The following is a 57,671-nucleotide window of genomic DNA, read 5'->3' on the forward strand; positions in this document are numbered from 1 at the left end:
GCGGCAGCGCGGCTGCGGGGCGCGGGGCTGGTGGCAAGCGGGCTTGCCGTGCATATCCGCACGGCGCGCCCCGGTCAGGCGGCGGCCCACGAGCGGCTGTACGACCAGACAGCCCAGTGCCCATTGCCAGTGCCCACAGCCGACAGCCAGCAGTTTATCCACGCGGCCCTTGGGGGGCTTGATCGCATCTTTTTGCACGGCTATGCCTACGCCAAGGCCGGGGTCATGCTCTACGGGCTTGAACGGGCCGACTCCATGCAGGGCAGCCTGCTGGCGCTGGCGGCTGGCGAGGATGCCGACGGCGATGGCCGCCGCAAGCGCCTCATGCGCTCGCTGGATGCCATAAACGGCAGGTTTGGGCGGGATACGATTATTTTTGGCGCACAGGGCATGGGCGACGCCCCCTGGCATATGCGGCAGGAGCACCGCTCCCCCCGCATGACCACCTGCTGGGACGAACTGCCGCTGGCTCGCTGCTGATTTTTCATTCATATCGAGGCATTGATGCAGCCATTAGCAGGGCGGTTGCGGGTAAGCCCCGCCAGTCAGTCGACGCGTGCATGAAATAGCTTTGAAGCTGTCCATGAACTTGCTATCATGCCAAGCAAATGGAGTTGTCTCTTTTCAATGCGGCCTTTGGGCAGGCAACGGAAATATGGAGAAAGCAATGGCGCGCAGCTTTGTTATCGTCCTTTTGGTGCTTTTAACATTTGGAAGTTGCCCGACGCTGGCGTCTGCGACGGGCAACGGCCGCAAAACGCTCAAAATTGTCTATGTGGACTGGGACTGCGCCATTGCCTCAAGCAATCTGGCCAAGGCCGTGCTTGAAGACAGGCTCGGCTACCGCGTGGAACTGGTGCCGGTAAACCATCCGACCTTGTGGAACAGTATCGCGGGCGGAGAGGCCGACGCCATGGTCACGGCATGGCTGCCCGATACCCACGCCGACATGTACGCCAAGGTCAAAAATCAGGTGGAAATCCTGGGCAAACTTGTGGGCGGTGCGCGTCTGGGGCTGGCTGTGCCAGACTATGTACCGCTACGCTCCATTGACGAGCTGGATGTCAACGCCGACAAGTTCGCGGGGCGTATCGTGGGCATCGACCGCGATGCCGGGTTGATGCGCCTCACGACCAAGGCACTGAAAAAATATGAGATCAGCCATCTGCAACTTGCGGCGGGCAGCAGCGCCAGCATGACCTCCAGTCTGGCCGAGGCGATCCGAAAACAGGAGTGGATAGTGGTAACTGCCTGGTCGCCCCACTGGATGTTCAATCGCTGGCCGATGCACTATCTGGATGACCCGCTTGGCAGCCTTGGCAAAGAAGAAAGCATTTTTAAGGTGGGCCGTATCGGGCTGAAAAAAGACTACCCGGATGCCTGGGCTTGTTTGAGCAATTTTCACTACGACGACGCCTCGCAGCTGCAGCACCTGATGGACTGGAACCAGCAAAGGGGAACGGATCCGGTGCAGAATGCCCGCCGTTTCATGCGTGAAAATCCCCAGCTGGTGGAATCCTGGCTCAAAAAATAGCCGGGCGAGGTGTTGTGCCCGACATTTTGCCCGTGCCAGAGTTTAAACCTGCTGCAGGTTATGGCCGCCCGGTAGTTACCCTGTACGGGTCAAACCCCTCGCTGCTTGCGGGCCAGACAATATGCACGGCCCCGTCCCGTCCGGTGTGCAGCAATGGTACGCCAGCAGTTCCGCACCATGCACGCAGGCTTTGCGCCGGGTAGCCGTAGCGGTTTTCAAAGCCGCATGAGGCCACCACAAGGCCTGGTCCCACGGCTGCATAAAATTCTTTTAAAAAACCGGTTGCCGAACCGTGGTGCGGGGCCACAATCACCTCGGCCCGCAGGTCGTCGCCGTTTTCAAGCAGGCGGCGCAGCACGGGCCGTTCCGCATCGCCCATAAAAATTGCCAGTCCTCTGCCACTGCTGGTCAGCCGGGCTACCACTGACGCATCGTTGCCCTGCCATGCCGCCTGCTCGTCGCGCGGCGGGTGCAGGATCTCCAGCCGCAGATTACGGGCCGGATCGCCAAGCACAAGCACGTCGCCCCGCATGAGGGGGCGGCTATGGTGCTCTTGCCGCGCCGCACGCCACAGCTCTCCCCAGCTTCCTTTGCCTTCGCGTCCATTTTCCAGCAAATGGTCAACATGAAAGACCCGCAGCACATGCAGCAGCCCCCCCATATGGTCAAGGTCCGGGTGGGTGTTGAGCACCGCTGCCAGTTGCGGCGCGTCGTTGTAGGCGAGCGCTGGCGCGACGAGCGCCTGACCGGGATCAAAACGCGGCGAGGCGCTGCCGCTGCCGTCCAGCAGCAAGCGTACATGGCCGGGCAGCCGCAGCAACAGGGCCTGACTTTGACCCACGTCAAGCACATCAAGGCGGATATGGTCAGAAAGACGCTCCGCCGTGCGCAGGGCGGGGCCTACGCACAACAGCAGCGCCCCTGCCAGCAACATACGCCGCGCAGCCTGGGGCAACTGGGTGCGTCCGGCTTTGAAGGCCAGCGCCCCAAGCAGTGCGGCAAAGGCAGGCAGGTTTGTCCAGTGGGGGCGCAGCAGGGCTGGCGGCTGCAGCAGGTTTGCGTGCGCCAGCCAGGCCAGCGCGTCCGTGAGCCACTGACAGGGCAGTGCCGCCGTATCGAGCACCAGCCGCGCAGGCGTCTCCAGACCAATGGCCGACAGCAGCAGGCCAAGCACGGTGGCGGGCAGTACGAGCATGTCGGCAATGGGCAACCAGAGCACATTAAGCCAGAACCAGTGCCCCATGTTGTTAAACAGCAGCATGTTCAGCGGCAGCAGCGCCACCTGGATGCCCAGCGAAACCATAAAAATACGCGCCAGCGCCCACAGGGCATGCCGCACGCGTTCACGCGGCCCATGCTCCGGCGTGTCCTGTTGCGGAGCCAGTTGGCGCATCCACGGCAAACTCATGCCGATAACCGCAACGCACAGCACCGAAAGCTGCAGACCCGTATCCAGCATGCTCAGGGGAGAAGCCACGCTGATGCAGAGCAGGGCCGCGCACAGCACGTCCAGAGTGGTGCGCGGCTTGCCCTGCAAAAAATAAAAGGCAAGAAACAGCAGCATAACCGCCGCCCGCAACAGCGACGCCGGGGCGTCGCCCAGCCACAGATAGGCCATGGCGGGCGGCACTGTGGCTAGCAGTATCCACACGGCGCGGGGGCGGCGCAGATATATGCCAGGGCGTGCGCGGGCCGCTGCAAGCACGCACAGCAGGCCCACCAGCCCCGCCACGGTAAGATGCTGGCCGGAGAGTGCGAGACTGTGCACCAGTGTGGCAGCAGCAAAGTTGTTGAGGGTCTGCTGGTCGAGGTACAGCCGGTCGCCAAACAGCAGGGCCAGCAGAATGGCCTTGCCTTGTGAAAGCTGGGTAGACTGGGCCTGCCCATGACCTTGCGTCTGCGTCGCGGGCTGCTGCGTAATCTGCCGCGCATACTCCGGCGGCAGCAATACGGCAACAAAACATTGGCGCAGCGATTCGCGCCAGCGTGCCGAGAGCGTGGGTTGACCGTAAATTTGCGGGCTGCCCTGAGCGCCCAGGCTCCACAAACGCCAGCGCACCCCCTGCGCCGCAAGCCATAAGCCCCAATCGGTCTGCCCTTCGTTGGCAAAGCCCTGTGCGGGCATGGGCCGTCGCGCGATGCAGACGGTCTGTCCCGGCAGGGGGGGAGCAAGGGCGCTCGGCAGCATGGGGGATTCCCACGTCCAGGCCAGCTTGCCCGGCAGGATGCGCCCGGAACTGTCGCCAGCAACGGCCCTTTGACCCTCGTCATCCGGTAGTGCGGGCCGCACCTCATCCAGCAACAGACGCAGGCGGTTGTCGGGCAGGCCTTGCATGTCCCGCACCGTGCCGCATATGCGCGGCTGCTGCGCGTCCTCGTGCAGCCATGACGGAGCCGGGCTCGCCTGCCTTGCCCTGTCTGCGGGCAACATGGCAGTCGGTAGAAGACTGCCGTAGAGCTGCCAGCTGCCGGTCATACAGCCTGCCAGCAGGCACAGCGTGGCCACGCACACGCGTACCGCGCGCCACAGGCGGGCATCGACAAACAGCAGCAAAACAGCAAAGCAGAGCGACGGCAGAGGCCAGGGGGCGGCAGTGATGCCAGCTATCCAAAAGCCCAGATAGGTCTGCCAGAGCAGGGGGGCTTGCAGGGGAGGATGCCGCATAACGTGCCTTGGGATGGGATGGCGGGCCGGAAGCGGGGTGCTGAGCCATGCGCGGAACCGCGCGCAACGCTGCAACAACAGGAGCGCCCCTGCAACAAGGGCGCTCCTGTCAATTTTATGCGGTTACGCCAGCTCGCGGGCCATGTCCCGCTCTTCCGCCCGGCGTTTGAGGGTTTCGCGGTGGTCGTGCAGTTTTTTGCCCTTGCCCAGGGCAATTTCGACCTTGATTTTGCCCCGCTTGAAGTAAATGCGTACCGGCACGACGGTCAGACCCTGCTGGGCCACCAGATCGGCAAACTTGGATATTTCGCGTTCGTGCAGCAGCAGCTTGCGCGCGCGGTCAGGCTCTTGCGGTGCATAGCCCGCGTTGGCGTACGGCGCGATGTTCAACGAAACAAGCCATGCTTCGCCCTGGCGAAAGTCTACATAGCTGTCTATAAAGTTGACTTTGCCCGCGCGGATGCTTTTGACTTCCGGGCCGGTAAGCACGATGCCCGCCTCGGTAAACTCAGAAAGTTCATAGAGGTGGCGGGCTTTTTTGTTGACGGCGACAGAGGAGGGAGGTGTTTTTTGGTTCATGGATGACTGTGTGTGAAAAGGCTCGTGGTATGGAACGTCAGTTCCTGCCCCAGTGATTGCTGCAGCGCTTCGCGCACCATGCGCTTGGATGCGGCCACATCTGTGCTGAGCAGCACGCTGTTGGCCAGATCCATGCATGTCTGGGCGTTAAACTGGCGGATAAGGTGCTTCATCCCCGGTACAAAACGCGGTGCGGCCGATACGGTGTCCACGCCCATTCCCAGCAGCAGGGCAAGGCCAAACGGGTCGGAGGCAAGCTCGCCGCAGACCGAAACGCCGATGCCCTCGCGGTGGGCGGCGTCGATAATATGTTTGAGCGAGCGCACCACCGCCGGATGCAGCGGCTCGTTGAGATAGGCCACATGGCGGTTGTTGCGGTCAATACCCATGATGTAATGGATAAGATCGTTGGTGCCGATGCTGAAAAAGTCGCATTCGCGCGCAAGCGCGTCGCAGATAAGGGCTGCGGCGGGTGTTTCAACCATTACGCCCAGGGGCAACAGGGGCGCGTGGGGCAGGTTTTGGGCCGCAAGTTCCTGATGCAGCTCCTGCATGATGCGCCGTACCTGCTGCACTTCGTCAAGGCACGAAATCATGGGCAGCATGATGGCCACGTTGCCCATGGCGCCTGCGCGCATGAGCGCACGCAGCTGCGTGCGAAAGATGCCCTGATGCCGCAGGCAAAAGCGTATGCCGCGCAAACCCAGCGCCGGGTTTGGCTCCTTGAGCACCGCTTGGGCGTGCAGCATCTTGTCCGCGCCCACGTCGAGGGTGCGAAACACCACGCGCTCCGGCGCGGTCTTCTGGGTTACTGCGGCGTATTCGGCCAGCAGGTCTTCCTCTGAAGGCAGGCGGTCGGTAAAATAGGCAAATTCGGTACGGTACAGACCCACGCCGTCCGCGCCGCACTGTGCAAGAGCGGCCAGCTCGTTGGTGCCCTCAAGGTTGGCCTGCACCTCAACGCGCACGCCGTCGCACATTTCGGCGGGCCAGCGGGCTGATTTGAGCGTAAGGTTTTCCCACGCCGTATATTCTTCGCGCCGTGCGGCAAAGCGGGCTTCGTCCGCCTCGTCGGGGCTCAGCAGTACGCTGCCCCCAAGACCGTCCACCACCAGGGTTTCGTTTTCGCGGGCTATGTCCATAAGCCCGGTAACGCCCGCAAGACAGGGTATGTGCATGCCTCGCGACAAAATGGCCGTATGCGATGTGGGGCCGCCCTCGGCGGTCAGGATGCCCAGCACGCGGTCAATGTTGAGCTCCATGACGTCTGCGGGGGAGAGGTCTTCGGCCACCAGAATGCCGGGGGTTTCGTCCACGGCGTTGCGCGAGGGGTCGGCGGCAAGGTGCTCTCGCAGGCGCAGACCCACGGCGCGGATGTCCTGTGCGCGGTCGCGCAGGTAGGCGTCGTCCATGCTTCTGAACAGCGCGCACAGTTCGTCGACGGTAAGCTTGAGCGCCCATGCCGCACACACCAGGTTGTGTTCTATGCGGGCCAGCGTGGCCTTGAGCAGCTTGGGGTCGCGGGCCATTTCCATCTGGGCGGCGATAACATCTCGGTATTCCGAAAGGTCTTCCGGCACATTTTCCATAGTGGCGGCCAGCGAGGCGCGCACGCTTTCAGCTGCCGCGCGCATGATCTCCTGCTCGGCGGCCACCTCGGCGGCAGTGATGCGACGCTCGTCGTCTTGCCGTGCCTTGTGCATGAAGCGCACCCTGCCAATGGCTATGCCAGGCGAAACAGGTGTGCCGAAAAGTACCGCGCGGGCCATGTCAATCCTGCAAATTGGTTAAAAATTGAGCCAGGCCGCAAAGGGCCTCGCGGGCGTCGTCGCCCTGAGCCAGCAATGTAAGCTCCGCATTGGCGGGCGGCGCGAGCGAAAGTATGTCCAGCATGCTTTTGGCGTCCACCTCGCCGGTGTCGCTGACAAGCTGTATATCAGAGGAATAGCGTTGCGCTTCCTGCGCCAGGCGTGCGGCCGGTCTGGCGTGCAGCCCGTTGCGCAGGCCCAGGCATATCCGCACCGCCAGACCTCGCGGCGTTTGTTCTATGGCGTCTTCCATCATCCTACCTTTGAACGTCATTTCGGTTGGTGGGACAAAGCGCGTCCGTTACCGAAAAACATGTATATTCTACATGCCTATGAAGCCCAAGTCCACGAGAATAAGCGCTCCTGTGGTCACCGCCCAAAGCAGCAGGCGAGGCAGGCGCATGTATCCCACGAGCCATGCGGCGGTCAGTACCGCTGCGGCCCCCAGGGCATAGGCAGTCCAGGGAAAGGGCTTGATCCTGCTGAGGGGCAGGTGCCAGATGACCAGAGCTGCCAGCGCCGCATTGATCATCTTGAGCCTGTCCACCCAGTTGATGAGGTTGAGCCTGCGCAGCTGCACAAGGGTTGCCAGCCCGTAGCGCAGGCCCGAGATAAAACAGATGGCCCGGAACAGCAGCAGGGCGCAAAAAAGGCCAATCGCCAGCATTACCGCCAGGCTGGTGAACCCGGCCAGCAACAGACTGACGCTGAGCAGCGACCACAGCGGCAGCAGCGTGCCGCTGAAAAAGGAATCGCCAAGGGCCGAAAGGGTCGTGGCCAGGGTTTCGCGCACGGAATTGAGCGCGGCCTCCGGCAGCGACCCCTTGGCAATGGCCTGCTCAAGCGAAAGAAGAATGCCCACAAAAAGGGGAATCATAAACGGGTGGGTGTTGCTGTGCCCCGCGTAACGGCCCATGGCGCGGGCAAAGTCGGCGGGCTCCGGGTAGAGCTCGCGCAGGGCAGGCTCAAGCACAAAGGCCAGGCCTATCTGCTGCATACCCCTGGCTGTCGTGGCTGCATTGATGCAGCCAGTGCGTGCCAGACAGGCAAGTACGACGCGTTTGGGATACATGGCAACCCCGTGACATGCCGGTTGGGCTGTTAGGGCGCGGGCAAACGCCGGGTTGGGCACTGGCGCATACGCTGACGCTTGCGGGCCAGAATACCCTGCGCAGTGGGCCGGTCTGCCTGCCCGTTGTAAACCACCTGTTATGTGCCGCCAGTTGCGGGCCGCGTGCCCCGAGGTCTATTCCGGCTCCGCCTGTTCGGCCTCGGCCAGCAGGGCGTATATTTCTTTGCCGGACCAGCCCCGCACGGCGTCCTGCACCCGGCGGGCCACCTGACGCGGTTTGCCGCCCTGTGAAAGCTCGTCCCGGGCCAGCAGCAGCACTTCTTCCTTCGGGGTGCGCTCCGCATGCTCGGGCGGGCCGACGACAACCGTAATCTCGCCCAGCAGCTCTTCGGGCAACTTGTCGCTCTCTTCCAGCCGACCTACTATAAATTCCTCATGTTCCTTGGTCAATTCCCGGCACACGGCAAGTTCGCGCGGGCCAAGAATGCGCGCGGCCTGGGCAAGGCTTTCTTTGAGTCGGTCTTTGCGTTCAAAAAAAATGAGCGCTCCGGGCACATGGGCAAAGGCGCTGAAGAGGGCGTCGCGCCCTGCGGCGTCGCGGGGCAAAAACCCCAAAAAACTGTGCGGCAGCGGCGGTATGCCAGCAGCGGAAAGCGCCGTCACAGGCGCAGACGGCCCCGGCATAGGGGATACGGCCAGACCCTCCTTGCGGCAGGCCCGCACCAGGCGGTAGCCGGGGTCGGCCAGCAGGGGAGTGCCCGCATCCGAAACCAGGGCAACGCTCTGTCCTTCGCGCAAGAGGCGCAACACGCCTTCCTGCCGTTCGTTTTCGTTGTGGTCGTGGAAGCTCAGCAGGCGGCGGGCTTCAATGCCGCACTCGCGCAGCAAGCGGGCCGTGCGGCGAGTATCCTCGGCCAGCACGAGGTCTGCGCCGGACAGAATTTCGCGTGCTCTGGGCGAAAGATCACCAGGGTTGCCAAGCGGCGTGGCCACTATCCACAGTCGGTTCGCATTCAAAGGCATGGCGGTAGTGCTCCAGATGCAGGGAATCGCCCTCGCGCAAAACGCAGACCACGTCAAACCGGCAAGGGCTGCTCCAGGCGTCGTGGGCTGCAAGCCACGCCCGGGCCGCGCGGCACAGGGTACGCTGTTTGGCCAGGGTCAGTGCGGCGGCGGGGCCGCCGTGCGTTGCGGTGCTGCGGGTTTTTACTTCAACAAAAACAATGGTGTCGCCATCGCGGCAGACAATGTCCAGCTCAAGCCTGCCGCTGCGCCAGTTGCAGTCCAGGGGCTGCATGCCGCTGCGCTCAAGCAGCCTGCGGGCGGCCTCCTCGCCGGATCGTCCAAGGCACAGATGGGCCGGGGCGGCATCTGGCTCGCGTCTGTCGCCAAGAAGGGCCTGCAGCCAGCGCGGCTTCACAGCAGGCTGCCCTGCCTCGCCGCGGGTTTTTCGGGCACAACCCCGCGAAAGGTCAGGCGGTGCTGGGGGCAGGGACCCAGACGGCGCAGGGCTTCATAATGATCTTCTGTGCCGTAGCCCTTGTGCGTGGCAAAGCCGTAACCGGGCCAGCGTTTTTCCAGCCGGATCATGAGGGTGTCCCGGTAGGTTTTGGCCAGAATGGACGCTGCGGAGATGGCGGGCTCGCTGGCGTCGCCGCCGATGATGGAGCGCTGCGCGGGCAGGTCTGCCGCATGGGTCTTGCGCCAGTGCAGGGCAAGCACCTCGCGCGGCAACGTCTTGTTGCCGTCTATGAGCAGTTGCGCCGGGGCGCTTCGCAGGCAGCGCACAGCCCGGCTCATGGCCTCAAACGTGGCCTGAAGAATATTGATGGCGTCGATGCGGGCGGGCCAGACCACGCCCAGGCCCCAGGCAAGAGCGCACTGGCGTATGCGCGGGGCGAGCATTTCGCGCGTTTTGGCGCTGCAGGCCTTGGAATCGTTGAGGCCCGGCAGGTCAAATATGGGCGGCAGAATGACGGCGGCGGCCACCACAGGCCCGGCCAGACACCCGCGCCCGGCCTCGTCGATGCCTGCGGTCAATGCTGGCGGCGCGTCCTGCGCGGTAATGTGCATCTGCGCGGAGGCGTCGCCGGGCAGGATGTCCAGCTGAACCAGACTGACCTGCGCCTGTCGCCGTGGTTTTACCGGGCGGTTCAGTGCCTTTCTGCCCATGGTGTCTCCGCTATATGACGGGGCTGGTGCGGCAGTTTGCCCACCTGCCCGCAGGCGGCAAAAACGCCGCAAACAAAAAATGACTGCTCAACGGCTGCAGCCGACAATGCTTTTGGTTGCCCTGGTGAAGGTTGGCAGTTTAAAGACGCGCGAACAGCGCACCAGGGCTTGCTGCGGGTTTCCGCCTGCCCTGGTGCGCCGTTGAAACGCTTGCTGCGATTCTGATGCCCTAAATGGATCAGAAACGGCCACGCGGCTTGATGCGCGCGGCTTTGCCCTTGAGGGCACGCAGGTAGTACAGGCGGCTGCGGCGCACGCGGCCCTGGGTGATCAGCTCAACGCGGTCGATAAAGGGCGAGTTGAGCGGGAAAATACGTTCCACGCCCACGCCTTCGGAGACCTTGCGCACGGTAAAGGTGGCGCTGGTGGTGCCGCGCTTGATGCGGATGACGTTACCCTGGAAGACCTGGATACGTTCTTTTTCGCCTTCGACAATGCGCAAGTGCACTTTCACCGTGTCGCCGGAGCGAAACGCGGGAAGATCCATGCGCTGGTTTTCCAGTTCAATTTTCCTGATGATGTCCATCGTGAACTCCTTGCAAATCCGGGCGGATTGTTGCGTCGTTGCAAAGCGGCGCCGATGCGCTCAGGCCGCCGTGTTGCGTCAGTAGTAGTCGCCTAATATCCTGTCGGCCAGAATGGCGGCCGCGCTGCGCACCGAAAGATGGTTGTAGCCCAAAAAACGCACCGGCCTCAGAGTGCCTTCGCACTGTTCGAGCACCTCCGGCGCAAGCCCTTGCGCCGTGCCCAGGCAGAGCATAACCGGCCCCTGGTCGCACCAGCGCCGCACGTCACGCGGAGTCATGGGCATGCTTTCCAGTTGGGATGCCTTGCCCCTGTCAGGCCAGACGGCAGAGCTTGCCACCAGTCTGGGTCGCGTTCCATACTGCGCGGTCATATGCGCCACCGCTTCTTCAAGCGAAGTCGCGGGTTGCACCAGACCGAGAGCCTGCGCCCGGTCGGCGTTGCCTATACCGCCCGGCCCCCGCGTCCAGTGACGCAAAATTTCTTCCAGCACCCGCAACTGGTCGCGTAACGGGGTTACTGCATAGAAGAAACCCATTGCATAGCTGCGGGAAATTCGGGCTATATCGTGTATGTCCAGATTTGTCAAAGAGGAAGCGCCAGTTTTTTTTGCGCCAAGCGAAACCGGGTAGTGAACAAGGCAGAACGAAAGGTTGCGTCCTGGCCGTTCGCGCGGGGTTTCTGCGAGGGTTTGCACGTCTTCGCGGTACAGCGGCGCATCGTTGAGCATCTCAGGCCGCATGCGCAAGGTGGCGCGCACCGACTCTTGCCTGCGCCAGCGGGCAATGCGCCCGTGGTCGCCGCTTTGCAGCACATCGGGCACCTGCAGCCCCTCAAAATTTTCTGGCCGCGTGTAGTGCGGATACTCCAGCAGGCCGTGCGAAAAACTTTCGTCCTCGCCTGATTCCTCCTTGCCCATAAAGCCGGGCATGAGACGGGCCACGGCCTCGAGCACCGAAAGAGCCGCGCTCTCGCCCCCGTTGAGCACAATATCACCCACGCTCACCGGTTCAAGCGGAAAAAGCTGCAACAGTCTGGCGTCGATGCCCTCGTACCTGCCGCAAACGATTGTCAGGTCTTCCTCTCGCGCGAGCTCGCGCACCATGTCCTGGGCCAGCGGGCGGCCGCCGGGCGCCATAAACAGCATGCGGCCGGGGCGCTCGATGGAGCGCAGCGCGCGGGCCAGAGGCTCGCCCTGCATGACCATGCCGGGCCCTCCGCCGTATGGGCGGTCGTCCACATGGCGGTGTTTGTCGGTGCTGAACTGCCGCGGATCATGAAGGCTGCAATCCACAATGCCAGCCTCCCGCGCACGGCCCATGAGGGCTGTGGACAGGGGCGACTCGAAAAATTCGGGAAAAAGCGTGACAAGGTGAAAGCGCGGCATGGGCGGAGAGTGCCGCAAAAAAGCCCGCCTGGCAAGAAATGTCTGCTGCAGGCACGAGGGCGCCACGGCAAGGCCAGCCCGCCCTCATGCTTGGGCGGCTCATTGGGGTGCGCGGTTTTGTCGGGCAACCCCGCACAAGTTACGCCGTGCGGATGCAGCCGAGCGGATTCAGACGTGTTGACGCAGGCGGGCGAGGTTGCGCAGCAGTTCGCATGGCGTCTGCCACAGGATGCGCGGGGGCGGCGGAATTTTGCCCGTCTGCGCCACGCACAGCCAGTGGCCGGGACAGGGCGCAACCCGCCAGCCGAAGAGCCCAAGCGGTCCCCGCCACAGCCCCGCCCGCTGGCCGGAGCCGCCCGTGGGCACAAGAGCGGGCTGCATGCCAAGGCCGAGGCCCGCTGCCTTGAGCAGAGCTTCCTTGATTGTCCAGCGGCGCAGGGCGTCGCGGTCAATACCTGTTTGGGACAAGGATCGAAGCGCGGTCAGTTCGTTTGCCGCAAAGGCGCTGGCATCAGGCGGGGGAGAGGTGGTTGCTTCGGCATCCACGGCAAGGGCCGTGCGGGTCTCGTCCGTTGCCGGGGCAAGCACGCAAAAGGCCGCCGCACCGCTGTGGCTGAAGCCCGATTGCCAGCCCGCAAGCAGCGGACGGGTGCGGTTGTCCATGGTGATTATGGGCAGCGCCCCGGCCTCGGCGGCCTGCGGCCAGCCGTGGGCGGTGGGGAGAGCAACGGCGGTGATGAGCTGGGCGCGGGCCATGAGGCGCGAAAGGGCCGCTTCAAGGGTTCGTCGCCCGGCAGCATCAGGCCCAGACATGTTCTGGCCTGACATTTTCGACCCGGATACATCCGGCCTGAAAGCTTTCGCATCCGGCTGCAGGTGGGCGGGTTGCGCCTGTGTTGCCGCACGGCCAAACCGGCGCACGTGCTCCATTTGCCGCGCATCAAGCCATGGTTCAAGCCCCGCCTCAAAAGCGCGCCGCCAGATGTCCAGCTGGCCGGGCGCGGCCTGCGGCAGCGGTGCGCAAAGTATGGTCGGGGGGTAGGGCATGGTTTCCTGCCTTGCAAGGCAAATGTGCAAAACTACAAACCGGCTGTTTTGCAAAAAACAGCCGGTTTGTCATCCATATTATTGATGGCGGTCAGCCGCCTCAGCCGTTATTCGGCTGCCTTGTGCTTCTGGTGTTCGGCAATGACCTTTTCGGCCACAGGCTGCGGAGCTTCTTCATAGTGGGCAAATTCCATGGTGAAGAAACCCTGCCCGCCCGTCATGGAGCGCAGATCTGGCGCATAGCGCAGCACCTCGCTCATGGGCACATGGGCCTTGATCTCTGTGCTGCCGCTCTGCGAATCGGAGCCCAGCACCTTTCCCCGGCGGGAGGAAATGTCGCCGATGACGTCGCCCATGCTTTCGTCCGGCACGGAGACCGTAAGCAGCACTATGGGTTCGAGCAGCACGGGCTTGAGGTTTTCCATGGCTTTTTTGAAGGCCAGCGAGCCAGCGACCTTAAAGGCCATTTCGGACGAGTCCACCGTATGGTAGCTGCCGTCGTAAACCTTGACGCGGAAGTCCACCACCTGGCAGCCGGCCAGAAAACCACGGGCGGCGGCTTCCTGCACGCCCTTGTCGATGGCGGGCACGTACTGGCGGGGGATAACGCCGCCCACGATGGCGTCTTCAAACACATAGCCCGAGCCGCGCGGCAGGCCTTCCATCTCGATCCAGCAGTCGCCAAACTGGCCGCGTCCGCCCGACTGTTTCTTGTGGCGGCCCTGCACCTGGCATTTGCCGCGTACGGTCTCGCGGTAAGGGACCTTGGGCGTCTTGAGGATGATGTCGACCTTGAAACGACGCTTGGCCTTTTCTACCGACAGCTCGATATGCAGCTGACCCATGCCGGAAAGCAGAATGTCGCCGGATTCTCCGTCGCGGCCAAGGCGCAGGGTGATGTCCTCGTCCAGCAGACGCTGTATGGCTGCATAGACCTTGTCTTCCTCGCCTTTTTCCTTGGGGGCGAGGGCGTAGGTAATGAGCTGGGGCGGCAGGGCGGGCATGGCGAGGGCAAAGGGGGCTTTTTCGTCGCTGAGGGTGTCGCCCGTGCGGGTGCTTTTAAGTTTGGCAACGGCCACTATGGCCCCTGGGCCGATGGGCTCCTTGCAGGGGGTCTGGGCTTTGCCGAGGATAAGCAGCAGGTTGCCAAGGCGTTCGTTTTCTTCGGTGCGGGAATTTTTTAGCGTGGCGTCACCCGAAATAGTGCCGGAAAGAACCCGCAAAAGCGAAAGCTGCCCCGCAAAGGGGTCGGCCAGCGTCTTGAAAACAAAGCAGGACAACGGCCCGTTGGGGTCGGGCGCGCGCTCTGCGCCGTCGCGGCCCGCAAAGGGCGGGCGGTCAAGGGGCGATGGCAGCAGGGCCGCAATGGCGGTCAGTACGGCTTCGCCGCCCTTGTTTTCAAGCGACGAGCAGGCCAGCACCGGCGCAAGCTCTCCCTTGAGCACGCCCGAGCGCAGGCCGGTCTTGAGGTCGTCTTCGGAGAGGAGGCCTTCTTCGAGGTATTTTTCCATGAGCAGTTCATCGCTCTCGGCGATGTTTTCCACCGTCACGTCGCGCAGCAGGCTTACATCGTCGGCCAGTGCGGCGGGAATTTCGGCCTCGGCTGTGGCGCCGTTTTCGCCAAACATGCGGGCCTTGCCCGTCAGCACGTCGGCCACGCCCACAAAGGATTCGCCCTGGCGAATGGGCAGCTGCAGCACTACCGGCTTGACGTTAAGCCCGGCCAGGCCGTCCAGCGCCATCTGAAAATCGGCCCGGTCGCGGTCCATCTTGTTGACCACGATAACTGCGGGCAGGCCTGCTGCACGAACAATATTCCAGAATTTTTTGGCAAGGGGGCGCACGCCGTCCACGGCGTCGAGCACAAAGACAACACTGTCCACACCCTTGAGCAGGCATTCCATGTCGCCGGTGAAGTTGCCGTCACCGGGGATGTCGAGAAGAAAATGGCGGTTTTTATTCCAGAGATAGGTGGCGCAGGATGGTTGGATGGAGCCGCGTCGGCGGGTTTCTTCGGGTTCGTAGTCAAGGCTTGTGGTTCCGTCTTCTACAGCCCCCAGGCGATTCACCGCCCCTGCCTTGTACAGCAGCATCTCAGCCAGAGATGTTTTGCCGCAACCGCCGGTTCCGACGATGGCGAACGTGCGTTGCATTTCCAGTGGAGTAGGCATGGTTGTCTCCCTTCGTAAGCGATATGGCGCGCCCTTGGCGGCCGGGTGAACTAAACTAGGGAAAGGAACAAAGCTTCCATCTGCTATTGGCTCCCACGTTACAGGCATGTCGCAAAAAAGGAAAGAGGCCGGAACTTTTGTCTTGAGGCTTTACGCTTGACAGCGAAGCCAGCCGCTGTGACAGTTGTTCGGATATATACTGGAGCAGGCGGAGGGAGCGGCAATGGCGCTATGGGAATGGGCCGCCGCTGGCGCGGTTTTTGTGGCGGTTGTGGTTTTGTGCGTACGTTTTATGAAGCGGGGGCTGACCACGCTGGAGGACGAGCGCGCCGAGTGCCTTGAGCGCATCCGCGAAATGGAAGACAAAATTAAGGAAGACCAAAAAAATATGGCTTCCAGTGAGCACCTGCGCGTAGCCCGCGCAGGGCTGGAGGATTTGTTGCGTCTGGCGGGCAACCCTGCGGACATGCGGATTGAGGCCGTGGCTCCCGGGCAGGGCGAGGCGCAGGGCGAGGCCCTGGTGCTGCATCTGCCAGGGGGCGAACTGCGCGTCAGCCTGAGCATGCGCGAGCGCGAGCTGCGCGGGGTGCGCAAGGTGGCCCACGGGCGCGGGCGCTGGCATTTGAGCGGCACGGGCGGGCACGAGGAATATGCCGATCTTGTGCCGCTTATGCGCGCCGTGAGCGCCAGGCTTGCCGCGCTCATGGGCGGGGTCGAAGGCGTCGCCGCGTCATTTCGCCCGCTGGGCGACCCTGCGGCCGATGTGCCGCCAGAGCTGCCGCATCTGGCGCGGCGTTTTGTCAGCGCCAAGGCGCCCCGGCCCAAGCGGCAGCCCGTGCGGCCCAAAGCAGACGAGGAGCGTATTGGCGATGTGCGGTTTGCCCGCAGAACCCCACGGGTACTCTCCGGCTCTGCCGGCAAAAAGCCCCGCTGAGCATGCATGCAAATAAAAAGCCGCCGCAAGGGCTGCGGCGGCAAGGGACTGTCAGGCTGTAAATGTGAGATTGCGGAACCAGTCCGGCACGGGAACCGGCCTGCCCTCGCGGTTGACCAGGGCATGCTGGGTCATACCCGTGGCAAGAAGTGTTGTCTTGTCCTCGTTCCATATCTCATATACAAAGCGCATGGATGCGCGCCCCCATTCGGCAATGCCGGCGCGTACAAGCACAAGATCATCATAACGGGCGGACGAACGATACCGGCACTGGGCTTCGCGCACGGGCAGGATCAGGCCTTTTTTTTCAACTTCGGCGTAGCTCATGCCGCAACGGCGGACGTATTCGCTACGCGCCCGTTCGAACAGGTGTAGATATTCTGCATAATACAGCACGCCCATTGTGTCTGTTTCACCATAGGACACGCGGTGCGGCATCCAAATATCAGGGGTGGGAAATTGGTCATGCACGAAACGGCTCCTTGTTATGCGTTTTCCGGGCATTATCGCAACGAACTTGTACAACGTACCGGCGGCATGTTGCGCCTGCTGTTGCTGCTGGCGCTCAGTATGGCGCTGTTTGCCTGCGCCAAGCAGGCTCCGCCGCCGTCGGTGGTGGAAAGAAACCTGCCGCCGGTGGGGTTTGAAACTCCGGAATTTTTTGTGAGCAACCTTGTCCCCGCCGGTCAGGATCTGACAAGCTGGAAGGATATGGGCCCCAGTGTGCGCAAGTCGCTACGCTACGTCAACAGCAAGCCCAAGGATGCCATAGCCGTGCAGCGCCCCGGCCTCACGGTCACCTGGGGCGATCTTGCGCGTACGCTTGAGCGCCTGCAGGAGCTCTTGCCCCGCCTCGACAAAGAGCCCGAGCTGCTGCTGGCCAACTTTCGCTGGGCGGAGGTGACGGGCGGCATCAACTACTCGGGGTATTACGAGCCTGCGGTGCGGGCCAGCCGTACGCGCAAGCCGGGCTATACCCAGGCTATCTACGGGCTGCCCCCGGACCTGAACAAGGTTATTGCCAAGCGCGGGCAGTATTATGACCGGCGCACCATTGAAGAAAAGCAGGTGCTTGCGGGCAAGGGGCTTGAACTGGCCTGGGCCGCCGACCCCGTTGACGTGTTTTTTCTCGAGATTCAGGGCTCTGGCCGGCTGATTTTTGACGACGGCACCCAGGCCTATGTCAACTACGCCGGGCAGAACGGCCACAAGTACAAAAGTTCTGGCCGCATCATGCGTGAAAAGGGCCTGCTGAGGCAGGGCGATATTTTTGAACAGCGCGAGTGGTTCAAAAACAACCCAGGGCGCGTGCGCGAAATTCTCAACGATAATCCTAGCTACGTCTTCTTTAAATACGGCATGCGCGGCCCCACGGGGGCCATGGGCTATCAGGTGGACGACTGGCTGACCCTGGCCACGGACAGGGGCTTTATCCCCCTTGGTTCCATAGTGGCCTACGGCGTTAACGTGCCCGACGAGACCAGGGGCAAGCTGCCGTTGCGCGGCATCGGTTTTGCCCAGGACGTGGGCGGTGCCATCAAGCGCAACCGCATTGATATCTTTTGCGGCGGAGACGACCGCGCCAACTATGTGGCCAGCCATCTTGACGCCAAAGGGCCTGCCTGGGTGCTGCTGGTGCGCTGACGCACGTAACTTCCGGTAAATGATGGAAAGGCCGAAGCGGCAGTACGCCGCTTCGGCCTTCTGTTTGCCGCGGTCCTTTTGGGCGCCGGTCTGCATGGCTTCTGCCGTAGACGTTGTGCTTTAGTTACAAATAGTTATCCTGTTCATTAGAAGCCTATCAATTTGCCGAGGTGCGGCAGAATGGTAAAAACACGCACATCTGATAATTAAACTCCTTGACTTATCTCACCTTATGGGTTTTTCTTAAATTGTACACTGACATCTTGTCCATTTTGGGACAACCCGTATTCGGGTAAGGCTTAATTGTGTACGGGAACTGCTTATGGGTTCCCCCTACTTTCTTCCTTTGGGGCTAAAATAATATTTTTGCCCCACATGCCGGTTGCGACCTGCAGTGTTCTGAAGCGTGACACATGTCACGGCCTCTCAGCATCTGTTTTGGCTGCACGGAATCTATGCTAGTTCTCTCTGTTTGGCGCATCGTTTCATGCAGCGCATTTTCGGGCTGTTTGCACTAACCAGACCACTCCTTTAGACAAAGCATCCTCGCGTCAGTTTTAATGGGTTTGCCAGATATCTGGCCTGCGCATAAACACGCTCCGAGCACCCGCTCGCCGCTCCCGGTTTCTTCGTTTGAACACGTTGAAAATCGCCGGGCGTTTGCACGCCTACAGCGTACAGGGGAGGCTGTTCACATGAGTGGAAAGGTTTTTGAGTATATGGCAATTATGGACCGCATCAAAACGGTCACGCAGTGCAGAACGCAGCAGGAACTCGCGCAGTTCTTTGATGTGTCGCAATCCTGCATCTCGGATTCCAAAAAACGGCTGGCTATCCCTTCAAAATGGCTGCTCAGCCTGCTGAAAAAAAAGGGCATCAATCCCGAATGGGTGCAGAAGGGCATAGGGCCCAAATTCCTTTTGCCCTATGATGAAGATCGGGGCGCTGTGTGCAGCATTTATGCAAGAACGCCGGACAAATGCCCGTTGCAGCATATTGTTGCTGATATCGGCAAGCTGGTTTCGCGGGCTGAGGGCATGGGGCGTAGCGCCTAGCAGTTTCTGTGCGCACCTTGCCCAGGCTGGATGCACAAATCCGCCCCCCAAGGGCGGAGCTGTGCAGGCGCACTGCAGGTGCACGGGGTAAGGAGCGGCATGTCCGTATCTTCTGCGCGTCTTGCCTTGCTGAACGGCGGGGTGGTCGCATCTGGCAATCTGGCCGAGGGGCTGGCGGTGGACTTTGCCGCCTTGATGGCTGTGGCGCTGCCGCAGGCCGACGTAGCCGCGCTAGATAAAATGCGCGCTGCTGCGGCGCTTGGCGTGTCAAAACGTATGCTGCTGGCTGGCGAGATTGTGCTTGATGCCGTGGGGCGGCAGGGGCTGACGGCCCTTGCCGGGCATGCCTCTGATACTGTCAGGGGGTGGGTGTGTTATGCGCTGGCGCACGATTACGAGCGCCACGCTGCCGCCAAGCCGCTAGAGCTGTTGCTGGAGGCTGTGCGCCCCCTGGCGGACGATGCGCATTTTGGCGTGCGCGAGTGGGCGTGGCTGGCCGTGCGGCCCCACATTGCCCGGCAGCCGAAGCTGGCCATCAGCCTGCTTGCGGGCTGGACGGCCGATCCCTCCGAGCGGGTGCGCCGCTTTGCCTGTGAAAGCACGCGGCCGCGCGGGGTGTGGTGCGCGCACATGAGCATTCTTAAAGAAAACCCGGAGCTGGGGTTGCCCGTGCTTGAGCCGCTCAAGGCTGACCCCTCGGTCTACGTGCAGGACAGCGTAGGCAACTGGCTGAACGACGCCGCCAAATCCCAGCCGCAGTGGGTACGCGCCCTCTGCGCCGCCTGGCTTGGTCAGGATGCGGGCAAGCCCACTGCCCATATCTGCAAAAAGGCACTGCGCAGTCTGGCAAAAAAATAAAATTTTGCGCAAGGTATGTGAAGGCCCGTACCGGCTGGCTGCAATAGATGGCAGGCAGAGCGGCACGGGCCTTTATCGCTGCGACAGCGGCATTCCGGCGGGCGGCAGATCAGTACGCCGCCCGCCGGGATGCCGTATGCTATATCTGTGCTTCGAGAAACGCGCGAAAGGCCTGCTTGGTGGCGAACAGGTCGGCGCTGCTGGACAGTTCAAAGGGGCTGTGCATGGACAGTATGGCAGGCCCAAGGTCGATGACCTGCATGCCGTATGCGGCCAGAAACAGGGCCACTGTGCCGCCGCCGCCATGGTCGACCTTGCCGAGTTCCGCCGCCTGCCAGGCAATGCCCTTGCCGTTGAAAAGCCCGCGCAGAACACCAAAAAACTCCGCATCGGCCTCGCTGGCGCCGTACTTGCCCCGCGAGCCGGTAAACTTGGAAAACACTGGCCCGTAGCCCAGCAGGGCGGCATTCTGTTTTTCGTGCAAATCCTGATAGTCGGGGTCCAGGGCTGCGGAAACGTCGGCGGAAAGGGCGCGGGTTTCAAGCAGCACGTGTGAGGACGGAACGTTTTTTTCCCACGCGCGGGCAAGGTCTTCGATGCAGTATTGCATAAAGCGCGAGGCCGCGCCCGTCGCGCCGTCCGAGCCGATCTCCTCCTTGTCCCAGAACATGACTGCCATGCTGCGCCCGGTGGCTTCGGCCTCCAGCAGGGCCTCCAGCGCGGTAAACACGCAGATGCGGTCGTCCTGCCCGTAGCCGCCGATCATGGCCTTGTCAAAGCCTACAAAGCGGGCCGGGCCAGCGGGCACGGCCTGAAGCTCGGCGGTGATAAAGTCTTCTTCGCAGATACCGTATTTTTTGTGCAGCAGCTCGAGCAGCTGTGTCTTGACCGGATCCTTGGGGGCGTCGTCCTTACTTGTTTTGCTCGCCTTTGGGGTGCTGTGGGCCAGGATGATATTGAGTTTTTCGGCCTCAAATGCTTCGCTTACGGGCTGCGTGACCTGCTTCTGCGCCAGGTGGGGCAAAAGATCTGCAATGCAGAACACGGGTTCGCCCGGCTTTTCGCCAATGGTTACGGCCAGGGTTTCGCCGTTTTCGCGCACAATGACTCCGTGCAGGGCCAAGGGGCGCGCCAGCCACTGATATTTGCGGATGCCGCCGTAATAGTGGGTTTTGGCCTGCGCCACGCCCGGCTGCTCCACAATGGGGCGCTGCTTGAAGTCAAGGCGCGGCGTATCGGCATGGGCCGCCAGCAGCGACAGCCCCTGGCTCAGCGGCAGCGCGCCCTTGCGGGCGGCAAATATGGCCTTGCCGCGCAGGGGCCGCATGACCCTGTCGCCGCCAAAGTCTTCTGCATAGCCGTTTTCGGCAAGACGCTGGCGCACGTATTCCACGGTTTCGCGTTCTGTTTTGCAGCGGGTAAGAAATTCAATGTAGCGCTGGGCGAGAGCTTCCATTTCCTTGCGGGTCTTGGCGTCGGCGTCGTCCCAGATGTTTTTGGGTTTGTAGGCAAGCGACTTTTCCATAATGCTATTCCTTTTATGCCGCCAGATGGCTGGCTTTATTTATGATGCCTGGCTGGTTGCAGCGGTCAGGGCCTGACGCAGCACGCGCAGCACTTCGGGGTATTCTCTGACATCAAGCGTGCGGGGGTCAAGGCAGAAAGCGTCGTCCTCCAGCCTGCCTATGAGCGGGGGCACTGTTTCCAGCAGGGCGGTCTTGAGGGCTGTGGGAGTGCACCGCAGGGGTTTGAGCCGCACCAGGGTGGTGGGCAAATCATACTGCGGAAAGGCCCCGCCGCCCACGCGCGATACGTCTTGGCGCAGGCTCACCTCGCACAGCTGCTCCTGCGCGTTGATGTTCTTGCGCAGCCGGTTGGCCAGGTTGCGGGCGGCTTTGGCGAGCTCTGCCGGGGGGCAGGTGATCATGCGCAGGGTGGGCACTCTTTTGCGGGCCTGCTCCGGGTCAAGGTACAGGCGCAGGGTTGCCTCCAGCGCGGAGAGGCAAAGCTTGTCGCAGCGCAGGGCGCGCGTGAGCGGGTTGTGTTTGAGCTGGTCGACCATGTCCTTGCGCCCTGTGATGATGCCCGCCTGCGGCCCGCCGAGCACCTTGTCGCCAGAAAATGTGGCAATGTCCGCACCTTGCGAAAGGACTTCGGGAACCGTCGGCTCGTTGGGCAGCCCGCAGGATGAAAAATCCATGAGGCTGCCGCTGCCAAGGTCTTCGATCAGGGGCAGGCCGTGCGCGTGCGCCAGCGCCGAAAGTTCGGACAACCCCACGGCGGCATGGAAGCCCACAATGCGGTAGTTTGAAGTATGCACCCGCATGAGGGCGCGGGTATTTTCATTAATGGCGGCGCTGTAATCGCGCAGATGGGTGCGGTTGGTCGCCCCTACCTCGCGCAGGGTCGCGCCGCTCTTTTCCATTACTTCGGGTATGCGGAAGCTGCCGCCGATTTCTACCAGCTCGCCGCGCGAGACAATGACCTCGCCGCCCTTGCAGAAGGTATCAAGCACAAGCAGCACGGCTGCGGCGTTGTTGTTGACCACAAGGGCAGCCTCGGCTCCGGTGATGCGGCAGATGAGCTCCTCGACCAGGGCATGGCGGCTGCCTCGACCGCCGGTGGTCAGATCAAGCTCCAGATTGCAGTAGCCGGTAGCGGCCCGCATGACGGCCTGCCGGGCTTCTTCCGCCAGCACAGAGCGCCCCATGTTGGTGTGCACCACAACCCCCGTGCCGTTGAGGGCCGATCTGAAGCGGGGCTGCAGCCTGCGTTGCACAAATGCCAGCAGCGCGGGCAGTTGGATTTCCAGGCCCAGTTCTTCGGCATTTTGGCAGGCTCCGGCGCGGATGGCCGCGCGCTTGCTGTCCCAAAAGGCGGCCACAAGGTCGCGCAAAAGCGCGTGCGGCGTCTGCTGGTTGTCGCCCAGGGCGGCATCGACGCGGTGCAGGGCGGCAAGGCTTGCATCAACAGAGGGGATGGCGCGAAAGAGATTTTGCATGGGCGTCCTTTTTTAATGCCAAAAGTGCAGCGCAGCAGCTTGCGCGGATCCAGCAGCCACGGCGGCCTGCACAACGGGCAGACCGCGCAGGCCTCAGGCTTGCCGGGCCTGTGGCTGCAGCAATCCCTGCGGATGCAGCGTAAAAAATTCCGACAGCAGATACAGCGAGCCTGTCATAAGTATGGGGCGTGCTTCGCTGGCCTCTGGCACAGCCTGCGCCAGCGTCAGCGCCTGTGCCAGCGCCTGCGGCCCCTGCGGCAGGGCCTGGGCCGTGGCGGGCGGCAGGCTGTTGCAGGCCTCGACAATGTCTTCTGCGGCGGCGGCCCGGTGGTTGTCGAGCGTGATCACAAACATGGGGGCTTCGCCAAGGTAGTGCTTGAGCATTTGGGCGGCGGGCAGCCAGTCTTTGTCCGCCAGACAGGAAAAGACGGCCCCGGCAGGTTTGAGGCCGTCGGCGCGCAAAGCCTTGATAAGGGCTGCCATGCCGTGCGGATTGTGCGCCCCGTCAAGCAGCAGCGGGGGCAGCAGGCCGTCGACGCCGGGCAGGCGTTGCAGGCGGCCCGGCATGAATGCCTGCGCCAGACCATGCGTCTGCGCCTGGGCATCGTGGGCATTTTTGTGCAGCAGCGGGGCGAGTTGTTGCCAGGCAGCAAGCGCCAGACCGGCGTTGGTGCGCTGGTGCGGGCCGTTAAGCCCAAGGCGCGAACCGGCGGCTATGGGGCTGGCCTTGATGAGTGGCGCTTTGTGGGCGCGGGCGGCTACATCCAGCGCATTGGCGGCGTCAGGAAACTGCGCGACGCTGCATACAGGCGCTGGGCCGCGTATGGCAGCGGCCTTGTCGGCGGCAATGTCGGCAAGCGTGGGGCCGATGATATCCCTATGATCGAGGGCAATGGGGGCATAGCACAAAAGGTCGGCGGCCACGGCGGTTGTTGCATCATGCCTGCCGCCAAGGCCAGCTTCAAGCACGGCAAGCTCCACGCCTTCACGCGCAAAAACCAGCAGGGCGAGTACGGTAAGAAATTCAAAGTAGGTCAGGTCGGGGGCGACGGCCATAACCTGATTGGCCGATTCGACCCATGATTCCGCAGGCCACGGGGCGCATACGCCATGCTCTGGCCCGCCGATGCGGATGCGCTCGGTGGGGCTGACAAAGTGCGGCGAGGTGTACAGGCCGACACGACAGCCGTGCGCCATGGCAAGCGAAGCCAAAAATGCCGATGTGGATCCCTTGCCGTTTGTGCCCAGTACCTGCGCCACAACAAAGGGCGGGCGGGTAAGGCTCAGAGCTGCCAGCGCCCGGCGCATGCGGCCAAGCCCCATATCCATATGAAAAAGTCCCAGGCTGTCCAGATGGCGCTGAATATCCGCAGGAGTGGTGAACATGTTATTCATGCGGCCAGCTTAGCGCAAAGCGCCGCGTATGTCAGCGGCAGAGCTGCTGCCCGCTGCGGTATGCCGCACCGAGCGGACCGCGTGCGCACTCAGATAAACGTGAGCGCTTGACGCCGTGGGGTGCTATCTCTATATTGTGCGCCACGCAAGGGCGCGTTGCGCCCGCCGTATGCGCCCGTAGCTCAGTTGGATAGAGCAGGAACCTTCTAAGTTCTTGGTCAGGGGTTCGATTCCTCTCGGGCGCGCCAATAAAATCAAGCTCTTATGGATAATAAGCCATAAGAGCTTTTTCTTTTGCCCCACACCTGCCCCACGCACTGTATTTTTGCTGAAAAAAAAACAACTCAGCCAATGTCAGGCAAAAGCCGTTCAAATGGCGTGGCGCAATGCGCGGCGTTTTCGTGGTGGGGTAACCCCGCGCGCAACGCAAGGGCGCAATCGTAGCCGCATAATCAAAAAAAAGGCCCCAGGGGGCCGTTCAGACAGATGACAAAGCCCGTCCGCGGGTTTTGCGCCGCCATCTTCGGCAGAGCCGCCGGGCGGAAAGGCAGGGCAATCCGTCGCTGAGGCGCGGCAAAGCACAACCTGCTGCTGATTCCCGGTCGTGTTGACTTTGCCAACACTCTCAACGGCCCCGTAGGCTGTTCTTCTTCTTCTTCTTCGTCTTTTTCTTCATTCCCCTTTCATTGGCGCATGCGTCAAACGTCAAGCAAACCAAAGGCGATGGCGCGCGCAACCGCATGGCTGCGGGTTGCGACCTCAAGTTCCCCCATTGCCTTCGCAATATGGTAGTCTACTGTTTTCGTCCCCACCCCAAGCTTCACGGCAATTTCCCTGCTCGACAGCCCCTGTGCAACCCACAGCAGGCATTCCCGTTCCCGCCCGGTCAGCGTGAGATCGCCAGCGCTGCGCTCCACCCCTTGAAGCTGTATCTGCATTCGGGTGTGTGCATGCAGCGCGGCAATCTGGGCAACATACCCCCATTCCGCCATGAGATGTTCAAACTCAACGGGCCGCATATCGTTTGACAACGACATGCCCGCAATGGGGTACCGGCCGGGGGCGCGCAGGGGAATGACAATGCCAACGGACATGCCGCACTCCGCGGCCTCGTTGACGATGCGGCGCTGAACCCGCGTCAGGTGGTGGCCTCGGTCCGGCCAAAGGGGCAAAGAATCGCGGCCAACCCGCAATGGCGCAAGGCTGCCCATGCAATGCTGCACAACCGGGTCGTTGCGATAATACTGCTCCGTTTGGTAGCGCTGCTGATAGGCGGCCGGAAAGTTGGACAAGGTTTCGACCTCAACGGCTATGCCGGTGGTTCCGGCATAGCCGTACATCATGAGGTCAAATCCCAATGATTTCAGAAAAGAGGTGGTCGCGCGCCACGTTTCGTGGACGGATTCGGTAGCGCCAAGGCCCGTGAGAAAATCGTCAAGGCAGCCGTTCATGGCGGGGCCTATTTTTTTTGTAGGTGAATAATAAGTAAAACCGGTCTGGTACGCTTGCTGTTTAGTAATTCTACTAGTTGCCCCGCCAGCTGTCTATTTGTATTAGCTCTTATAGAACTAGAAAATTGTTTGAGACTCTGAGCTGTTGGCGGATTATTTGAAAGGCGGAACACGCTTGCGGTGCACACAGCCAGCCTTGAGGTAATTTTCTGTGTCGAATTTCGGCAAAAATATCGCAGGCAGACGCAATGCGCAGCGTACTGGTGGGGACAGATAGGGCGGTTGCCGCAGCCCCCTTGAAGCCGCGTGGAAGAATAAAACAGTATAACCGCAAGGACCAGTGCCGTGTTTTCATTCCCTCACCTGTGCGGGCGTCGTCGTACGTTTTTTCTCCCGGCGGGGTTCAACCGCCTGCGCCGTTTTTTGGGCGCTCTCAACATGGTTATTCTGTTCCTGCTGCTGGAACTGGCAGCCGCGCCTTGCGCATTGGCGACCACGTATAATGTATCTGGAATCAAGTTCGGCAGCAGCATCAGTGCTGGTGACGAGTGGGTTGTGTCAATCGGCAATACGCTAGAAACCTACGGCGTGGCGAACTCCGGCACGCTGGCGAACTCCGGCACGCTGAACAATCATGACTATCTGCCGAACGCAAACGGCGGCACGCTGACGAACTCTGGCACGCTGAACAATTACTTTCGACTGGCGAATTCCAGCACGCTGACGAACACCGGCACGCTGAACAACTACAGCTCTCTGGGGAACTCCGGCACGCTGACGAACACCGGCACGTTAACGAACAACAGCCAGATGGTGAACGGCGGCATACTGACGAACTCCGGCATACTGACGAACACCGGCACACTGGATAACACCGGCACGCTGAACAATTATAACTATCTGACGAACGAAAGCGGCGGCACGCTGACGAACTCCGGCACGCTGAACAATGACTACCGGTTGACGAACTCCGGCACGCTGAACAATCAAAGCAGCGGTAGGCTGACGAACTCCGGCAGGCTGACGAACTCCGGCAGGCTGACGAACACCGGCACGTTGACGAACACTGACACACTGACGAACGAAAGCGGCGGCACATTGACGAACGAAAGCGGCGGCACGCTGACGAACACCGGCACGCTGACGAACAACCTCGGCGGCATGCTGACGAACACCGGCACTCTGAACAATGTCTATTTGTTGATAAACACCGGCACGCTGACGAACGAAAGCGGCGGCACGCTGACGAACGAAGACGGTGCCACGCTGACGAACGAAAGCGGCGGCACATTGACGAACGAAAACGGTGCCACGCTGACGAATACCGGCACGCTGACGAACAACCGTGGCGGCACGCTGACGAACGAAAGCGGCGGCACGCTGACGAACGAAAGCGGCGGCACATTGACGAACGAAGACGGTGCCACGCTGACGAACTCCGGCACGCTGACGAACAACAGCGGCAGCACGTTGATGAACAACGGCACGCTGACGAACGAAAGCGGCGGCACGCTGACGAACACCGGTACGCTGATGAACGTCATCACACTGACGAACAACGGCACGTTGACGAACTCCGGCAGGCTGGACAGTTACTACTGGTTGGCGAACTCCGGCAGGCTGACGAACACCGGCACGTTGAACAACCTCCACAACCTGACGAACTCCGGCAGGCTGACGAACACCGGCACGCTGACGAACTCCGGCATGCTCACGAACAACAGCAGCGGCACGCTGACGAACACCGGCACGCTGAACAACTACAGCTTTCTGGGGAACACCGGCACGCTGACGAACTCCGGCACGCTGAACAATTATAACTATCTGACGAACGAAAGCGGCGGCACGCTGACGAACAACAGTGGCGGCAGGCTGACGAACTCCGACAGGCTGACGAACTCCGGCACGCTGACGAATGACGACACGCTGACGAACGACGGCACGTTGACAAGCTCCGGCATGCTCACGAACAACAGCGGCGGCACGCTGACGAACACTAACACGCTGACAAGCTCCGGCATGCTTACGAACAACAGCGGCGGCACGCTGACGAACGAAAGCGGTGGCACGCTGACGAACTCCGGCACACTAACGAACACCGGCACGCTGACGAACTCCGGCACGCTGACAAGCTCCGGCATGCTGACGAACGAAAGCGGCGGCACGCTGACAAACTCCGGCACGCTGACAAGCTCCGGCACGCTCAACAATTACGGCTCCATCGACAATTCTGGCGGCACGCTGACCGTGGCCAGCGGCGGCGCATACAAGGGCTATTCCGGCTCCAGTTTGCGCAGCGGCACGTTCAAGGTGCTTTCCGGTGGATCGCTCGGCATGGCTGTTGGCTCCAGCCTGAACGTGAACAGCCTCTCTTTTTCCTCCGGGGGGGCATACTCCATTCTGGGTTCAAGAACAGGCACGGTAACGCTGTACGGAGCGGTCAACCTGCTCGACAGTTCGGACACGGCGTACACGGGCACGCTAACCAAGACCAGCAGCGGGTTTTTATTTTCAACTGTTTTTTCCGCCACGTCCGGGGCCAGTTTTGCCACGCTCACCTATACGGCCAAAAATCTGGGCGAAGTGGTGAGCGGCAACGCCAGCGCGCTGGACGGCGTGCGCGCAAGCGCCGCGTCTGGCTCATCCGTGGCAAGCTACTTCAACAGGCTGTACACCAGCAACGATTCCAGGCAGGTGCAGAGCGCCGTGCAGCAAACCGCGGGCGAGGGCGTGGTGAACGGCGGGCGGCTTGTTCTGGCTCAGGCGCAGGCCTTTCACGGGGCCATAGGCCAGCAGCAAAGCAGCTTTGGCTCCGGGCAGCATTCCCTGGCCCTGGGCGCGGCGCCGGGCTTTTGGTCCACGGCCGGGCAGCAGGGGGGCGACGTGTTTGCAACCATGAGCGGCGATTCCGGCCTGTTGCAGACCCTGGCGCAAATTGGGGCCATGAACAGCGCAAACCAGGGGCCGCAGCGCTCGGACGCCGTGGAATTTCGTGGGCAGGCGCACTGGCTGCATCAGGGCGCGCACGACGGCCTGAGCGGCTACGATGCCGAGATGGGCCTGGCGGCGCTGGGCTACGACACGCCGGTTTCCGAAAACGTGCGTATCGGCTTTGCCGGGGGCTTCAGCGGCGGGCAGTCGCGCGGGGCGGGCGTTACCAGCAACGTAAAGTCGTGGTTTTTTGGCCCTTATTACACCTTGAAGCTCGGCCAGATCACGCTTGATGGCGATGTGACCTATACCTACAGCCAGGGCAGCATGAACGGCAGTTACAGCTTCCCCGTGGCGGATTCCACCTCCGGCAATTTCAACGCCGACACGTTATCCGGCAACCTCAAGGCCTCGCACGCTTTTGAATTCGACGAGGGCGTGCTTCGGCTTATTCCTTCCGTGGGCATCGAGGCCATGACCACCCGGCGTTATGCCTTTACGGAATCGGGCAGTTTTATCACCCGGCGCTATGCCGCAGCCACCATGAACAGCGTGGGCATTCCCGTGGGCGCGGCCCTGCAACGGGACTTCGAATTCGGCAAAACCACGGTGACGCCGGAATTTTCGGCGTTCTACGTGCGCAAACTGGCCGACACTGCCCCCACCGCAAGCGTTACCCTGCTGGACAGCACAACATCTTCCACCACCAAGGGGGCGGACGCCGGGCGCGACCTGCTGCGCGCGGGATTTGGCATCCGTGCTGACCTTGGCGGCGGCTTTTCAGCCAGCGTCCGCTACACCGGCGAATTCGGCGACCGCTATACCGACAACGGCGCGGAGCTGATGCTCAAGTACGAATTCTAGGGGGCGGTGCGATGCATTTGAAAAAAAGAATTCTCTCACACAGCCAGCCTTGAGGTAATTTTCTGTGTCGAATTTCGGCAAAAATATCGCAGGCAGACGCAATGCGCAGCGTACTGGCGGGGACAGATAGGGCAGTTGCCGCAGCCCCCTTGAAGCCGCGTGGAAGAATAAAACAGTATAACCGCAAGGACCAGTGCCGTGTTTTCATTCCCACACCTGTGCGGGCGTCGCCGTACGTTTTTTCTCCCGGCGGGGTTCAACCGCCTGCGCCGTTTTTTGGGCGTTCTCAACATGGTGATTCTGTCCCTCATACTGGAACTGGCAGCCGCGCCTTGCGCATTGGCGACCACGTATAATGTATCTGGAACCAAATACGGCAGCATAAGTGCCGGTGACGAGTGGGTTGTGTCAATCGGTAATACGCTAGAAACCTACGGTGTACAGATCAATGGCACGCTGGCGAACTCCGGCACGATGAACAACTCCTTCAACTTGGAAAACCGCGGCACGCTGACGAACAACAGCGGCGGCACGCTGAACAATAACTTTATAATGTCGAGTTTCGGCACGCTGACAAACTCCGGCACGTTAACGAACAACCTCAGTCTGGGGAACTCCGGCACGCTGACGAACACCGGCACGTTAACGAACAGCTGCAGGATGTGGAATGGCGGCACGCTGACGAACACCGGCATACTGACGAACTCCGACACGCTGACGAACGCTGGCACGTTGGATAATTACTCCTTGTTGACGAACACCGGCACGCTGAACAATGAAAGCGGCGGCACGCTGACGAACACCGGCATACTGACGAACTCCGGCAGGCTGGCGAACTCCGGCACGCTGACGAACACCAACATGCTGACGAACGAAAGTCGCGGCACATTGACGAACGAAAACGGTGCCACGCTGACGAACACCGGCACGCTGAACAATCAAAGCGGCGGCACGCTGACGAACAACAGCGGCGGCACGCTGAACAATGCCCGTTTGTTGATAAACAGCGGCACGCTGACGAACAACAGCGGCGGCACGCTGAACAATCAAAGCGGCGGCACGCTGACGAACGAAAGCAGCGGCACGCTGACGAACAGCGGCACGCTGAACAATGAAAGCGGCGGCACGCTGGCGAACACCAGCGGCGGCACGCTGACGAACTCCGGCACGCTGACGAACTCCGGCACGCTGACGAACGAAAGACGCACGCTGACGAACTCCGGCACGCTGACAAACAAAAGCGGTGGCACGCTGACGAACGACAACTGCGGCACGCTGACGAACTCCGGCACGCTGACGAACGAAAGCGGCGGCACGCTGACGAACAGAGACAGCGGCACGCTGACGAACGAAAGCAGCGGCACGCTGACGAACTCCGGCACGCTGGACAGTAACTACATGTTTTTGAACTACCAAGGCGGCACGCTGACGAACACCAGCGGCGGCACGCTGAACGCCCACCACATAATGGTGAACAGGGGCACGCTGACGAACGATAACGGCGCCACGCTGAACATCAGCGGCGGCGGCTTGTACTCCTCCGGCACGCTGACGAACTCCGGCACGCTGGCGAACTCCGGCGGGCTGATAAACAGCGGCACGCTGAACAATCAAAGCAGCGGTAGGCTGACGAGCACTGACACGCTGACGAACGAAAGCGGCGGCATATTGACGAACGCAAACGGTGCCACGCTGAAGAATACCGGCACGCTGACGAACGAAAGCGGCGGCATACTGACGAACTCCGGCACGCTGAACAATGCCTATTTGTTGATAAACACCGGCACGCTGACGAACGAAAGCGGCGGCACGCTGACGAACGAAAGCGGCGGCACGCTGACGAACAACAGCGGCGGCACGCTGAACAATTACTACTATCTGTGGAACTACGGTGGGCTGACGAACGAAAGCGGCGGCACGCTGACGAACAATAGCAACGGCGTACTGTCAAACTCCGGCAGGCTATCAAACTTAGGCAGGCTGACGAACTCCGGCATACTGAACAATTACGACTCACTGGCGAACTACGGCACGCTGACGAACACCGGTACGCTGACGAACAACAGCGGCGGCACGCTGACGAACGGAAACGGCGGCACGCTGTACAATTACTACTCGTTGACGAACACCGGCACGCTGACGAACGCCGGCACGCTGACGAACGAAAACGGCAGCATATTGACGAACGGAAACGGCGGCACGCTGTACAATTACTACTCGTTGACGAACTCCGGCACGCTGACGAACACCGGCACGCTGACGAACGAAAACGGCAGCATATTGACGAACGGAAACGGCGGCACGCTGAACAATGACTATTTGTTGATAAACACCGGCGCGCTGACGAACGAAAACGGCGGCGCACTGACGAACTCCGGCGGCGGCACGCTGACGAACAACAGCGGCGGCACGCTGACAAACTCCGGCACACTGACGAACACCGGCACGCTGACGAACAACAGCGGCGGCACGCTGGCGAACTACATAACCGGTACGCTGACGAACACTGGCACGCTGAACAATTACAACGCACTGGATAACACCGGCACACTGGATAACACCGGCACGCTGGCGAACAACAACGGCGGCACACTGGATAACACCGGCACGCTGAATAACACCGGCAGGCTGACGAACAACAGCGGTGCCATGCTGACAAACGAGAGCTCCGGCACGCTGACGAACTCCTGTACGCTGACGAACTACGCCGATCTGGAGAGCTACGGCGTGTTAACGAACAACAGCGGCGGCACGCTGTCAAACACCGGCACGCTGACAAGCTCCGGCACGCTCACGAACAACAGCGGCGGCACGCTGTCAAACACCGGCACGCTGACAAGCTCCGGCACGCTCACGAACAACAGCGGCGGCACGCTGTCAAACACCGGCACGCTGACAAGCTCCGGCATGCTTACGAACAACAGCGGCGGCACGCTGTCAAACTCCGGCACGTTGACAAGCTCCGGCATGCTCACGAACAACAGCGGCGGCACGCTGTCAAACTCCGGCACGCTGACAAGTTCCGGCATGCTGAACAATTACGGCTCCATCGACAATTCTGGCGGCACGCTGACCGTGGCCAGCGGCGGCGCATACAAGGGCTATTCCGGCTCCAGTTTACGCAGCGGCACGTTCAAGGTTCTCTCTGGCGGGTCGCTCGGCATGGCTGTTGGCTCCAGCCTGAACGTGAACAGCCTCTATTTTTCCTCCGGGGGCACATACTCCATTCTGGGTTCAAGAACAGGCACGGTAACGCTGTACGGAGCGGTCAACCTGCTCAACAGTTCGGACACGGCGTACACGGGCACGCTGAACAAGACCAGCAACGGGCTTTTATCCTCCACTGTTTTTTCCGCCACGTCCGGGGCTAGTTTTGCCACGCTCACCTATACGGCCAAAGATCTGGGTAACGTGGTGAGCGGCAACGCCAGCGCGCTGGACGGCGTGCGCGCAAGCGCCGCGTCTGGCTCATCCGTGGCAAGCTACTTCAACAGGCTGTACACCAGCAACGATTCCAGGCAGGTGCAGAGCGCCGTGCAGCAAACCGCGGGCGAGGGCGTGGTGAACGGCGGGCGGCTTGTTCTGGCTCAGGCGCAGGCCTTTCACGGGGCCATAGGCCAGCAGCAAAGCAGCTTTGGCTCCGGGCAGCATTCCCTGGCCCTGGGCGCGGCGCCGGGCTTTTGGTCCACGGCCGGGCAGCAGGGGGGCGACGTGTTTGCAACCATGAGCGGCGATTCCGGCCTGTTGCAGACCCTGGCGCAAATTGGGGCCATGAACAGCGCAAACCAGGGGCCGCAGCGCTCGGACGCCGTGGAATTTCGTGGGCAGGCGCACTGGCTGCATCAGGGCGCGCACGACGGCCTGAGCGGTTACGATGCCGAAATGGGCCTGGCGGCGCTGGGCTACGACACGCCGGTTTCCGAAAACGTGCGCATCGGTTTTGCCGGGGGCTTCAGCGGCGGGCAGTCGCGCGGGGCGGGCGTTACCAGCAACGTAAAGTCCTGGTTTTTTGGCCCTTATTACACCTTGAAGCTCGGCCAGATCACGCTTGATGGCGATGTGACCTATACCTACAGCCAGGGCAGCATGAACGGCAGTTACAGCTTCCCCGTGGCGGATTCCACCTCCGGCAATTTCAACGCCGACACGTTATCCGGCAACCTAAAGGCCTCGCACGCTTTTGAATTCGACGAGGGCGTGCTTCGGCTTATTCCTTCCGTGGGCATCGAGGCCATGACCACCCGGCGTTATGCCTTTACGGAATCGGGCAGTTTTATCACCCGGCGCTATGCCGCAGCCACCATGAACAGCGTGGGCATTCCCGTGGGCGCGGCCCTGCAACGGGACTTTGAAATCGGCAAAACCACGGTGACGCCGGAATTTTCGGCGTTCTACGTGCGCAAACTGGCCGACACTGCCCCCACCGCAAGCGTTACCCTGCTGGACAGCACAACATCTTCCACCACCAAGGGGGCGGACGCCGGGCGCGACCTGCTGCGCGTTGGCTTTGGCATTCGCGCTGACCTTGGCGGCGGCCTTTCGGCCAGCGCCCGCTACACCGGCGAATTCGGCGACCGCTACACCGACAACGGCGCGGAGCTGATGCTCAAGTACGAGTTCTAGGGGGCGGTGCGATGCATTTGAAAAAAAGAATTCTCTCACACAGCCAGCCTTGGGGTAATTTTCTGTATCTGGTTGCGACAAAAATATCACAGGCTAACACAATGCGCAGCGCACTGGCGGGGGCTGGCTGGGCTTCACCAGCCAGCCCTTTGGAGCCGCGTGGAAGAATAAAACAGTATAACCGCAAGGACCAGTGCCGTGTTTTCATTCCCTCGTCTGTGCGGGTGTTGCCGTAAGCTTTTCCCCTTTGCAGGATCCAACCGCCTGCGCCGTTTTCTGGGCGTTCTCAACATGATTATTCTGTTCCTGCTGCTGGAACTGGCAGCCGCGCCTTGCGCATTGGCAACAACGTACAATGTGTCTGGAACCAAGTCCGGCAGCATCAGTGCCGGTGACGAGTGGGTTGTGTCAAGCGGCAATACGCTAGTAACCGATACCGTGCAGATCAACGGCGGGCTGACGAACTCCGGCACGGTGAACAACAAATGGTTGAAGAACTTCGGCAAGCTGACGAACTCCGGCATACTGACGAACAACGTCGACGGCACGCTGACGAACGAAAGCGGCGGCAGACTGACAAACGAAAGCGGCGGCACACTGACGAACTCCGGCACGCTGAACAACAATTACTACTTGAAAAACGAAGGTACGCTGACGAACACCGGCACGCTGAACAGTTACTTCTCCTTGGAAAACGAAGGTACGCTGGCGAACACCGGCACGCTGAACAACAACAACGAGTTGAGGACCTTCGGCAATCTGATGAACTCCGGCATACTGACGAACAACGTCGGCGGCGAGTTGAAGAACGAAAACGGCGGCACGCTGACGAACTCCGGCACGCTGACGAACTCCGGCTTTATGCAGAACTACTCCGGCACGCTGACGAACTCCGGCACCTTGACGAACAAAGGCGATATGGGGAACAACAGCGGCGGTACACTGACGAACTCCGGTACGCTGACGAACTCCGGTACGCTGACGAACTCCGGCACGCTGATGAACTCCGGTACGCTGACAAACTCCGGCACGCTGATGAACTACTTCGGCACGCTGACGAACACCGGCAGGCTGACAAACTCTGGTACGCTGATAAACGTAAGCGGTGCCATGCTGAACAACAACTACTACTTGGAGAACACCGGCACGCTGACGAACGACGGCACGCTGACGAACTACGACACTTTGACGAACAACAGCGGCGGTACACTGACGAACTCCGGCACGTTGAACAACTACAGCTCCCTGGGAAACACCGGCACGCTGACGAACTCCGGCACGTTGAACAACTACAGCTCCCTGGGAAACACCGGCACGCTGACGAACTCCGGCATGCTGAACAACAACTACTACTTGGGGAACACCGGCACGCTGACGAACTCTGGCACGTTAACGAACAGCAGCGGCAGTACGCTGACGAACGAAAACGGCGGTACATTGACGAACTCCGGCACGGTGCTGAACAACAGCGGTTGCTGGCTGACGAACTCCGGCACGCTGCTGAACAACAGCGGTGGCTTGTTGACGAACTACGGCACGCTGACGAACACCGGCACGCTGAACAACTACGGCTACTTGGCAAACGTCGGCACGCTGACGAACACCGGCACGCTGAACAACTACGGCTACTTGGCAAACGTCGGCACGCTGACGAACTCCGGCACGCTGAACAACAACTTCTACTTGGGAAACGAAGGTACGCTGACGAACACCGGCACTCTGAACAATTACTCTGGGTTGGTGAACGAAGGTACGCTGACGAACATCGGTACGCTGAACAACAACCGCGAGTTGGGGAACGTCGGCACGCTGACGAACAAAGGCACGCTGAACAACAACAATTATTTGGAGATCACTGGCACGCTGACGAACACCGGCAGTCTGCTGAACAACAGCGGCGGCACGCTGGCGAACTACGCCGGTGGCACGCTGGCGAACTACGGCACACTGACGAACTCCGGTACGCTGACGAACTACAGCGGCGGTGTTCTGACGAACATAGGCACGCTGACGAACACCGGCACGCTGACGAACGAGATCGGCGGCACGCTGACGAACACCGGCAGTCTGCTGAACAACCGCGGCAGTACTCTGTTGATCTACGCCGGTGCCACGCTGACGAACTCCGGCACACTAACGAACTCCGGCACGCTGACGAACAACAGTGGTGGTGTTTTGACGAACATCGGCACGCTGACGAACAACAGCGGCGGCACGCTGTCAAACACCGGCACGCTGACAAGTTCCGGCATGCTGAACAATTCCGGCTCCATCGACAATTCTGGCGGCACATTGACCGTGGCAAGCGGCGGCGCATACAAGGGCTATTCCGGCTCCAGTTTACGCAGCGGCACGTTCAAGGTGCTTTCCGGCGGATCGCTCGGCATGGGCGTGGGCTCCAGCCTGAACGTGAACAGCCTCTATCTTTCATCTGGGGGTACCTACGCCGGTATGGGGTCAAAATCGGGCACGGTAACGCTGTACGGAGCGGTCAACCTGCTCGACAGTTCGGACACGGCGTTCACGGGCACGCTGAACAAGACCAGCAACGGGCTTTTATCCTCCACTGTTTTTTCCGCCACGTCCGGGGCCAGTTTTGCCACGCTCACCTATACGGCCAAAAATCTGGGCGAAGTGGTGAGCGGCAACGCCAGCGCGCTGGACGGCGTGCGCGCAAGCGCCGCGTCTGGCTCATCCGTGGCAAGCTACTTCAACAGGCTGTACACCAGCAACGATTCCAGGCAGGTGCAGAGCGCCGTGCAGCAAACCGCGGGCGAGGGCGTGGTGAACGGCGGGCGGCTTGTTCTGGCTCAGGCGCAGGCCTTTCACGGGGCCATAGGCCAGCAGCAAAGCAGCTTTGGCTCCGGGCAGCATTCCCTGGCCCTGGGCGCGGCGCCGGGCTTCTGGTCCACGGCCGGGCAGCAGGGGGGAGATATGTTTGCAACCGTAAGCGGTGATTCCGGCTTCTTTCAGACGTTGGCGCAAATTGCGGCCATGAACAGCCCAAATCAGGGCCCACAGCGCTCAAGCGCCGTGGAATTTCGTGGGCAGGCCCACTGGCTGCACCAGGGCGCGCACGACGGCCTGAGCGGCTACGATGCCGAGATGGGCCTGGCGGCGCTGGGCTACGACACGCCGGTTTCCGAAAACGTGCGCATCGGTTTTGCCGGGGGCTTCAGCGGCGGGCAGTCGCGCGGGGCGGGCGTTACCAGCAACGTAAAGTCGTGGTTTTTTGGCCCTTATTACACCTTGAAGCTCGGCCAGATCACGCTTGATGGCGATGTGACCTATACCTACAGCCAGGGCAGCATGAACGGCAGCTACAGCTTCCCCGTGGCGGATTCCACCTCTGGCGACTTCAACGCCGACACGTTATCCGGCAACCTCAAGGCTTCGCACGCCTTCGAATTCGACGAAGGCGTTCTTCGGCTTATTCCTTCCGTGGGCATCGAGGCCATGACCACCCGGCGTTATGCCTTTACGGAATCGGGCAGTTTTATCACCCGGCGCTATGCAGCAGCCATCATGAACAGCGTGGGCATTCCCGTGGGCGCGGCCCTGCAACGGGACTTTGAAATCGGCAAAACCACGGTGACGCCGGAATTTTCGGCGTTCTACGTGCGCAAACTGGCCGACACTGCCCCCACCGCAAGCGTTACCCTGCTGGACAGCACAACATCTTCCACCACCAAGGGGGCGGACGCCGGGCGCGACCTGCTGCGCGCGGGATTTGGCATTCGTGCTGACCTTGGCGGCGGCCTTTCGGCCAGCGCCCGCTACACCGGCGAATTCGGCGGCCGCTACACCGACAACGGCGCGGAGCTGATGCTCAAGTACGAGTTCTAGGGGGCGGTGCGATAACCTTGAATGATCTTTGCCAGTGTTGCACACTGGGGGCTTGCCTTCGGGCGTCGTTGCCCCAGCACCTTTGCACGCAAAAAAGGGCGAACTGCCGCGAAGCACTTCGCTCTTTTTGTTGACGCCGTATCGACCTTGGCTTTTCGTCAATCATGAAGGGTGAAGCAGGCCGTACCTGTCGGGGAGATGAATAATAAAAGCAGATAGTTGTTGTGGCAGGCCAGGATTGCATGCGCAATTTTAAAAAATGCCCTGCAAATGAAGATTTAATTTTGTCGGCTGTCTCCCAAGTTCTTGGTCTGGGGTTCGATTCCTCTCGGGCGCGCCAATAAATAAATCAGGATGTTACATGGTGTTCCATGCGGCATCCTTTTTTTGTTCAGCATGCAAACTGCAGGGTAATAACGGCAATAACAATGTACCTTGCGGTCTTTGCCAGGGCGACAATAAGGATAAACGACGAAAACGGTTCGCGCAGTATGCCCGCAACCAGCGTGATGGGGTCGCCAACAATCGGCATCCAGCTCAGGAGCAAAGACCAGCGGCCATATTTGCGGTACCACGCCTCGGCCTTGGAAAGTTTGCTGATGTTGATGGGAAACCATGGGCGATCATTGTAGCGGATAAAAAAGCGCCCCAGCAGCCAGTTTGTTGCAGAGCCAAGCGTGTTGCCCAGGCTGGCCGCGCCAATGATGGCCCACACCGGCGCATATTGCTTGACCAGCGCGCCCGCCAAAAAAAGCTCTGACTGCGCCGGAAAGACAGACGCGGCGACAAAAGCAGAGATAAAAAGCCCCCACAGCACGCCCAGGCTCATTTCCACGTGCTGCCATGCATTGCATTCATTCTGTATTCTGCGGTTTTCATAGCATCGTTCTATACAAAAATGTCGCCTGCAGTACAACACGGCAGGCGCAGCGCGGGTAAAATATCACCGCTGCTTCGCCCCGCCAGGGGGGCTCAGGCTGGTGCTCCTGATGTTTGATATGACTGTCTGCCCAAATTGTGTTGCTATTTATATGGCGAAATACGGGAAAAATGCGACTTATTTCTGCATTTTTTAACTGATGTTTGTTGCAATTTTGCAACATTGTGTTGCAAAATTGCAACTACTAGTATTATTTTACATAAAAAATGAAGCATAAAATCATATTTAAAAAAAACATACAGTGCATTATTGTTTGCTATAAAGAGTTTTAGCTGATAACCGATAATAAAATCTTGTTGCGTAAAATTTTATGCCATCAATAAGGAGTTGACGTGCCAATGAGTGCAAAAAATAAAATTCTCCTGAGCGTATTTGCCTTTTTTACGCTTGTGATCGTCGCCATCACCTACAGCTCATACCGAAGCTTTTGCGCCTCGTCGTACGATTCGGAGATGGAGCAGATGGACATCATGTCGCAGGCTGTGGGCAAGGCTGTATCGGAAAAAATGGACGTCTATTTCAATCAGCTGGAGCTCACCTCGCGCATGCTCACCAACCCTGTGGGCGTTGGGCCGGACGACCTCTATGAGTACAAGCGCAACCTGCTGAAACAGCTGCTCAAGCAGACTGGCCTTGTGGAGGCGTACTACGCTTTTGATTCGGGCGAGACGCACAACGATAAGGGCATGATACCGAATTTTAATGCAAAAACACTTAACCGCGAGTGGTTTACCCGCATGTTTGGCGGCGAAAAGCGCGTTGTCACCACGCCGTATACCTCCTCCATCGGCGCAACGGTTATGGCCGTGGGCGTTCCCCTGTTTGACGACAGCAAGGTTGCCGGTACGCTGTGCATAAATCTCGGGCTCACGGATATTACTAATTTTACCAATCATGTACTTGAATTTGATAATATTTTTCTGACGCGGGCCGACGGGTACATCATGGCCAACCGCGACGACAAGCGCATCGGCAAAAGCCTGTGGGAGGCTATACCGGATCTGAAAAAATACAGCGGCCAGCAGCAGAACGGGCGCATCCAGTTTACGCACGGCGGCAAGGCTTACGAGGGCAGCCTGTATGTTATCTCGGGGCTTGGCTGGAAGGTGTGGACCTACAAGCCGCTGGAGGAAATTCAGCTCGACTCGACGGCAAATTTGCGCGCCAGTTCCATAACCGCTGTTGTCGCGCTGGTTTTATCCGCGCTTATGGTGCATTTTTTGATTTCGGTGCTGATTTTCAAGCCTCTGGGCCGTGGAGTGGTATTTGCCACTGCGGTGGCGGGGGGCAACCTGGATGAAACCCTGGATATCCGCAGCCGGGACGAGGTTGGCGTGCTGGCTGATGCCCTGCGCCATATGGTGGCGCGTCTCAAGGAAATGCTGCGCACGACTGAAGAAAAGGAACGTCATGCGCTGGCCGAAGCCGAGCGCGCGCGAACCGCTGTTGCCGAGGCGGACGAAGCCCGCAAGGAGGCCGAGCTCGCCACTCAGCGTGGTATCTTGCAGGCCGCCAGCCAGATTGAGGGCGTTGTGGTGCGCATCGCATCCAGTACCGAAGAGCTGGCGACGCAGTCAGAGCAGATTGCCCATGCGGCAGACATCCAGCGCCAGCGCATGACCGATACGTCTGCGGGCATGGAGCAGATGTCCGCCTCCATCGTTGAGGTGGCGCGCAATTCCGGGCAGGCGGCCTCCAATGCCGTCAAAACGCAGCAGGAGGCAGGCCAGGGGGTTAGCCTGGTCCGGCAGGTGGTGGCCTCTGTCAACCAGGTGCACGAGCAGACTCAGGCCATGAAGACCGACCTCACCGCTCTGGGCAAGCAGGCCGACAGCATCGGCGCGATCATGGATGTCATCAACGATATAGCCGATCAGACCAACCTGCTGGCGCTCAACGCCGCCATCGAAGCCGCCCGCGCCGGCGAGGCCGGGCGCGGTTTTGCCGTTGTGGCCGACGAGGTGCGCAAGCTGGCCGAAAAGACCATCGGCGCCACCAAGGAGGTGGGCGCTACCATCACTGGCATGCAGATGGCCGCCAGACAGAGCATTACCTCCATGGATCGGGCCAGCTCGGTTGTGGAAGAAACCACCACACTTTCACACAAATCGGGCGCTGTGCTCGACGCCATCTTGTGCCTTGCCAAGGAAAACGCCGAACAGGCGCAGTCCATAGCCACAGCGGCGGAAGAGCAGTCGTCCGCGTCTGAAGAAATCAGTCGCAGCCTGGACGAAGTGGCGCGTCTGACCAGCGACACCACGCGCGGACAGGCCGAATCGGCTGCGGCCATTCAGCAGCTGGCCGAGATGTCGGGCGATTTGCGCAACGTTGTGGAAAACTTGAAAAGATCCTAGCGGGCTGAACCTGCGTACCTGGGGCCGGGGCGAGATGCCTCGGCCCTATTTTTTTGCCGTATTTCAGGCTGCACCCGTCAAGGGGTAGGGGCTGTTGCCGGATTGCCTGACGACCAGCCCAGCTGCAATTCTGGCATGGGGCGTTGCTCGGGCCTAGGCGTTGTGCAACTGCTGATCTGTATGTTTTTGCAGCAACTCTCTGGCGCGTAATATTTTTTTGCTGTTTATGGTTGTTAACGGCGACTAGTTTACGGCAATACGTATTGTATAATTTTTTAATAAAAACTATTATATTTTAAACAATTCCATAGTATAATATTCAGGTATTTTTTTGTTTGTTAATGTTTTTTAAAAAAGTAATCGATTAGTAAAGTTGATGGGCAATTTAGGCCTTATCGGAGATGTATTTCTTGCATAAAATTATATTATGCTGAAATTAAAGCGATTTGAAAAGCATTTACATTAAAAATAAATTAAAAATAGCATAATGTAGATATTATCCATAGCCGATATGCTATATTGATGGTTGTGTTAACGGCCTTTCCCCATCGAATGAACTTCAACGCCAGCACAGAGTAAAACTTATGAAGCTCGTAACAAAGATCTCTTTTGGAATGGGGACGCTAGGTTTGTTGATGGCCGTACTGGCCGGGTATCTGCTTTGGCAAATGGCAGAACTCAACAGTATAACATCCGTATTGGCGCACAGAAACGTGCCAGTCTCTGAGCTGGCCGGTGAAGTCAGCGCCGATGTCGCGGAGTTCAGAATTTTGGAGTTTCGCTATCTTTCGGAAAAAGACCCGCAAAAGATGGCGTCGCTGGCTTCTGCGGCAGAGGATGTCAGACGAAAATTTGACCGGGAAGTCAAGGAGCTCGGCGAGCTTTGCATTTCGGGCAACGCCAGACAATGCGTTGTAGGTATCGAGCATGAACTGAAAAGTTATCTCGATACCTCCCGCGAAGTTTACCGCCTGCGGCAGGAGGGAAAACCTGCGGAATCTTTTGAGCTGCTCACAGGCAAGGGGCAAGCCGACTACGGGACGCTTGCCGCCGCCATTGGCAGGCTGGTGAAGACCTCTCACGACAACGCCAATGCCCGAGGCCTGCTGGGCGACAACCTGTATGCCACAAGCAACGCCATTGGTATCAGCCTGACAGTTTTTGCCCTGCTGCTGGCTGCGGGGGTAGCCGTGCTGATTGCGCGCGAAACAAAGCGGCAGCTGGGCAAAGACCCCGGCGACCTGCTGCTGACGGCGCAGCGGGTGGTTGACGGCGATTTTAATATTGACGATGGACATGCCAAGATCGGCGTGTACGGCGCTATTGCAAGCATGGTGGAAGCGCTGAAAGAGCACATCGACGATGCACGCCGCGAATCGGAAAAAGCCCGCGAGCAGACGCGTCAGGCCCACTCGGCAATGGACAGCGCCAACATTGCCAAGGACGAGGCCCACAAAAAAGCCGACGCCATGCTCAACGCCGCCGGGCGGCTGGAAAGAGTGGTGCAGGTCGTAAGCTCGGCATCTACCCAGTTGTCCGCCCAGATAGAGCAGTCCGACAAGGGAGCCTCGCAGGCGGCGCAGCGGCTTGCCGAGGCGGCCACCGCCATGAACCAGATGAACGCGACCGTGCAGGAAGTGGCCCGCAATGCCGGGCAGGCCTCTGTGGCCTCGTCCGAAACAAAGGAGAAAGCCGAGAGCGGCTCCGCCATTGTGCAAAAATCGCTGCTCAGCATTGGCCGGGTGCAGACGGTTTCGCAAGAGCTCAAGCAGGACATGCTGCAGCTCAACACCCATGCCCAGGCTATCAGTCAGATAATGGGCGTAATTTCAGATATCGCCGACCAGACCAATCTGCTTGCCCTTAATGCCGCCATTGAAGCCGCCCGAGCCGGGGATGCCGGGCGGGGTTTTGCCGTTGTGGCTGACGAGGTGCGCAAACTGGCGGAAAAAACCATGGCCTCCACCCACGACGTGGGCAACGCCATTGGCGCCATACAGGCAAGCACCTCAAAGAGCATGGACTCCATGGACAACGCGCTTGAGCAGGTCAATCAGGCCACAGGCTACGCCAGCCAGTCGGGCCAGGCGTTGAACGAGATTCTTGAAACTGTGCTGGGCATGGCGGATCAGGTCAACGCCATCGCCACTGCCAGCGAAGAGCAGTCTGCCGCCAGCGACGAAATTAACCAGACGATCGTGCACGTAAACGATATGGTCAAGCAGACCGCCGACGCCATGGGCGAGGCCACGCAAGCAGTAGTGGAACTGGCCCGTCAGGCGCAGGACCTGGGTATGCTGATCAAGGAGATGAAACAGGAATAACCACCTGAAGACCGTACTTCCCGGGAGCGGACCAAAACGGGCTGCGCGTGTAACAGCGCCAGCCCGTTTTGCTGTTGAAGGGGCACCCAAGGCGGTAAACGCCGCAGGGGTTCAAAGCGGCCATGCATGAGCGCCCATCAATCCATTTTCAATATGTTGCATAGGCAATTGTAAAGTTTGCTGATGTTTGATACTGCAAAATTTCAATTGCTCTATGATCGACTGTAATTCCTGGGGTGTCCTCATGGTCAGGTTTTCTTTATGGGGGGGCGCACTGTACGCCGCCGTCTTTATGCCGGAGGCTGCACTGGCGTCCGCCGGGCAGCCGCATATCCCCGGTGCGGAGCTTTCTGTCCTCTGGGCCGTTCCGTTTGCGTGCATGCTGCTTTCCATTGCTGTCATGCCGCTTGTACTGCCCCACATTTGGGAAAAACACTTTGGCAAGATTGCCGCGTTCTGGGGGCTGGCCTTTTTGGCGCCCTGTCTGGCTGTTTACGGTTATTCCGTGGCGCTGTACGAATTCTTGCACATTATCCTGCTGGATTATATGCCGTTTTTAGTGCTGCTGGTCGCGCTGTTTACCGTGGCCGGCGGCGTCAGACTGACAGGCTCGCTGGTGGGCACGCCTCTGGTCAATACCGGGCTACTGGCCGTGGGTACGCTGCTGGCAAGCTGCATGGGCACAACCGGCGCGGCCATGCTGCTTATCCGCCCCTTGCTGCGGGCCAATGCCCACCGCAGGTACAGGGCGCATTCTGTCATATTTTTTATTTTTCTGGTGGCCAATATTGGCGGCTCGCTAACGCCGCTGGGCGACCCGCCCCTGTTTTTGGGCTTTTTGAAAGGGGTGGATTTTTTTTGGACCACAACCAACCTGCTGGCTAAAACCAGCCTGCTGGCCGCCACGCTGCTTGCAATCTTTTTTGTGCTTGACTCAGCCCTGTTCAAAAAGGAGGGCAGCCCAAGACCCACGGCGCAGCCTGCGGAAACGGCTGAAAAGCTGGGGCTTGAAGGCGGGGTTAACCTGCTGTTCCTTTTGGGAATTGTGATTGCCGTACTGCTTTCGGGCCTTTACCCGTTGGGTGAGCTGGTCACCATATCCGGCGTGACGGTAGAGGGGCAAAACCTGCTGCGTGATGTGGCCCTGCTGTGCATCGCCGGGCTTTCGCTCCGTTTTACCAGCAGGCGTTGCCGCGAGCTCAACGGTTTTTCCTGGGCGCCCATGGAAGAAGTGGCCAAGCTGTTTTTTGGCATATTTTTAAGCATGATACCCGCCATAGCCATTTTGCGGGCGGGTACGGAAGGGGCGCTGGCTCCGCTTATATGCCTGGTGTCGCACGATGGGCAGCCGGTAAATTCCATGTATTTCTGGCTTGCGGGCATTCTCTCGAGCTTTTTGGATAATGCGCCCACGTATCTTGTATTTTTCAATACGGCAGGGGGCGACGCGCAACGCCTCATGCACGAGATGCCCGCCACACTGGCGGCCATCTCTGCGGGTGCCGTGTTCATGGGGGCCAATAGCTACATCGGCAATGCGCCCAATTTTATGGTGCGCTCAATTGCAGAAAGCGACGGCGTGCGCATGCCAAGCTTTTTTGGCTATATGGTATGGTCGGTGGGCATACTGGTGCCTCTGTTTGCGCTGCTGACCTGGCTGTTTTTTGTGTAGGGCTGGCGCTGCGCGTCAGTGGTTGTCAGCATGTCCGCAAACGGCAACAGCCGGGCCGCCCATGGGCGGCCCGGCTGTTGCCGTTTATTAGTGGGCGCAGCGTCTAGGCTTCGTGTTCTTTTTTAAAGATGATCAGCGGGCAGTTTTTGCACACCGCCGCGCCGGGGAAGGGCTCGCCCAGGCGCGTAATGGAAGCGCCGCCCTTTTGGGTAACGCGGTCTTCAAGACGTTGCACCAGGGCTTCGATGTGCTCTCCGGGGATGGAAACGTTGATCTCTCCGCGCTCGGTCTTACCCGAATTGTAGCTGCCGCTGCAGGCAAGGTACAGGTTCGCCTGCTTTGTATTGAGGGTATAGACGTTGCCGGAACAGACGGCGGAGTTGACGCTCATGGACGGCTGGAAGTTGTCGATGCGCTGGCTCGCCATCCAGTCTCCGATAATGTGGTAGGCCTGCATGTTGTCGCACACAAAGTGCACGACATCGGGCTGGGTGCTGGCGGCGGCAAGCGGGCTGACGGCCACGGCAAGCAGTGCAGCGGGAACATGCGGTTTCGCTTCAAGAACCTTGCGGGCGTGGTCGGCGTCGGCGCAGTATTTGAGGTGGCTTTTAACTTCCGCTTCGTCCATTTCCTTCCAGCCAAAAACAAAGCTGGCGTTGGTGCAGCCAAGGTTCTGGCGCTCTACAAGGACTGTAATGCCTTCCATACGCGCGCCGACCTCACTCTGGCAAAATGTGAGCGGCTTAATGGGAGAATAGTGAGGCTGGTTTTTTTTGAAGGAATCAAGTTCCTGCTGGTCGAAAAAGTATTTGATTGCAACGGGGGCATGGATGAGGCGCATCTCACGCATCAGCGTTTCGTGGAGTTTTTCAAATTTGTTCATATGATCCTCTGGTCTAAATGCTGTTTCACAAGAGAATTCTAGTCGGCACTTTTTCGTATTTCTTTAGATCGATAATGTCAATATAATCACCCGAATTTCACAAGGGGTATAAATGCCACCAGGATTGTCCAGTTCATTTTCATAATCATGCAAAGTCAGCGTGTTGCAGTGTTGATTTGCCGAATCAGCACAAGATTTTTGTCTCTGCGCATGTGAAAATTATTCTTTCCGCACATGGCGTGAGGCCGTTTTTTTCGCAACTGGCGCGGCTTTTTGTGTGCCGCAGCGTCAGGGCATCACGTGGCAGGGCAACGCTGTGCAAAAAATGGTGATCTGCAATGGGTTGGGCGGCAGCGGGCTGGCGGAGGCGGCGGCGTATAAAAGCAACGCGGCCCGGTGCCTTACGCAGCCGGGCCATCGTTGGGGGGTATTGGCACGCCCCTCCCGCAAGAGGGGTATCGTCATGATCAGGCTACGGCTTCCACGCTCTGGGTGGAGGCAGTGGTCTGGCTTATGGTCTGATAGGTGCTGTTGGCCAGCGCGGAAAGAAAGCTGCGGGCCATGTCGGTACGGCTTGTGGACCCCTGGCCGGAACCCATGGCTTCGCGCTGTTTTTCGAGGGCGGCGGCCAACTCGTCGCTTGAAACGGAGCCGTCCTGGTTGGTGTCCATGGAGTCGAACGCCGACTGGTTAAGGCCGGTCTCACTGATGCTCAGGCCTTCGGTGCCGTCGCTGTCCAGGTCGGAGAACAGCTTGGAAGCCACGCCGGTCGAACCGTTCTGGCTGGACGAAGTCGCCTGCCCCTGCGGCGGAGGCGGGGGCATCTGCCCGTTCATGATGGACGAAAGCAGTGTTTTGGCGTCAGGTTCGTCGGACGAGCTTTGCGAGCTGGAATCGCCCTGCGACGCCTGAGCCGTGCTCTGCATGTTCTCACGCTGCTTCTTGAGCGCAGCGGCGAGCTCGTCGCTTGAAACGGAGCCGTCCTGATCGGTGTCCATGGCGTCGAACACCGACTGGCCGAGGCCCGTTTCGTCCATGCTCAGACCTCCGCTGCCGTCACTGTCCAGCGCGGAAAAGAGCTTGGACGCCAGACCCGCATGTTTGCGACCAGACTGGGATCCCTGCGCGCCGCCGGGCATTTGCCCGCTCATGATGGACGAAAGCAACCCCTGAGCGGCGGACAGCGTGGAGGATGAGTCTGTGGACGATGCATCCGTGGTCGCCGTACCTGTCGCCTGGCTCTGACCCAGCTGCATGTTGGTCAGCATGGCGTTGCGCTGGGTCTCGATGGCCTTTTGCAGCTCGGTCTGCGAAACGGATCCGTCGCCGTCTGTATCAATATTGTTGTAAAGATTGCTGCTCAGGCCAGTTTCTGCGAGGCTCAGCGCGCCGTCCCCGTCAGAATCAAGATCCCCAAAAAGTTTGCCTGCCAGATCGTCCTGAGCTTGCGTGCCGCTGGAACTCTTCATCTGCTCAAGCATCTTCTCCCAATATGATGAAGAAGATGATGATAACGCACTGACGCTCATAAATGTCTCCCAGTCCGTGAGGACATTGTCGGCAACGCCTGCAATCCCCTGTGGGCGCAGCCGAATACGGTAAGCGCACCTCCATGTGTCGCGTATCAGCCTGGGAAAAGAATTCCCATGCCAGATCATGCAAGAAATGTTCCTCAAGACATGAGGAAATTTGTGCCCTGTGCGGTGCAGGGCGCGGCGATGAGGGACAGCCTGGACGAGGTAGGGCAACAAAAAACGCCGCATCTCATGACGCGGCGTTTTGCAAAAAAACAGCGGGCTTGCGGCTAACGGGCCGCTGTTGGCGTGGCGGGGCCTTCCGGCTTTGCAACGGCGGCTGTGGCGTTGTCCGACTCTGCCTCGGCGCGCAGACGCAGGGGGGGGACTTCCTGCTGCGCCAGCGGGGCATTGCGCAGGGCATCGCCAACGCGTTTGGAAAAACTGTTAAGGCTGAAGCGGGCTTCGCCCACAACTGGCGGCGCGGTAACCTGGGCCGGGGCAGCCCTGTGCGTTCTGGCCGGGTCGGTGAGCTGGGGGGCGACAAGCCCGCCAGCTGGCTGTTTTTGCTCTTCAAACGGCGCGTGCAGGGCCTCTGGCGTCTGGGCAAAAAAACGTACGCGCACTTCCTTGTGGTCGCCCTGTTCCCACAGTTCAAACAGCAGGGCGGAGCCTGGCGGGGTCGCGTCGTCGGGGTAGCCGGGCACTTGCCAGTGCACGCCCAGCAGGGCTCCCACATTGGCAAGGTTTGTGTCGTGCCCCACAAAAACCACCAACGATGCGGCATTGCAGCGCTGGTCTCTGTGCGAGCCCTCAAGGGCCGCCATCATTTCCGAAAGCAGCGATGCTCCCTTGAGGCGGGCCACCACCGAAGCGCGGTTTACCGTATTGAACACGTTTGTGTGTATGGGCAGCACCTCGCGTACCACGCGTGCGTCCACCTGTCCCCAGCCTGCGGAGGCGTCGGGCCACTGGGCGTATTCCAGCAAAAACACCTCGGCCAGACCCGATGCCGTGGCAAGCGCGCCGGAGAGCCCCGCGCCGCTGCCGTCGGCCTCGACGCTCACGGAGTTGGGCAGGTCGGAAAGCCCACATGAGGGAGGCAGATTGTACCGGGAGCACATTTCGGGGGCCAGCGGGGCGCTCAGATGCTGCAGATGCGTCAGGGCTGCGGCGTTGTCTTCGTGCAGCCGGTCGAGATCGCCCCCCGCGTTGTCCATGATGCTGGCGGCAACCGAGGCTGGGTCAAAGTGCTGCACGCCCGCCTGCACAGGGTGAAAAAGAGGGTCGGGCGTCTGGCCCGAAACCGCATAGCTCAGGCTTCCGTCAGGGCAAAGGCCATCCACCAGAGCCTTGGCCGTCGCCTTGGTCCGCTGATCCACATCGGCGCGCACAAATACCTTGCCTGGCGGCGGACAGGCCGCATCGGGCAAAAGACCCAGATTGAGCATACTGCCGCGCATGTCTTCCCACATGGCGGTAACCAGCCGCGCCCCGCGCGGCGTAAGAAAGCCCCTCGGCACCGGCCACTGGGGCCAGTTGCGGGTGCTCCACTGCGAAAGCGTGGCGGCAGATTGGGTCGGTGCGCGTACCCCGTGGCGGGTAAGGGCCACGATCTTGGTCAGGCGGGGCTGCTCGGCCCCCTGTTGCGCCGCATGGCCCTGAGCGGGCAACTGGCACAACAGAGCGCAGGCAAGGCAGACAATAATGAACCGTTGTGCAGTGCGCATGCGTTCTCCTTAATGGAGCTATCATAGCTGCAAAGGCCCATGCGGGCAACGCCGTTTTGCTGGCAATGGAGGGTAAATGTGCTTGCGAGGGGCATTTTTTGCCCGCATTGAGGGCGTAACAGCTTGCGCAGCGCAAGGGTTGTTATTATGATTATTCTTTGCTTCAGAGTCTGGCGCTCTGCGGCAGGCCTGACTATTTCCGCTTCTGATCCCCCTGGCGGGATGCTGAAGCATAATCCAGATGCCGAGGCTAATGATGCCCATTGCAATTCCGCGCGTAGGCGTTGAAGAAAAGCCGCTTGTTCAGGATGTGCGGGTTGACAACCTGTCATCCCTGATCATACGTCCCGCCACGGTGCGCGACGTACACGGCATGTCGGCGCTCATAAACCACTACGCGTCTTCAAACGTGATGCTGGCGCGGGGGCCGCAGTATCTCTATCAGCATATTCAGGACTACATGGTCGCCACGGCCCCCTCGTCCGACGGCAGTCTGGATGTGGTGGTGGCCTGCGGCGCGGTGCATGTGCTGTGGGAAGATCTTGCGGAGATCCGTTCTGTGGCTGTTCACCCCGCGTGTCAGGCGCAGGGCTTTGGCAAAAAGCTGGTGGCCGCGCTGGTGGACAGATGCCGCAACCTCGGTCTGCCGAGAGTTTTTGCCTTTACGCTGGCCGCGCCGTTTTTTGCCCGTTGCGGTTTCAGCGAGTTCAACAGGGACGACATGCCCGCCATAGTGTGGGTTGAATGTAGTAAGTGCCCCAAGTTTTACTGCTGCGACGAAATTGGAATGATACTTGGTTTATAGTTTACATCCTGCGGCCATCCGCAGGGGTGCACACTGTCTGCAAAGGGTGGGAATGCGTCATGAGCAACAGACTGTATCAACGGGATTTTTTGAAAGAAACCGACTTCACGCCTGAAGAACTCACCTATCTGCTGGATCTGGCCGCCCAGCTCAAGCAGGCCAAAAAAACACGTCGCGAGCCAAAGTTTTTGGCCGATAAAAATATTGTCATCCTTTTTGAAAAGGATTCCACGCGTACCCGTTGCTCTTTTGAAGTCGCGGCTTATGACCAGGGCGCACGCGTCACCTATCTTGGCCCCTCGGGCTCGCAGATGGGCAAAAAGGAATCGCTGCCCGACACGGCTCGCGTTCTTGCCCGTTTTTATGACGGCATTGAATATCGCGGCTTTGAACAGACAAGGGTAGAGGCGCTGGCAAAACACGCCGACGTGCCGGTATGGAACGGGCTTACCAACGAGTGGCACCCCACGCAGTTTCTGGCCGACATGCTGACCATGCGCGAGTGCTGCAATAAGCCTTTAAACGGACAAACACTGGCATATCTTGGTGATGCGCGTTATAATATGGGCAACTCCCTGATGGTCGGGTCGGCCTTGCTGGGTATCGACTTCCGTTCTGTAGCGCCCAAGGCTCTGTGGACGTCGGACGAAATTTTTGCAATGGCGACCCGCATTGCCAAAAGCACCGGGGCGCGCATTACGCGTACTGAAAACGTGCACGAAGGCGTTAACGGCTGCGATTTTCTCTCTACCGATGTTTGGGTGTCCATGGGCGAGCCTGATGCTGTATGGAAAGAGCGCATAGAGTTGTTGACGCCGTACCGTGTGGACGCGGCAACCATGGAAATGACGGGCAATGCCGAATGCAAGTTTTTGCATTGTCTGCCCAGCTTCCATAACCGCGATACCGCAGTGGGCGAAGACATCTATCAGCGCTTCGGCATTGAATGCATGGAAGTGAGCGATGAAGTCTTTGAATCGCCCCGCAACATGGCTTTTGAAGAGGCGGAAAACCGCCTGCACACCATCAAGGCTGTCATGGTCGCCACCATGGCCGAAGCCCCACTGGTGTTCGACGCCTGAACCGTATCGCGCCCGGCGTGATGCGGGGGTAGTTGCCCCCGTTTGCGCTGTAGACGGCAATTTGTTGCAAGCGTCCCAGCCGCGCAACGCGCATTTTTTGCGCATGTGCGAGGCAGGGACGCTTGCTTTTTTTGCGCCCTGCGCTTTAATCTTTCGTCATTTGACCGCCTTTTTGTCGTATCTGCGCGTTTGGGGATGCGGTTTTTTTGGGGGGGGAAGGGCAGACAGCGGCGTTTGCGGTTTACGCCCGCAACGGGTGCAGAATTGCGCCGTCAGGGCAGATTTTGTACGACCCGATATTTTGGGACGTAAATCACGGGGATAAAATAAGAGTAATTAAGTATGTATTGTTCATCGAACAAACAGTGTGGCAATTTTTTTCAAATATGTTGACGCAAGAATGCGCATAGCTTAACTCTAAAAGAAAGAAAATGGACAAAGTATGTAAGGAGGTTTGTGATTTTTTTATGTTGTGAGGAAGTTATCTAGAGTGAAGTTTTTCACAACTCGCAATGTAGTGGGGCAATGAAGATGAGTACACTTGTTTTTTGCTGTGTAGCACTGCCGTTCATTATGGGGCTTGTGCTCTATTTCACGCAAAGCGGCAGCACGCGCAAACTGATAGTGCCTGCGGCGATTACGATCATGGCAGTGGCAGCCGTGACCCTGGGCGCTAACGGCGCTTTCAGACTTGAGGTCGGTTCTATCCTTGGTCTTTCGGCCGATACGGTGTTCAGCGTGCTGGATCTGCTGCTGCTGGTCTACATTCTGGGCATAGGCTGGAAACTGGGCAGCCGCCTGATTATGGGTATGACCCTGCTGCAGCTGGTAGGCTTGCTTTACCTTAAATTTGTGCTCCCCGGGCATGAAGTGCCCATCACCGCTTTTGTGGCGGACGGTCTTTCGCTTATCATGGTCATCATCATCACTGTGGTGGGCGGTCTTATTACAATTTACGGTATGGGCTATATGGACCTGCACGAGGAGCACCTGCACCTGCGTGTGTCGCGTCAGCCCCGGTTTTTTGCCATCATTTTCTGCTTCCTGGGAGCCATGAACGGCCTGGTGCTCTGCAACAACCTTTCCTGGATGTTTCTCTTCTGGGAAATTACAACCTTGTGCTCATTCATGCTCATAGGGCATGACCAGACAGACGAGTCAAAAGCCAACGCGCAACGCGCATTGTGGATGAACGTGCTGGGCGGTCTGGCCTTTGTGTCGGCCATGCTCTTTATCCAGAAGAGCCTCGGCACGCTTTCGACCGAGCTTGTGCTGCAAAAAATGACCTCGCTTGACGTAAAGAACACGGCCATTTTGCTGCCCTTTGCGTTTTTCTGTCTGGCGGCATTTACCAAGTCGGCGCAGGTTCCCTTCGAGAGCTGGCTGTGCGGGGCCATGGTCGCGCCTACGCCGGTCTCCGCGCTGCTGCACTCGGCTACCATGGTGAAAGCGGGAACCTACCTCCTGTTGCGCATGGCCCCCGCATTCGCGGGAACCACCATGTCGACCATCGTGGCCCTGTTTGGCGCTTTTACCTTTGTGGCCACCTGTATTCTTGCGGTCAGCCAGAGTAACGCCAAAAAAGTGCTGGCGTATTCAACCATCGCAAACCTCGGCCTCATCATCGCATGCGTGGGCATTAACACGGCGGCCTCAATGATGGCGGCGACAACCATCATCATTTACCACTCCGTGTCCAAGGGCCTGCTGTTCATGTGCGTGGGCGCCATTGAGCAGCGCATCGGCTCGCGCGATATCGAAGACATGCGCGGTCTGTACGGCAAGATGCCCCGCACGGCCATCATTACCGTGATCGGCATTTTTACCATGATGCTGCCGCCCTTTGGCATGCTGATCGGCAAGTGGATGGCCATCGAGGCTATTGCCCGCGCCACCCAGGCCATGACGCCCATCGTCTTTTTTGTGGCTTTGGGGTCTGCCTTTACGGTGCTGTTCTGGGCTCGCTGGGCCGGCGTGCTGGTTTCTTCTTCCAAGATGCACGAACACCCCACCTACGGGCATCCCAAGCCTTCGGTCATGTTTGCCCTGCGCTCGCTGTGCGGGCTTGCGGTGGTGTTTTCGTTCATCTCGCCCCTGGTGCTGAAGACCTTTGTTGAACCCTCGGTATCAGGCGTGTATGCTCGCTTTAACATGCAGACCGAAGGGTTTATCCCTGGTGCTACACTTACCGGGGCAGAAGGCTACGCGTGGATCTACTTCCTGTTCCTTCTGCTTGGTCTGGGCGTATGGTATGCGTGGCGCGTGGCCCGTCGGGTTCCCGAATCCTCCCATGCGCAGCCTTATTTTTCGGGGTTGACGGAGGTCAAGGACGGAGTGGTCGGCTTCAGGGGCCCCATGAATGTCTTTGAACCTGTGCGAGTGTCCAACTTCTATCTCAGCCAGTACTTTGGCGAGAGCAAGATTACGCGGGCCATCGATATCATTTCCACCGCATTCCTGGTCGTACTGGTAGGAGGTCTGCTGTAATGCTCACCATCTTCAGCGCAATCGGCGGGTTGATTCTGTCGCCCCTGGTGGGCGGGCTGCTTACCGGGTTTGATCGCCGCATCACGGCGAGGCTTCAGTCGCGTATTGGGCCGCCCCTGCTCCAGCCTTTTTACGACATCCTTAAACTGCTGGGCAAACAGCCTCTGGTAACCAATGCCTGGCTGGTGTTCAGCGCTTATGTAACGCTTATTTCATCGGCGCTCTCCCTGCTGCTCTTCTTTATGGGCGGGGACCTGCTGCTGCTGTTCTTTGTGCTCACCGTGGGCGCTGTGTTTCAGGTCGTGGGCGCGGTGTGCGTGCCCTCGCCCTACAGCAACGTGGGCGCGCAGCGCGAGCTGCTGCTCATGCTGGCCTACGAGCCCATTCTGATTCTGGTGTTTGTGGGCTTTGCCATGTGCACGGGGTCGTTTTCCATTGCTGCGGTGTTTCAGCTTGATCAGCCCCTGCTGCTCAGGATGCCGCTGCTCTTCCTGGCCCTGGGCTACGCACTGACCATCAAGCTGCGCAAGTCGCCCTTTGATATCGCTGCCAGCCACCACGGTCACCAGGAACTGGTGCGCGGCGTGCAGACCGAATACTCCGGCCCGTACCTTGCGCTTATTGAAATCGCCCACTGGCTTGACCTGGTGCTTATCCTTGGTCTGTGCGCCATGTTCTGGCACACCAGCGTTGTGGGAATGGCCGTTCTGGTGGGCGCCTCGCTGTTCACGGAAATTCTTATCGACAACATCACCGCCCGTTTGACCTGGCAGTGGATGGTGCAAAAGAAGTCCCTGTTGCTCGGCATGGGCCTGGCCCTGGTTAATCTTTTATGGCTGTACGTGGCGTAAGGAGGCCGGAATATGGGTTTCGTCGACAATATGATCAAGCGGAGTCGCCTGAAGTCTCCGTGGATAGTTCATTTTGACTGCGGTTCCTGCAACGGCTGCGACATCGAGGTGCTGGCCTGTCTGACGCCCATGTATGACGTAGAGCGTTTCGGGGTAGTCAACGCGGGCAACCCCAAGCACGCGGATGTGCTGCTGGTCACCGGCACGGTGAACCATCGCAACCAGCATGTGCTCAAGCAGATATACGAGCAGATGCCCTCGCCCAAGGCTGTGGTGTCCATAGGCGCATGCAACCTTTCCGGCGGCGTGTTCAAGGATACCTACAACGTGCTGAACGGTGCGTACAACATCATCCCTGTGGATGTGTTTGTACCCGGCTGCCCGCCCAAGCCCGAGGCCATCATTGATGGCGTGGTGCAGGCGCTTGGCGTGCTCAAGGCCAAAATGGGCCTTGGCCCCGTGCCCGAGCCCACCTTTATGCCGGGCGACGAGGACGGCACTCCCGACATGACGCCGCAGGCGGAGTCCGCGCCGGAAGAAGCCCCCGAAAAGCCACTGCAAAACGCGGGTTAACCCGGAAAGGATAGAGCCATGTTTTTTGAAGCCAAGGAAGTGACGCCGCAAACGCTGCTTTCAGAAGTGCAGCAGCTGGCCAACGCCAAATACCGTTTTGTGACCATGTCGCAGACCGTCATGGACGAAAATACGCTGCGGCTTTTCTACCATTTTGACGTAAACCTCACCATGTCCGATCTGCGCCACAACGCAGAGCTGTGCGTGTGGGAACCCACGGACGCAAAGGGTATGGTGCACCTGCGCATGGATGTGAACAAAAACGAGCGCATCCCCAGCATCACGCCCATTTACTTCTGCGCCGTGCTCGTCGAGAACGAAACGCAGGACCAGTTTGGCGTGCGCTTTGCGGATCTGCCCCTCGATTACGAGGGGGCCATGTACCTGGAGGGCGAGGTTACCCACGCGCCGTACTTTACCATGACCACGGTCAGGCGGCCCGCCGCCAAGGCCGAGGCCGCCAAGGATGACACGGCCAAAGGAGAGAAGGCATGAGCAACCGCACAACCGTGATTCCTTTCGGGCCGCAGCATCCGGTGCTGCCCGAACCGCTGCACATCAAGTTTGTGGTGGAAGACGAAACCGTGGTCGGCGCCGTGCCTCAGCTGGGCTTTGTGCACCGTGGGCTCGAAAGCCTTGTGCGCCTCAAGGACTATAATCAGATGGTCTTTGTGGTCGAGCGTATCTGCGGCATCTGCTCGTGCATCCATGCCAACTGCTACTGCAACACCATTGAAGACATGATGGGCATCACAGCACCGCCCCGCGCCCAGTTTCTGCGGGTGATCTGGTCCGAGCTGCACCGCATACATTCGCACATGCTGTGGCTTGGTCTCTTTGCCGATGCCTTTGGCTTTGAAAGCGTGTTCCAGCAGTTCTGGCGCATACGCGAGCATGTCATGGACATCTGCGAGGCTACGGCCGGCAACCGCGTCATCCTCTCGGTCAACGTTGTGGGCGGCGTGCGCCGCGACCTCAGCCCCGACCAGATACGCTGGATGCTTGGCCGCCTTGACGAGCTCGAAAAGGGCATGCGCGAGCTTACCCGTACCATGCTCGACGACTACACCGTGCAGGAGCGCACGCGCGGTATCGGATACCTGAGCAAGGAAGATGCCCGTCTGCTCGGCGCGGCCGGTCCCACACTGCGCGGCAGCGGCTGGGAGATCGACGAACGCATGCACGGTTACGCGGCCTACAAGGATCTCAACTTCATCCCTGTGGTTGAAAACGACGGCGACTGCTACGCCCGCTCCAAGGTACGCTTTTATGAAGTGCTGCACTCCATAGAGCTTATCCGCGAGGCCCTCAACCGCCTGCCCGAGAGCGAGCTGACCGTCAAGGTCACCGGCAACCCCGAGGGCGAATCGATCTTCCGGGTGGAGCAGCCGCGCGGCGAGCTGTTCTATTACATCCGGGCCAACGGCACCAAGAATCTGGAGCGCATGCGCGTGCGCACGCCCACCTTTGCCAACGTGCCGCCCCTGCTGCACATGCTGCCGGGCTGCAAACTGCCCGACGTGCCGGTTATCGTGCTGAGTATCGACCCGTGCATCTCCTGCACAGAGAGGTAGCCCCATGTATATGCTTCCAAACGTGCTGCGCAATCTTTCGGGCAAGCCAGCCACGCGGCTGTATCCTCTGGAAGAGCGCGAACCCTTCCCCGCTTATCGCGGCGTGTTCACCAACGAGGTTGAAAAATGCATATTCTGCAGTTCCTGCGCAAGAGTATGCCCCACTGACGCCATTACCGTGGACGCAAAAGCCGGAAAGTGGAACTACGATCCCTTTTTATGCGTGTACTGCTCCGCGTGCGTGGAAAAGTGCCCCACCAAGTGTCTGCACCAGGAGCCTGTGCACCGCAAGCCCTCTGTCAGCAAGTTTGTGGTGCACCGCACCGGAACCCCCCGCGTCAAAAAGGCCAAGGCCGAAGCCAAGGGCGGGGAAGGAACAGAAAAATAAAAGACAAAGGGCCTGAAAAGGCCCTTTGACTGTTGCTCCCACCCGTCACTTTGCCGGACGGGGAAGACGGCGCATACCTCTCAGCTGAGGGCATGCGCCGTCTTTATGTTTGTTGTTGCTGACCTGCGCTGGTCGCCGCGCAGCCGGGGCAGAGGCCCGTCAGTTCGACCGTATCGCCCTGCAGCTGAAAGCCGCGTTGCTGCATGGTGGAAAAAATGGTCTGGTAAAGGTCAGGGTCGTTTATCTCGCGGCTTTTGCGGCAGCCGGGGCAGACGAGCATAAAGACCGGATCGTGCGGCTTGTTGCAGGTCTCGGCGCAGGCCACAAAGGCATTGAGCGTTTCAACCCGGTGCACCAGACCCGCCTGCAGCAAAAACTCCAGCGACCGGTACACGCTCGCGGGCGTGAGGGCTTTAGGCGAGTTGTTGCGCAGGGCGTCAAGGATATCATAGGCCTTAACAGGCTGGCGGGTTTCAAGCAGGTATGAGAGCACCTGGCGGCGCAGCCGCGTGAGACGCAGGCCCCGGCTGGCGCAGAGCGCGTCAGCCGCGCAAGGGCGCGCAACACTGTCAGTTGGTTTCTTCTGCTGCATAGGGTTCGACCGCGTCGGCCTTGATGCGGTAGCCCGCATCGCCGATGTCGCTTTCTGATTTTTCTATTTCAAGCTTACCGTACACCATCACGGTATCCATCATCTGGATGCCCAGGGGCTTTTCCAGGGTTACGTAGATGATCTGGTTGGCTGGCGGCGGCGGTACATGAATGCACGCTCCAAAGTAGGGAACCAGCAAAAATTCGGACATCTGGTCGCCGCCAAGAAAATCCAGCGGCGCGACAAAACCTGCGATGCTCACCATCTTGCCGCCCAGTAC

At 59.8% G+C, this 57,671-nt stretch carries 43 protein-coding genes and 1 tRNA gene (2 of these 44 only partly in view); 21 read left to right on the forward strand and 23 right to left on the reverse strand.

The features are described 5' to 3' along the window. Both DDIC_RS04235 and DDIC_RS04240 read left to right on the forward strand, forming a co-directional pair. Nucleotides 1-480, forward strand: the final stretch of a protein-coding gene (locus tag DDIC_RS04235; RefSeq protein ID WP_136399292.1) for a Y-family DNA polymerase. The gene continues 849 nt to the left of window position 1, outside the view; 480 of the gene's 1,329 nt are visible here — the last part of the coding sequence; the start codon falls outside the window, past its left edge; it ends in the stop codon at nt 478-480. Between the two features lie 187 nt (nt 481-667). Next, nucleotides 668-1,534: a glycine betaine ABC transporter substrate-binding protein gene (locus tag DDIC_RS04240; protein ID WP_136399293.1), complete on the forward strand. Its 867-nt coding sequence runs from the start codon at nt 668-670 to the stop codon at nt 1,532-1,534. Nucleotides 1,535-1,592: 58 nt separating this feature from the next. Here the strand turns inward: DDIC_RS04240 and DDIC_RS04245 are convergent, their stop codons facing one another. The 12 genes from DDIC_RS04245 to DDIC_RS04300 form a co-directional block, all read right to left on the reverse strand. After that, entirely contained in the window at nt 1,593-4,199 is a 2,607-nt protein-coding gene (locus DDIC_RS04245) for a ComEC/Rec2 family competence protein (RefSeq protein ID WP_136399294.1), read from the reverse strand. Between the two features lie 123 nt (nt 4,200-4,322). Continuing rightward, entirely contained in the window at nt 4,323-4,778 is a 456-nt protein-coding gene (gene smpB, locus DDIC_RS04250; protein ID WP_136399295.1) for an SsrA-binding protein SmpB, read from the reverse strand. Further along, nucleotides 4,775-6,547, reverse strand: coding sequence for a phosphoenolpyruvate--protein phosphotransferase (ptsP, locus tag DDIC_RS04255; RefSeq protein ID WP_136399296.1), 1,773 nt, complete (start codon nt 6,545-6,547; stop codon nt 4,775-4,777). The genes smpB and ptsP overlap by 4 nt, the downstream gene beginning before the upstream one ends. 1 nt (nt 6,548) lies before the next feature. After that, nucleotides 6,549-6,839 carry an HPr family phosphocarrier protein gene (locus tag DDIC_RS04260; RefSeq protein ID WP_136399297.1) on the reverse strand — a complete coding sequence of 97 codons (291 nt, stop codon included), beginning with the start codon at nt 6,837-6,839 and terminating at the stop codon, nt 6,549-6,551. 69 nt (nt 6,840-6,908) lie between these two features. Next, nucleotides 6,909-7,658 (reverse strand): PTS system mannose/fructose/sorbose family transporter subunit IID, encoded by a 750-nt coding sequence (locus DDIC_RS04265; protein ID WP_136399298.1) that lies wholly within the window; start codon nt 7,656-7,658, stop codon nt 6,909-6,911. A gap of 174 nt (nt 7,659-7,832) precedes the next feature. After that, a complete protein-coding gene (gene rsmI, locus DDIC_RS04270; RefSeq protein ID WP_136399299.1) occupies nt 7,833-8,681 on the reverse strand; it encodes a 16S rRNA (cytidine(1402)-2'-O)-methyltransferase in 849 nt (282 codons plus the stop codon). Then, a complete protein-coding gene (locus tag DDIC_RS04275) occupies nt 8,623-9,012 on the reverse strand; it encodes a YraN family protein (RefSeq protein WP_211088910.1) in 390 nt (129 codons plus the stop codon). The genes rsmI and DDIC_RS04275 overlap by 59 nt, the downstream gene beginning before the upstream one ends. A gap of 62 nt (nt 9,013-9,074) precedes the next feature. Further along, the gene (locus DDIC_RS04280; RefSeq protein ID WP_136401015.1) at nt 9,075-9,731 is read right to left on the reverse strand and encodes a ribonuclease HII; all 657 of its coding nucleotides are present in this window, start codon (nt 9,729-9,731) and stop codon (nt 9,075-9,077) included. A 337-nt stretch (nt 9,732-10,068) separates the two neighbouring features. Then, on the reverse strand, nt 10,069-10,416 hold the full coding sequence (gene rplS / locus DDIC_RS04285) for a 50S ribosomal protein L19 (protein ID WP_136399301.1): 348 nt from the start codon (nt 10,414-10,416) through the stop codon (nt 10,069-10,071). A gap of 78 nt (nt 10,417-10,494) precedes the next feature. Next, nucleotides 10,495-11,802 carry a tRNA (guanosine(37)-N1)-methyltransferase TrmD gene (trmD, locus tag DDIC_RS04290; RefSeq protein ID WP_136401016.1) on the reverse strand — a complete coding sequence of 436 codons (1,308 nt, stop codon included), beginning with the start codon at nt 11,800-11,802 and terminating at the stop codon, nt 10,495-10,497. 168 nt (nt 11,803-11,970) lie between these two features. Beyond that, nucleotides 11,971-12,849, reverse strand: a complete 879-nt coding sequence (locus tag DDIC_RS04295; RefSeq protein ID WP_136399302.1) for a 4'-phosphopantetheinyl transferase superfamily protein — start codon at nt 12,847-12,849, stop codon at nt 11,971-11,973. A 107-nt stretch (nt 12,850-12,956) separates the two neighbouring features. After that, complete coding sequence (locus DDIC_RS04300) at nt 12,957-15,020, reverse strand: elongation factor G (protein ID WP_136399303.1); 2,064 nt, start codon at nt 15,018-15,020, stop codon at nt 12,957-12,959. A 223-nt stretch (nt 15,021-15,243) separates the two neighbouring features. Between DDIC_RS04300 and DDIC_RS04305 the strand changes: the two genes are divergently transcribed. Then, complete coding sequence (locus DDIC_RS04305; RefSeq protein ID WP_211088894.1) at nt 15,244-15,954, forward strand: hypothetical protein; 711 nt, start codon at nt 15,244-15,246, stop codon at nt 15,952-15,954. Between the two features lie 51 nt (nt 15,955-16,005). Here DDIC_RS04305 and DDIC_RS04310 read toward each other — a convergent pair whose 3' ends face one another. After that, on the reverse strand, nt 16,006-16,392 hold the full coding sequence (locus DDIC_RS04310; protein WP_136401017.1) for an acyl-CoA thioesterase: 387 nt from the start codon (nt 16,390-16,392) through the stop codon (nt 16,006-16,008). Between the two features lie 27 nt (nt 16,393-16,419). Here DDIC_RS04310 and DDIC_RS04315 point away from each other — a divergent pair, with 27 nt between their 5' ends. The 3 genes from DDIC_RS04315 (at nt 16,420) to DDIC_RS04325 (ending at nt 19,511) form a co-directional block, all read left to right on the forward strand. Then, nucleotides 16,420-17,598 carry an MltA domain-containing protein gene (locus DDIC_RS04315; RefSeq protein WP_136399304.1) on the forward strand — a complete coding sequence of 393 codons (1,179 nt, stop codon included), beginning with the start codon at nt 16,420-16,422 and terminating at the stop codon, nt 17,596-17,598. 560 nt (nt 17,599-18,158) lie between these two features. Further along, nucleotides 18,159-18,653 (forward strand): helix-turn-helix domain-containing protein, encoded by a 495-nt coding sequence (locus tag DDIC_RS04320; RefSeq protein WP_136399305.1) that lies wholly within the window; start codon nt 18,159-18,161, stop codon nt 18,651-18,653. Between the two features lie 99 nt (nt 18,654-18,752). Further along, nucleotides 18,753-19,511: a DNA alkylation repair protein gene (locus tag DDIC_RS04325; protein ID WP_136399306.1), complete on the forward strand. Its 759-nt coding sequence runs from the start codon at nt 18,753-18,755 to the stop codon at nt 19,509-19,511. 139 nt (nt 19,512-19,650) lie between these two features. On the opposite strand, the gene DDIC_RS04330 is transcribed toward DDIC_RS04325, so the two are convergent. The 3 genes from DDIC_RS04330 to DDIC_RS04340 form a co-directional block, all read right to left on the reverse strand. Beyond that, nucleotides 19,651-21,036 carry an aminopeptidase gene (locus DDIC_RS04330; protein ID WP_136399307.1) on the reverse strand — a complete coding sequence of 462 codons (1,386 nt, stop codon included), beginning with the start codon at nt 21,034-21,036 and terminating at the stop codon, nt 19,651-19,653. 39 nt (nt 21,037-21,075) lie between these two features. Next, on the reverse strand, nt 21,076-22,512 hold the full coding sequence (gene selA, locus DDIC_RS04335; RefSeq protein ID WP_136399308.1) for an L-seryl-tRNA(Sec) selenium transferase: 1,437 nt from the start codon (nt 22,510-22,512) through the stop codon (nt 21,076-21,078). A gap of 93 nt (nt 22,513-22,605) precedes the next feature. After that, nucleotides 22,606-23,907: a bifunctional folylpolyglutamate synthase/dihydrofolate synthase gene (locus DDIC_RS04340; RefSeq protein ID WP_136399309.1), complete on the reverse strand. Its 1,302-nt coding sequence runs from the start codon at nt 23,905-23,907 to the stop codon at nt 22,606-22,608. Nucleotides 23,908-24,078: 171 nt separating this feature from the next. Here DDIC_RS04340 and DDIC_RS04345 point away from each other — a divergent pair. Further along, a tRNA-Arg gene (locus DDIC_RS04345) sits at nt 24,079-24,155 on the forward strand. 450 nt (nt 24,156-24,605) lie between these two features. Here DDIC_RS04345 and DDIC_RS04350 read toward each other — a convergent pair. Continuing rightward, complete coding sequence (locus DDIC_RS04350; protein WP_136399310.1) at nt 24,606-25,358, reverse strand: LuxR family transcriptional regulator; 753 nt, start codon at nt 25,356-25,358, stop codon at nt 24,606-24,608. Between the two features lie 345 nt (nt 25,359-25,703). On the opposite strand from DDIC_RS04350, the gene DDIC_RS04355 reads away from it, so the two are divergent. From DDIC_RS04355 to DDIC_RS04365, 3 genes are all read left to right on the forward strand, one after another. Beyond that, on the forward strand, nt 25,704-29,153 hold the full coding sequence (locus tag DDIC_RS04355) for an autotransporter outer membrane beta-barrel domain-containing protein (RefSeq protein ID WP_136399311.1): 3,450 nt from the start codon (nt 25,704-25,706) through the stop codon (nt 29,151-29,153). Nucleotides 29,154-29,558: 405 nt separating this feature from the next. Continuing rightward, nucleotides 29,559-33,776 (forward strand): hypothetical protein, encoded by a 4,218-nt coding sequence (locus tag DDIC_RS04360; protein WP_168732462.1) that lies wholly within the window; start codon nt 29,559-29,561, stop codon nt 33,774-33,776. Nucleotides 33,777-34,067: 291 nt separating this feature from the next. Then, the gene (locus DDIC_RS04365) at nt 34,068-37,622 is read left to right on the forward strand and encodes an autotransporter outer membrane beta-barrel domain-containing protein (protein ID WP_136399313.1); all 3,555 of its coding nucleotides are present in this window, start codon (nt 34,068-34,070) and stop codon (nt 37,620-37,622) included. Between the two features lie 391 nt (nt 37,623-38,013). Here DDIC_RS04365 and DDIC_RS04370 read toward each other — a convergent pair whose 3' ends face one another. Further along, nucleotides 38,014-38,451 (reverse strand): YqaA family protein, encoded by a 438-nt coding sequence (locus DDIC_RS04370; protein ID WP_136401018.1) that lies wholly within the window; start codon nt 38,449-38,451, stop codon nt 38,014-38,016. A gap of 449 nt (nt 38,452-38,900) precedes the next feature. Between DDIC_RS04370 and DDIC_RS04375 the strand changes: the two genes are divergently transcribed. The 3 genes from DDIC_RS04375 (at nt 38,901) to DDIC_RS04385 (ending at nt 44,912) form a co-directional block, all read left to right on the forward strand. Then, the gene (locus tag DDIC_RS04375) at nt 38,901-40,916 is read left to right on the forward strand and encodes a methyl-accepting chemotaxis protein (RefSeq protein ID WP_136399314.1); all 2,016 of its coding nucleotides are present in this window, start codon (nt 38,901-38,903) and stop codon (nt 40,914-40,916) included. 584 nt (nt 40,917-41,500) lie between these two features. After that, nucleotides 41,501-43,240, forward strand: coding sequence for a methyl-accepting chemotaxis protein (locus tag DDIC_RS04380; RefSeq protein ID WP_136399315.1), 1,740 nt, complete (start codon nt 41,501-41,503; stop codon nt 43,238-43,240). Nucleotides 43,241-43,484: 244 nt separating this feature from the next. Next, nucleotides 43,485-44,912 carry a sodium:proton antiporter gene (locus DDIC_RS04385; RefSeq protein WP_136399316.1) on the forward strand — a complete coding sequence of 476 codons (1,428 nt, stop codon included), beginning with the start codon at nt 43,485-43,487 and terminating at the stop codon, nt 44,910-44,912. Nucleotides 44,913-45,015: 103 nt separating this feature from the next. Here the strand turns inward: DDIC_RS04385 and DDIC_RS04390 are convergent, their stop codons facing one another. The 3 genes from DDIC_RS04390 to DDIC_RS04400 form a co-directional block, all read right to left on the reverse strand. Continuing rightward, nucleotides 45,016-45,795, reverse strand: coding sequence for a DUF169 domain-containing protein (locus tag DDIC_RS04390; protein WP_136399317.1), 780 nt, complete (start codon nt 45,793-45,795; stop codon nt 45,016-45,018). 467 nt (nt 45,796-46,262) lie between these two features. Further along, nucleotides 46,263-47,276, reverse strand: a complete 1,014-nt coding sequence (locus DDIC_RS04395) for an EF-hand domain-containing protein (protein ID WP_168732463.1) — start codon at nt 47,274-47,276, stop codon at nt 46,263-46,265. 323 nt (nt 47,277-47,599) lie between these two features. Then, on the reverse strand, nt 47,600-49,039 hold the full coding sequence (locus tag DDIC_RS04400; RefSeq protein WP_136399319.1) for a histidine-type phosphatase: 1,440 nt from the start codon (nt 49,037-49,039) through the stop codon (nt 47,600-47,602). Nucleotides 49,040-49,292: 253 nt separating this feature from the next. Between DDIC_RS04400 and DDIC_RS04405 the strand changes: the two genes are divergently transcribed. The 8 genes from DDIC_RS04405 (at nt 49,293) to DDIC_RS04440 (ending at nt 56,799) form a co-directional block, all read left to right on the forward strand. Continuing rightward, nucleotides 49,293-49,844 carry an N-acetyltransferase gene (locus DDIC_RS04405; RefSeq protein WP_247647555.1) on the forward strand — a complete coding sequence of 184 codons (552 nt, stop codon included), beginning with the start codon at nt 49,293-49,295 and terminating at the stop codon, nt 49,842-49,844. Nucleotides 49,845-49,903: 59 nt separating this feature from the next. Further along, nucleotides 49,904-50,926, forward strand: a complete 1,023-nt coding sequence (gene argF / locus DDIC_RS04410; RefSeq protein ID WP_136399320.1) for an ornithine carbamoyltransferase — start codon at nt 49,904-49,906, stop codon at nt 50,924-50,926. Nucleotides 50,927-51,457: 531 nt separating this feature from the next. Beyond that, the gene (locus tag DDIC_RS04415) at nt 51,458-53,413 is read left to right on the forward strand and encodes an NADH-quinone oxidoreductase subunit 5 family protein (RefSeq protein WP_136399321.1); all 1,956 of its coding nucleotides are present in this window, start codon (nt 51,458-51,460) and stop codon (nt 53,411-53,413) included. Beyond that, on the forward strand, nt 53,413-54,264 hold the full coding sequence (locus DDIC_RS04420; RefSeq protein WP_136399322.1) for a respiratory chain complex I subunit 1 family protein: 852 nt from the start codon (nt 53,413-53,415) through the stop codon (nt 54,262-54,264). The genes DDIC_RS04415 and DDIC_RS04420 overlap by 1 nt, the downstream gene beginning before the upstream one ends. A 12-nt stretch (nt 54,265-54,276) precedes the next feature. Beyond that, nucleotides 54,277-54,837, forward strand: coding sequence for an NADH-quinone oxidoreductase subunit B family protein (locus tag DDIC_RS04425; RefSeq protein ID WP_136399323.1), 561 nt, complete (start codon nt 54,277-54,279; stop codon nt 54,835-54,837). An 18-nt stretch (nt 54,838-54,855) separates the two neighbouring features. Then, on the forward strand, nt 54,856-55,332 hold the full coding sequence (locus tag DDIC_RS04430) for an NADH-quinone oxidoreductase subunit C (protein WP_136399324.1): 477 nt from the start codon (nt 54,856-54,858) through the stop codon (nt 55,330-55,332). Beyond that, entirely contained in the window at nt 55,329-56,411 is a 1,083-nt protein-coding gene (locus tag DDIC_RS04435) for a nickel-dependent hydrogenase large subunit (RefSeq protein ID WP_136399325.1), read from the forward strand. Before DDIC_RS04430 ends, DDIC_RS04435 begins: the two co-directional genes overlap by 4 nt. A 4-nt stretch (nt 56,412-56,415) precedes the next feature. Next, a complete protein-coding gene (locus tag DDIC_RS04440; RefSeq protein ID WP_136399326.1) occupies nt 56,416-56,799 on the forward strand; it encodes a 4Fe-4S binding protein in 384 nt (127 codons plus the stop codon). Nucleotides 56,800-56,902: 103 nt separating this feature from the next. On the opposite strand, the gene DDIC_RS04445 is transcribed toward DDIC_RS04440, so the two are convergent. Both DDIC_RS04445 and DDIC_RS04450 read right to left on the reverse strand, forming a co-directional pair. Next, on the reverse strand, nt 56,903-57,391 hold the full coding sequence (locus tag DDIC_RS04445; RefSeq protein WP_168732464.1) for a Fur family transcriptional regulator: 489 nt from the start codon (nt 57,389-57,391) through the stop codon (nt 56,903-56,905). Next, nucleotides 57,369-57,671, reverse strand: partial view of a DUF3299 domain-containing protein gene (locus DDIC_RS04450; RefSeq protein ID WP_136399328.1) — the 3' portion only. Its footprint extends 336 nt past the window's final position; 303 of the gene's 639 nt are visible here — the last part of the coding sequence; the start codon falls outside the window, past its right edge; the stop codon is at nt 57,369-57,371. The genes DDIC_RS04445 and DDIC_RS04450 overlap by 23 nt, the downstream gene beginning before the upstream one ends.

Source organism: Desulfovibrio desulfuricans, from assembly GCF_004801255.1.
Taxonomy (GTDB): domain Bacteria; phylum Desulfobacterota; class Desulfovibrionia; order Desulfovibrionales; family Desulfovibrionaceae; genus Desulfovibrio; species Desulfovibrio desulfuricans_C.

Excerpts from the sequence above, each read along its gene's own strand:
- DDIC_RS04240 (WP_136399293.1), top strand. The coding sequence starts at position 668 with ATGGCGCGCAGCTTTGTTATCGTCCTTTTGGTGCTTTTAACATTTGGA.
- DDIC_RS04245 (WP_136399294.1), bottom strand. The coding sequence starts at position 4,199 with ATGCGGCATCCTCCCCTGCAAGCCCCCCTGCTCTGGCAGACCTATCTG.
- smpB (WP_136399295.1), bottom strand. The coding sequence starts at position 4,778 with ATGAACCAAAAAACACCTCCCTCCTCTGTCGCCGTCAACAAAAAAGCC.
- ptsP (WP_136399296.1), bottom strand. The coding sequence starts at position 6,547 with ATGGCCCGCGCGGTACTTTTCGGCACACCTGTTTCGCCTGGCATAGCC.
- DDIC_RS04260 (WP_136399297.1), bottom strand. The coding sequence starts at position 6,839 with ATGGAAGACGCCATAGAACAAACGCCGCGAGGTCTGGCGGTGCGGATA.
- DDIC_RS04265 (WP_136399298.1), bottom strand. The coding sequence starts at position 7,658 with ATGTATCCCAAACGCGTCGTACTTGCCTGTCTGGCACGCACTGGCTGC.
- rsmI (WP_136399299.1), bottom strand. The coding sequence starts at position 8,681 with ATGCCTTTGAATGCGAACCGACTGTGGATAGTGGCCACGCCGCTTGGC.
- DDIC_RS04280 (WP_136401015.1), bottom strand. The coding sequence starts at position 9,731 with ATGCACATTACCGCGCAGGACGCGCCGCCAGCATTGACCGCAGGCATC.
- rplS (WP_136399301.1), bottom strand. The coding sequence starts at position 10,416 with ATGGACATCATCAGGAAAATTGAACTGGAAAACCAGCGCATGGATCTT.
- trmD (WP_136401016.1), bottom strand. The coding sequence starts at position 11,802 with ATGCCGCGCTTTCACCTTGTCACGCTTTTTCCCGAATTTTTCGAGTCG.
- DDIC_RS04295 (WP_136399302.1), bottom strand. The coding sequence starts at position 12,849 with ATGCCCTACCCCCCGACCATACTTTGCGCACCGCTGCCGCAGGCCGCG.
- DDIC_RS04300 (WP_136399303.1), bottom strand. The coding sequence starts at position 15,020 with ATGCCTACTCCACTGGAAATGCAACGCACGTTCGCCATCGTCGGAACC.
- DDIC_RS04305 (WP_211088894.1), top strand. The coding sequence starts at position 15,244 with ATGGCGCTATGGGAATGGGCCGCCGCTGGCGCGGTTTTTGTGGCGGTT.
- DDIC_RS04310 (WP_136401017.1), bottom strand. The coding sequence starts at position 16,392 with ATGCCGCACCGCGTGTCCTATGGTGAAACAGACACAATGGGCGTGCTG.
- DDIC_RS04315 (WP_136399304.1), top strand. The coding sequence starts at position 16,420 with ATGCACGAAACGGCTCCTTGTTATGCGTTTTCCGGGCATTATCGCAAC.
- DDIC_RS04320 (WP_136399305.1), top strand. The coding sequence starts at position 18,159 with ATGGGTTTGCCAGATATCTGGCCTGCGCATAAACACGCTCCGAGCACC.
- DDIC_RS04325 (WP_136399306.1), top strand. The coding sequence starts at position 18,753 with ATGTCCGTATCTTCTGCGCGTCTTGCCTTGCTGAACGGCGGGGTGGTC.
- DDIC_RS04330 (WP_136399307.1), bottom strand. The coding sequence starts at position 21,036 with ATGGAAAAGTCGCTTGCCTACAAACCCAAAAACATCTGGGACGACGCC.
- selA (WP_136399308.1), bottom strand. The coding sequence starts at position 22,512 with ATGCAAAATCTCTTTCGCGCCATCCCCTCTGTTGATGCAAGCCTTGCC.
- DDIC_RS04340 (WP_136399309.1), bottom strand. The coding sequence starts at position 23,907 with ATGAATAACATGTTCACCACTCCTGCGGATATTCAGCGCCATCTGGAC.
- DDIC_RS04350 (WP_136399310.1), bottom strand. The coding sequence starts at position 25,358 with ATGAACGGCTGCCTTGACGATTTTCTCACGGGCCTTGGCGCTACCGAA.
- DDIC_RS04365 (WP_136399313.1), top strand. The coding sequence starts at position 34,068 with ATGATTATTCTGTTCCTGCTGCTGGAACTGGCAGCCGCGCCTTGCGCA.
- DDIC_RS04370 (WP_136401018.1), bottom strand. The coding sequence starts at position 38,451 with ATGAGCCTGGGCGTGCTGTGGGGGCTTTTTATCTCTGCTTTTGTCGCC.
- DDIC_RS04375 (WP_136399314.1), top strand. The coding sequence starts at position 38,901 with ATGAGTGCAAAAAATAAAATTCTCCTGAGCGTATTTGCCTTTTTTACG.
- DDIC_RS04380 (WP_136399315.1), top strand. The coding sequence starts at position 41,501 with ATGAAGCTCGTAACAAAGATCTCTTTTGGAATGGGGACGCTAGGTTTG.
- DDIC_RS04385 (WP_136399316.1), top strand. The coding sequence starts at position 43,485 with ATGGTCAGGTTTTCTTTATGGGGGGGCGCACTGTACGCCGCCGTCTTT.
- DDIC_RS04390 (WP_136399317.1), bottom strand. The coding sequence starts at position 45,795 with ATGAACAAATTTGAAAAACTCCACGAAACGCTGATGCGTGAGATGCGC.
- DDIC_RS04395 (WP_168732463.1), bottom strand. The coding sequence starts at position 47,276 with ATGCTTGAGCAGATGAAGAGTTCCAGCGGCACGCAAGCTCAGGACGAT.
- DDIC_RS04400 (WP_136399319.1), bottom strand. The coding sequence starts at position 49,039 with ATGCGCACTGCACAACGGTTCATTATTGTCTGCCTTGCCTGCGCTCTG.
- DDIC_RS04405 (WP_247647555.1), top strand. The coding sequence starts at position 49,293 with ATGATGCCCATTGCAATTCCGCGCGTAGGCGTTGAAGAAAAGCCGCTT.
- argF (WP_136399320.1), top strand. The coding sequence starts at position 49,904 with ATGAGCAACAGACTGTATCAACGGGATTTTTTGAAAGAAACCGACTTC.
- DDIC_RS04415 (WP_136399321.1), top strand. The coding sequence starts at position 51,458 with ATGAGTACACTTGTTTTTTGCTGTGTAGCACTGCCGTTCATTATGGGG.
- DDIC_RS04420 (WP_136399322.1), top strand. The coding sequence starts at position 53,413 with ATGCTCACCATCTTCAGCGCAATCGGCGGGTTGATTCTGTCGCCCCTG.
- DDIC_RS04425 (WP_136399323.1), top strand. The coding sequence starts at position 54,277 with ATGGGTTTCGTCGACAATATGATCAAGCGGAGTCGCCTGAAGTCTCCG.
- DDIC_RS04430 (WP_136399324.1), top strand. The coding sequence starts at position 54,856 with ATGTTTTTTGAAGCCAAGGAAGTGACGCCGCAAACGCTGCTTTCAGAA.
- DDIC_RS04435 (WP_136399325.1), top strand. The coding sequence starts at position 55,329 with ATGAGCAACCGCACAACCGTGATTCCTTTCGGGCCGCAGCATCCGGTG.
- DDIC_RS04440 (WP_136399326.1), top strand. The coding sequence starts at position 56,416 with ATGTATATGCTTCCAAACGTGCTGCGCAATCTTTCGGGCAAGCCAGCC.
- DDIC_RS04445 (WP_168732464.1), bottom strand. The coding sequence starts at position 57,391 with ATGCAGCAGAAGAAACCAACTGACAGTGTTGCGCGCCCTTGCGCGGCT.